The 57,671-nt window shown below is 73.1% G+C and carries 46 protein-coding genes (1 of these 46 cut by a window edge); 18 read left to right on the plus strand and 28 right to left on the minus strand.

Annotated elements, in window-relative coordinates:
- Window positions 1-281: 281 nt before the first annotated feature.
- The gene (locus tag B207_RS0111720; protein WP_154675282.1) at window positions 282-1,094 is read left to right on the plus strand and encodes a hypothetical protein; all 813 of its coding nucleotides are present in this window, start codon (window positions 282-284) and stop codon (window positions 1,092-1,094) included.
- A 33-nt stretch (window positions 1,095-1,127) separates the two neighbouring features.
- On the opposite strand, the gene B207_RS0111725 is transcribed toward B207_RS0111720, so the two are convergent.
- Window positions 1,128-4,457: a patatin-like protein gene (locus B207_RS0111725; RefSeq protein WP_154675283.1), complete on the minus strand. Its 3,330-nt coding sequence runs from the start codon at window positions 4,455-4,457 to the stop codon at window positions 1,128-1,130.
- A gap of 164 nt (window positions 4,458-4,621) precedes the next feature.
- On the opposite strand from B207_RS0111725, the gene B207_RS0111730 reads away from it, so the two are divergent.
- Both B207_RS0111730 and B207_RS0111735 read left to right on the plus strand, forming a co-directional pair.
- Window positions 4,622-6,454 carry an acyl-CoA dehydrogenase gene (locus B207_RS0111730; protein ID WP_018636725.1) on the plus strand — a complete coding sequence of 611 codons (1,833 nt, stop codon included), beginning with the start codon at window positions 4,622-4,624 and terminating at the stop codon, window positions 6,452-6,454.
- Between the two features lie 221 nt (window positions 6,455-6,675).
- A complete protein-coding gene (locus B207_RS0111735; RefSeq protein ID WP_018636726.1) occupies window positions 6,676-7,074 on the plus strand; it encodes a hypothetical protein in 399 nt (132 codons plus the stop codon).
- 116 nt (window positions 7,075-7,190) lie between these two features.
- Here the strand turns inward: B207_RS0111735 and B207_RS0111740 are convergent, their stop codons facing one another.
- The 4 genes from B207_RS0111740 to B207_RS0111755 all read right to left on the minus strand — a co-directional run bounded on the left by B207_RS0111740 (window position 7,191) and on the right by B207_RS0111755 (window position 11,619).
- Window positions 7,191-7,427: a hypothetical protein gene (locus B207_RS0111740; protein WP_018636727.1), complete on the minus strand. Its 237-nt coding sequence runs from the start codon at window positions 7,425-7,427 to the stop codon at window positions 7,191-7,193.
- Window positions 7,428-7,608: 181 nt separating this feature from the next.
- Window positions 7,609-9,219: a dihydrolipoamide acetyltransferase family protein gene (locus tag B207_RS0111745; protein WP_018636728.1), complete on the minus strand. Its 1,611-nt coding sequence runs from the start codon at window positions 9,217-9,219 to the stop codon at window positions 7,609-7,611.
- A 10-nt stretch (window positions 9,220-9,229) separates the two neighbouring features.
- Window positions 9,230-10,177 (minus strand): alpha-ketoacid dehydrogenase subunit beta, encoded by a 948-nt coding sequence (locus B207_RS0111750; RefSeq protein ID WP_051102500.1) that lies wholly within the window; start codon window positions 10,175-10,177, stop codon window positions 9,230-9,232.
- Window positions 10,178-10,521: 344 nt separating this feature from the next.
- Window positions 10,522-11,619, minus strand: a complete 1,098-nt coding sequence (locus B207_RS0111755) for a thiamine pyrophosphate-dependent enzyme (protein WP_018636730.1) — start codon at window positions 11,617-11,619, stop codon at window positions 10,522-10,524.
- Between the two features lie 235 nt (window positions 11,620-11,854).
- On the opposite strand from B207_RS0111755, the gene B207_RS0111760 reads away from it, so the two are divergent.
- The 3 genes from B207_RS0111760 to B207_RS0111770 all read left to right on the plus strand — a co-directional run bounded on the left by B207_RS0111760 (window position 11,855) and on the right by B207_RS0111770 (window position 15,641).
- Window positions 11,855-12,742 (plus strand): LLM class F420-dependent oxidoreductase, encoded by an 888-nt coding sequence (locus B207_RS0111760; protein WP_018636731.1) that lies wholly within the window; start codon window positions 11,855-11,857, stop codon window positions 12,740-12,742.
- Between the two features lie 238 nt (window positions 12,743-12,980).
- Window positions 12,981-14,237: a CapA family protein gene (locus B207_RS0111765; RefSeq protein WP_026310964.1), complete on the plus strand. Its 1,257-nt coding sequence runs from the start codon at window positions 12,981-12,983 to the stop codon at window positions 14,235-14,237.
- A 441-nt stretch (window positions 14,238-14,678) separates the two neighbouring features.
- Complete coding sequence (locus B207_RS0111770; RefSeq protein ID WP_018636733.1) at window positions 14,679-15,641, plus strand: hypothetical protein; 963 nt, start codon at window positions 14,679-14,681, stop codon at window positions 15,639-15,641.
- 149 nt (window positions 15,642-15,790) lie between these two features.
- Here the strand turns inward: B207_RS0111770 and B207_RS0111775 are convergent, their stop codons facing one another.
- A complete protein-coding gene (locus B207_RS0111775) occupies window positions 15,791-16,339 on the minus strand; it encodes a Fur family transcriptional regulator (protein WP_018636734.1) in 549 nt (182 codons plus the stop codon).
- Window positions 16,340-16,492: 153 nt separating this feature from the next.
- Here B207_RS0111775 and B207_RS0111780 point away from each other — a divergent pair, with 153 nt between their 5' ends.
- Together B207_RS0111780 and B207_RS0111785 are read left to right on the plus strand one after the other, a co-directional pair.
- Window positions 16,493-16,939, plus strand: a complete 447-nt coding sequence (locus tag B207_RS0111780) for an SCO5389 family protein (RefSeq protein ID WP_018636735.1) — start codon at window positions 16,493-16,495, stop codon at window positions 16,937-16,939.
- A 258-nt stretch (window positions 16,940-17,197) separates the two neighbouring features.
- On the plus strand, window positions 17,198-17,875 hold the full coding sequence (locus tag B207_RS0111785; protein ID WP_018636736.1) for a hypothetical protein: 678 nt from the start codon (window positions 17,198-17,200) through the stop codon (window positions 17,873-17,875).
- 125 nt (window positions 17,876-18,000) lie between these two features.
- Here the strand turns inward: B207_RS0111785 and B207_RS0111790 are convergent, their stop codons facing one another.
- The 9 genes from B207_RS0111790 to B207_RS0111835 form a co-directional block, all read right to left on the minus strand.
- Window positions 18,001-19,725 (minus strand): glycosyltransferase family 39 protein, encoded by a 1,725-nt coding sequence (locus tag B207_RS0111790; RefSeq protein WP_230204974.1) that lies wholly within the window; start codon window positions 19,723-19,725, stop codon window positions 18,001-18,003.
- Window positions 19,726-19,897: 172 nt separating this feature from the next.
- The gene (locus B207_RS0111795) at window positions 19,898-21,112 is read right to left on the minus strand and encodes a pyridoxal phosphate-dependent aminotransferase (RefSeq protein WP_018636738.1); all 1,215 of its coding nucleotides are present in this window, start codon (window positions 21,110-21,112) and stop codon (window positions 19,898-19,900) included.
- A 61-nt stretch (window positions 21,113-21,173) separates the two neighbouring features.
- On the minus strand, window positions 21,174-22,118 hold the full coding sequence (locus tag B207_RS0111800; protein ID WP_018636739.1) for a metal ABC transporter permease: 945 nt from the start codon (window positions 22,116-22,118) through the stop codon (window positions 21,174-21,176).
- Window positions 22,118-23,074 carry a metal ABC transporter permease gene (locus B207_RS0111805; protein WP_018636740.1) on the minus strand — a complete coding sequence of 319 codons (957 nt, stop codon included), beginning with the start codon at window positions 23,072-23,074 and terminating at the stop codon, window positions 22,118-22,120. Before B207_RS0111805 ends, B207_RS0111800 begins: the two co-directional genes overlap by 1 nt.
- On the minus strand, window positions 23,071-23,988 hold the full coding sequence (locus tag B207_RS0111810; RefSeq protein WP_018636741.1) for a metal ABC transporter ATP-binding protein: 918 nt from the start codon (window positions 23,986-23,988) through the stop codon (window positions 23,071-23,073). The genes B207_RS0111805 and B207_RS0111810 overlap by 4 nt, the downstream gene beginning before the upstream one ends.
- A 19-nt stretch (window positions 23,989-24,007) precedes the next feature.
- Window positions 24,008-24,949, minus strand: a complete 942-nt coding sequence (locus tag B207_RS0111815) for a metal ABC transporter substrate-binding protein (protein ID WP_018636742.1) — start codon at window positions 24,947-24,949, stop codon at window positions 24,008-24,010.
- 187 nt (window positions 24,950-25,136) lie between these two features.
- A complete protein-coding gene (locus B207_RS0111820) occupies window positions 25,137-25,799 on the minus strand; it encodes an OmpA family protein (RefSeq protein WP_018636743.1) in 663 nt (220 codons plus the stop codon).
- A gap of 34 nt (window positions 25,800-25,833) precedes the next feature.
- Entirely contained in the window at window positions 25,834-26,490 is a 657-nt protein-coding gene (locus B207_RS0111825) for a hypothetical protein (protein WP_230204976.1), read from the minus strand.
- A 384-nt stretch (window positions 26,491-26,874) separates the two neighbouring features.
- Window positions 26,875-27,852: a DUF2470 domain-containing protein gene (locus B207_RS0111835; protein WP_018636746.1), complete on the minus strand. Its 978-nt coding sequence runs from the start codon at window positions 27,850-27,852 to the stop codon at window positions 26,875-26,877.
- A 220-nt stretch (window positions 27,853-28,072) separates the two neighbouring features.
- Here B207_RS0111835 and B207_RS0111840 point away from each other — a divergent pair, with 220 nt between their 5' ends.
- Window positions 28,073-28,399, plus strand: coding sequence for a type II toxin-antitoxin system VapB family antitoxin (locus B207_RS0111840; protein ID WP_035740544.1), 327 nt, complete (start codon window positions 28,073-28,075; stop codon window positions 28,397-28,399).
- Between the two features lie 49 nt (window positions 28,400-28,448).
- On the opposite strand, the gene B207_RS0111845 is transcribed toward B207_RS0111840, so the two are convergent.
- The 4 genes from B207_RS0111845 to B207_RS33590 all read right to left on the minus strand — a co-directional run bounded on the left by B207_RS0111845 (window position 28,449) and on the right by B207_RS33590 (window position 32,851).
- Window positions 28,449-28,805: a hypothetical protein gene (locus B207_RS0111845; RefSeq protein WP_018636748.1), complete on the minus strand. Its 357-nt coding sequence runs from the start codon at window positions 28,803-28,805 to the stop codon at window positions 28,449-28,451.
- A gap of 95 nt (window positions 28,806-28,900) precedes the next feature.
- The gene (locus B207_RS0111850) at window positions 28,901-31,138 is read right to left on the minus strand and encodes a primary-amine oxidase (protein WP_018636749.1); all 2,238 of its coding nucleotides are present in this window, start codon (window positions 31,136-31,138) and stop codon (window positions 28,901-28,903) included.
- Window positions 31,139-31,289: 151 nt separating this feature from the next.
- Window positions 31,290-31,937, minus strand: coding sequence for a response regulator (locus tag B207_RS0111855; protein ID WP_018636750.1), 648 nt, complete (start codon window positions 31,935-31,937; stop codon window positions 31,290-31,292).
- The gene (locus B207_RS33590; RefSeq protein WP_456095350.1) at window positions 31,925-32,851 is read right to left on the minus strand and encodes an MOSC domain-containing protein; all 927 of its coding nucleotides are present in this window, start codon (window positions 32,849-32,851) and stop codon (window positions 31,925-31,927) included. The genes B207_RS0111855 and B207_RS33590 overlap by 13 nt, the downstream gene beginning before the upstream one ends.
- Window positions 32,852-32,880: 29 nt before the next feature.
- On the opposite strand from B207_RS33590, the gene B207_RS0111865 reads away from it, so the two are divergent.
- The 4 genes from B207_RS0111865 to B207_RS0111880 all read left to right on the plus strand — a co-directional run bounded on the left by B207_RS0111865 (window position 32,881) and on the right by B207_RS0111880 (window position 37,702).
- Window positions 32,881-33,975: a hypothetical protein gene (locus B207_RS0111865; RefSeq protein WP_018636752.1), complete on the plus strand. Its 1,095-nt coding sequence runs from the start codon at window positions 32,881-32,883 to the stop codon at window positions 33,973-33,975.
- A gap of 55 nt (window positions 33,976-34,030) precedes the next feature.
- Entirely contained in the window at window positions 34,031-34,726 is a 696-nt protein-coding gene (locus tag B207_RS0111870) for a hypothetical protein (protein WP_018636753.1), read from the plus strand.
- Between the two features lie 272 nt (window positions 34,727-34,998).
- Window positions 34,999-35,766 carry a YcnI family copper-binding membrane protein gene (locus B207_RS0111875; RefSeq protein WP_018636754.1) on the plus strand — a complete coding sequence of 256 codons (768 nt, stop codon included), beginning with the start codon at window positions 34,999-35,001 and terminating at the stop codon, window positions 35,764-35,766.
- Between the two features lie 61 nt (window positions 35,767-35,827).
- Window positions 35,828-37,702, plus strand: a complete 1,875-nt coding sequence (locus B207_RS0111880; protein WP_018636755.1) for a copper resistance CopC/CopD family protein — start codon at window positions 35,828-35,830, stop codon at window positions 37,700-37,702.
- A 45-nt stretch (window positions 37,703-37,747) separates the two neighbouring features.
- Here the strand turns inward: B207_RS0111880 and B207_RS0111885 are convergent, their stop codons facing one another.
- Window positions 37,748-39,238 carry an RNA polymerase sigma factor gene (locus B207_RS0111885; RefSeq protein WP_026310965.1) on the minus strand — a complete coding sequence of 497 codons (1,491 nt, stop codon included), beginning with the start codon at window positions 39,236-39,238 and terminating at the stop codon, window positions 37,748-37,750.
- 108 nt (window positions 39,239-39,346) lie between these two features.
- On the opposite strand from B207_RS0111885, the gene B207_RS39690 reads away from it, so the two are divergent.
- Window positions 39,347-39,529 (plus strand): hypothetical protein, encoded by a 183-nt coding sequence (locus B207_RS39690; RefSeq protein ID WP_154675284.1) that lies wholly within the window; start codon window positions 39,347-39,349, stop codon window positions 39,527-39,529.
- Window positions 39,530-39,575: 46 nt separating this feature from the next.
- On the opposite strand, the gene B207_RS39695 is transcribed toward B207_RS39690, so the two are convergent.
- A complete protein-coding gene (locus B207_RS39695; protein ID WP_154675285.1) occupies window positions 39,576-41,366 on the minus strand; it encodes a trypsin-like peptidase domain-containing protein in 1,791 nt (596 codons plus the stop codon).
- Window positions 41,367-43,087: 1,721 nt separating this feature from the next.
- Between B207_RS39695 and B207_RS0111905 the strand changes: the two genes are divergently transcribed.
- The gene (locus tag B207_RS0111905; protein ID WP_154675286.1) at window positions 43,088-44,176 is read left to right on the plus strand and encodes a hypothetical protein; all 1,089 of its coding nucleotides are present in this window, start codon (window positions 43,088-43,090) and stop codon (window positions 44,174-44,176) included.
- Window positions 44,177-44,212: 36 nt separating this feature from the next.
- Here B207_RS0111905 and B207_RS0111910 read toward each other — a convergent pair whose 3' ends face one another.
- Together B207_RS0111910 and B207_RS40620 are read right to left on the minus strand one after the other, a co-directional pair.
- Window positions 44,213-45,376 (minus strand): alpha/beta hydrolase family esterase, encoded by a 1,164-nt coding sequence (locus B207_RS0111910; RefSeq protein ID WP_018636759.1) that lies wholly within the window; start codon window positions 45,374-45,376, stop codon window positions 44,213-44,215.
- An 852-nt stretch (window positions 45,377-46,228) separates the two neighbouring features.
- Window positions 46,229-47,635: a mechanosensitive ion channel family protein gene (locus tag B207_RS40620; protein WP_018636761.1), complete on the minus strand. Its 1,407-nt coding sequence runs from the start codon at window positions 47,633-47,635 to the stop codon at window positions 46,229-46,231.
- Window positions 47,636-47,757: 122 nt separating this feature from the next.
- On the opposite strand from B207_RS40620, the gene B207_RS0111925 reads away from it, so the two are divergent.
- Window positions 47,758-49,257 carry a cryptochrome/photolyase family protein gene (locus B207_RS0111925; RefSeq protein WP_035740500.1) on the plus strand — a complete coding sequence of 500 codons (1,500 nt, stop codon included), beginning with the start codon at window positions 47,758-47,760 and terminating at the stop codon, window positions 49,255-49,257.
- Between the two features lie 411 nt (window positions 49,258-49,668).
- On the opposite strand, the gene B207_RS0111930 is transcribed toward B207_RS0111925, so the two are convergent.
- The 3 genes from B207_RS0111930 to pdxH all read right to left on the minus strand — a co-directional run bounded on the left by B207_RS0111930 (window position 49,669) and on the right by pdxH (window position 52,421).
- A complete protein-coding gene (locus tag B207_RS0111930) occupies window positions 49,669-50,469 on the minus strand; it encodes a L,D-transpeptidase (protein ID WP_018636763.1) in 801 nt (266 codons plus the stop codon).
- Complete coding sequence (locus B207_RS0111935) at window positions 50,466-51,233, minus strand: hypothetical protein (RefSeq protein WP_018636764.1); 768 nt, start codon at window positions 51,231-51,233, stop codon at window positions 50,466-50,468. The genes B207_RS0111930 and B207_RS0111935 overlap by 4 nt, the downstream gene beginning before the upstream one ends.
- A gap of 471 nt (window positions 51,234-51,704) precedes the next feature.
- Window positions 51,705-52,421: a pyridoxamine 5'-phosphate oxidase gene (gene pdxH / locus B207_RS0111940; RefSeq protein WP_230204977.1), complete on the minus strand. Its 717-nt coding sequence runs from the start codon at window positions 52,419-52,421 to the stop codon at window positions 51,705-51,707.
- Window positions 52,422-52,758: 337 nt separating this feature from the next.
- Between pdxH and B207_RS0111950 the strand changes: the two genes are divergently transcribed.
- Entirely contained in the window at window positions 52,759-53,853 is a 1,095-nt protein-coding gene (locus tag B207_RS0111950; protein WP_018636766.1) for a citrate synthase 2, read from the plus strand.
- Window positions 53,846-54,970 (plus strand): phosphoserine transaminase, encoded by a 1,125-nt coding sequence (gene serC / locus B207_RS0111955; protein ID WP_018636767.1) that lies wholly within the window; start codon window positions 53,846-53,848, stop codon window positions 54,968-54,970. The genes B207_RS0111950 and serC overlap by 8 nt, the downstream gene beginning before the upstream one ends.
- 136 nt (window positions 54,971-55,106) lie before the next feature.
- On the opposite strand, the gene B207_RS0111960 is transcribed toward serC, so the two are convergent.
- Both B207_RS0111960 and B207_RS0111965 read right to left on the minus strand, forming a co-directional pair.
- Complete coding sequence (locus B207_RS0111960) at window positions 55,107-56,459, minus strand: AlbA family DNA-binding domain-containing protein (protein ID WP_018636768.1); 1,353 nt, start codon at window positions 56,457-56,459, stop codon at window positions 55,107-55,109.
- Between the two features lie 111 nt (window positions 56,460-56,570).
- Window positions 56,571-57,671, minus strand: the 3' portion of a protein-coding gene (locus tag B207_RS0111965) for a class I adenylate-forming enzyme family protein (protein WP_018636769.1). The gene runs 429 nt beyond the window's last position; the window shows 1,101 of its 1,530 coding nt (coding positions 430-1,530); the start codon falls outside the window, past its right edge — the gene reads right to left on this strand; the stop codon is at window positions 56,571-56,573.

Below are 57,671 nucleotides of genomic sequence, written 5' to 3' on the forward strand. Positions count from 1 at the left end.
GTGTGACGGATGTCCGGTCGCGGCGGGCAGTCCTGTCGCCCCCGGCGGGGGAAGTTGCCCCCGGCAGGGGAAAAGGAGCCCCGCCGGGGTACAGAGACCGCTGCGGGCGGCGTTGCTGCGCCGTCCCGGGGCCGGTCGCCTGCCCGGTCACCGACGTACGCGGCGGACCCGCCGGTTCCGGCACCCCCGAACTCCGCTTCCGGAAAGTAGCGGCGTTTGGCGCCGGAAGCTACCTAAGCTGAACCCGGGCCCAGCAGCCAGGCCTGTGAGGGGGTGGCGCGGTGACCAGGACTCGCTCGTCCGGTACGGCCCCCCGGGGCCCGCTGCGTCGGCCGATGATCGGCCGGCCGGTCGCCGGCCGCCTGATGGTCGCGGGGGCCCTGCTCACCGCGGCGCTGGCCGGGTGCGCCGAGTCCGGAGCGGACACCGCCAGCTCCCGGCCCATGCCGCCCGCAGCGGCCGACCCGCCCCAGCCCTACTCGACGCCGGACCCGGCAGCCACCGGGGCCCGAACCCCGGAGGGCGGCGGCGCCGCGGGTACGGGTACCGCCGGTACCGATCCGGCTGGCTCTCCGGGTGACGGCGCCGGCGGGGCCGAGGGGGCCGACGGGACAGGCATGACTGGCTCCGGCGGAACGGCCGGCTCCGGTGGTGACGGGTCGAATCCCTCGTCCAGCGGCGAGGCCGGGAGGTCCGGCGCTGAGGACGGTGCGAGTGGAGCCGGTGGAGCCGATCGAGATGCCGCGGGCGGCTCGGCGGGGCCGCTGGTGCCGGATCTGCCGTCGGTCGCGCCTTCCCCGGTCTTTCTCGGCGAGGCGTGTGACCCGGACCGCGACTCCGAGCCCGCGATGGCCGTCAACGGCCTGGTTCTCCACTGTGTGCAGGTGCCGGAGCCGGAGATCACCGGGGCCGCCCCGAGCGGGGTCGGGCGCTGGTCGCCCGGGCCGCCGTCCCAGGGCAACCCGACCGGTCCGGAGCCCGGCGGTGAGTGCGACCCGGCCGACGTCGGCAAGGTCGTCCCTGGTGCCGGCGGCCGGCCGCTGTCCTGCCTGCGCGAGCCGGACGGCGCGATGCGCTGGGCCGACGTCTCCTGACACCGACGTTTCCTGACGCCGACGTCTCCTGGCTCAGCGGCGGCGGCGCGGGCGCACCAGGTCGGCGAGCGACCAGAGCGGTGGCAGCACGAGCAGGGTGAACACGGCCGCCCAGGCCCAGGGATGCTCGGCGAGGTAGGGGACGGCGTCGTCACGCAGCCAGGGGAACAGCCGGTCGCCGGCCGCCGGGATCAGCCCGGCGGCGGCCAGCACGGCGAGCCCACCGGCGCCGGCCACCGTGAGCCCGCCGGTGAGCGTCCGCCAGCTGGTCACGCCGATCATGAGTAGGCCGGTGAGGGCGGCCAGCAGCCCCAGCCCGCCGAGCAGCCCGGCCTGGGTGACCGCCCCCGCGAGCCCGGCGAGGAGCAGCACCGCACCGGTGGCGATCGTCACCCGGTACCGGCGGCGGGCGAGGTTGTCCACGGCCGCGTGGGCGAGCCGGGTCACGGCGCGCGCGGCGGCGACGGCGGGGCGCAGCGGGCGGGGGAGCGCGCGCACCGAGGCGAGCCAGGCGGTCAGCACCGCCAGTGTCTGGGTGACGGCGGCGACGAGAATCGCGCTGTTCGCCCGGTCGGTCAGCCGTTCGTCGGCCACCCGGCAGGTTCGCAGCACGGCGTCGGTGGCCGCGGGATCGACCCGGTCGCCGCCGGCTTCGCAATGTTCGGCCACCGCGTCGAGGAAGGCCCGGCTCGGAGCGGGGCTGGCACCGGCGCCGTCGATGTCCGCGCGGGTGGCGGTGGCCACGCTGACCAGCTCGGCCGCGGCGATCTCGCGTTGGATGCCGGCGGCGACCCAGGCCGCGGTCTCCGGCAGGGCGGCCGGGACCGGCGCGTCCGGATCGTCCAGCCAGGCCAGCTCGGCCAGTACCGGCCCGGGCGCCGGGGCCGCGGCGACTGTCGCCAGCTGGTCCACGAAGTCGGTGAGCCACCGTGCCTCGTCGGCCGTGGAGCTGGGCCGGCCGCCCGCGGTGTCGCGTAACCAGGCGAGGCGGCGCGGGTCGAGCAGGATGCGGACCAGCCAGGCGGCGCCGTCGAGGCGCCCCCACATCCAGTCGTTCGCCCGCCAGGACGATTTCGCGAAGGCGCCGAAGTTCCCGAGCTGCAGCCCGGTCAGCTTGCGTGCCGCGGTCGCCCGGCCCGGATCAAGATCGCAGCGGACGTCCGCGCTGACCTGGACCAGCTCCACCGGCTGGTCGACGATCTCAGCCCCGGTCAGGGTGCGGGTGACCAGATGCAGGTCGAGCAGAGCCAGGGCAGCCCCGCCGCGTCGCGGCGGGAGGTAGCGGACGAAGTCGTCCAGGGTGCGGGCGGCCACCCGGCGCCGGGCGGCGAGGCTCAGCCCGTTCGGATGGGTGCGCGGCCGCTGCGTCAGCAGCGCGGCGGACGCAAGCAGTGCGGTCGGTGTGGCCGGTGTGGCCGGTGTCGCGGGTGTCGCCGGCCGGGAGGACGCCGCCGCGGCCGGCGACCGGCCGAGGGCGCTGGCCGGTGAGCGCGCCACGATGCGGCCGAGCAGGTCGCGCAGGTTCTCGGTGAGTGAACCCAGCGTGGTCCAGGCGAGGGTGAGATCGGTCTGGCTGGTCTCGGCGTCGCCCACTCCGCGCAGCCAGCGCCGGGCCGCCTCGGCGACCACCGCGTCGGACGGCGCGCCTGCCAGGTCGCGCAGCGTGTGGCGGACGATCGTGAACGCCCCCCGGTTCGCCGGGGTCGACGGGAGCGGCAGCAGGTGGGCCCCGGCCTGCTCACGGGGCGCGACCACAGCCCCGTGGATCCCCCGGGCCAGGTGCGCCAGTGCCCTGCGGTCGCGCGGGTCCGTCGCCAGCACGTAGCCCTCATTGATCATCGCGATCAGGATGCCCTTGGCCGCGTCGACCGCGGGACGCCCCAGCCGCCACAGCTCGCCGGTGTCCGCCGGGCCGGGCAGCTTGTCGGGAAACTGCGCCAGGGCGGCGCGCACGGCGGCGACGCGCAGCTCCGTGCGGCCGGCGGCCGAGGCCAGCAGCTCCGCGGCGTCGGCGGGAACGGTCTCCAGCGGCACCGGGGCGGCCGCCGCGTCGACGACGATCCGGTCGAAGACCCCCAGCACGGCGTCCGCGGCGCGTTCCGCCTCCCGCCCGCGGTACACCTCGTAGATGTCCTGGTCGGTCAGCCGTGGCCCGCCGGCCGGCGCGAGCCGGAACAGTGCCCGCCGGGTCGCGCGCAGGCCGCGGACGGCCTCGTTGTGCTCCCGGATGCGCCTAAGGTCGACCGAGATCGACTGGTTCAGCGCGGCGTCGAGCGCGCCGAGCAGTGTCTCGGTGGCCGAGGGGAGGCCGGGGCGCTGCCCGGGGCCGTGGTCCGCTGCCGGGCTCCCCGCCGGGTTCTCTGCCGGGCTCCCCGCCGGGTTCTCCGGTGCGTCCTCGGGCGGGTTCGGTGCGGGCACGACGTAGGCGAGGACGCGGCGGACCTGCCGGCCGCGCGCGGGCCGCTCGAACACCTCCTGGATCGCCGGCCCGATCGGGCGGTTCACCAGGATGCCCCCGTCGGAGCCGTAGAAGTCGCCGGCCGCGTTCACATAGTCGGCCATGTCCGGATGGTCGGAGTCCGGAGAGTTGCGCACCGGGACGTACGCCGGCTCGAAGGCGCCGGGGAAGGCCGCGCTGGCCCGGGCCGCCAGCGCCAGGCGGGCGGCCGCCTCGGGGTCGGTCAGGTCGTCCTCGCCGAAGACGAACAGGCCGCGGTGGTCACGGTCGCGGATGATGCCGCCGAGGTCGTCCGACCAGCGGCTGGACTCCCCGCCCAGAATGGTCGTGGTGATGAACACCGAGGTCGGGCGGATCGTGCGCGCGGTACCGGCCCGGGGGGCGATGCTGTGCAGCCCGCGGCGCAGCGCCGGGAGCAGGATCTCGTCCCCGCGTAGCAGCGAGGGGAAGCGCCGCCCGTCCGGCCGCCGCATCAGCTCGCGCAGGGAGCCCAGCGTGATCCACAGGTCGTGCAGGGGTCCGAGGTCGGTGTCGTGGGCGTTCGCGTACCCGAGCAGGGCCACGTTGATGCCGCCGGCGGAGGCCCCGGCGAGGACGTCCACCGAGATCTCGGCGTCCAGCGCCGCCAGCAGCGCGGCCCAGCGCCCGGCGACGGCGGCGTCGGTGGCGGACCAGCCGCGGGCGTGACCTGACCGGGCGGCGGTGGCGAGGTTGATCTCGCGCGCGACGCCGCCCATCCAGACCGCGAGGCTGGCGCCGCCGGTCATCACGATCGCGAGCCGGATGTCCTGCGTGGCACCGTCGCGGGGCCCGTCGGGCCGGTCTGGTCCGCCGGGCTCGCCTGCGCCTGCCGTGGCCCTCGCACCGCCCTCCGTCATGGTCGCAAGACTAGACGTGCCGGACATTGCTGACTCCGTGTGCTTTGCACGCACTCCGAACCGGTGTGGCATTCGTCCGGAGATCTCTCCCCTTCTTGGTTACTCGCGAGTAGCATGGGCATCACCTACCAGCGAGTAACCACGCCCGCGCCACCGAGCACCGCACGGTGGGTCGAGGGGAGGAGCCGTCCATGGGGCACTACCGGAGCAACCTTCGCGACATCGAGTTCAACCTGTTCGAGGTGTTCGGCGTTGACCGGACGCTCGGGACCGGGCCCTTCGCGGAGATGGACCGCGATACCGCCCACGAGGTGCTCGCCGAGCTCGAGCGGGTCGCCACCGGACCGGTCGCCGAGTCCTTCGTCGACGCGGACCGCAACCCGCCGACGCTGGATCCCGACACCGGCACCGTCACGCTGCCCGAGTCCTTCCACCGCTCCTACGCGGCGGCGCAGGAGGGCGAGTGGTGGCGGCTGTACCTCCCGGCGCACCTCGGCGGCATGGGAGCGCCGCCCAGCATCGCCTGGGCGTCGTCCGAGCTGCTCCTCGGCGCGAACCCGGCCGTGTTCATGTACATGGCCGGCCCGACCTTCGCCGCCATCCTGGAGAGCATCGGCACCGAGTGGCAGAAGAAGCTCGCGCGCTGGGCCATCGAGCGCCAGTGGGGCGCGACCATGGTGCTGACCGAGCCGGACGCCGGCTCCGACGTCGGCGCCGGGCGGGCGCGTGCCGTCGCCCAGCCGGACGGGACCTGGCACATCGAGGGTGTCAAGCGCTTCATCACCAGCGGCGACTGGGACGTCCCCGAGAACATCTTCCACCTGGTGCTCGCCCGCCCGGAGGGCCACGGCCCGGGCACCAAGGGCCTGTCGATGTTCGTGCTGCCGAAGTACATGCCCGACCCGGAGACCGGCGCGCCCGGCGCCCGCAACGGCGTCTACGTCACCAACCTCGAGAAGAAGATGGGCCTGAAGGTCTCGACCACCTGCGAGCTGCGGTTCGGCGAGCGAGAGCCGGCCGTCGGCTGGCTGGTCGGGGACGTCCACGACGGCATCGCCCAGATGTTCCGGGTCATCGAGTACGCCCGGATGATGGTCGGGACGAAGGCGATCGCCACCCTGTCCACCGGCTACCTCAACGCGCTGGAGTTCGCCCGCGAGCGGGTGCAGGGCGCCGACCTCACCCGGGCCTCGGACAAGTCCGCCCCCCGCGTCACGATCATCAACCACCCGGACGTCCGCCGGATGCTCATGGCACAGAAGGCGTACGCCGAGGGGATGCGCTCCCTCGTGCTCTACACGGCGACCTTCCAGGACGCCGTCGCGCTCGCCGCGGCCAGCGGCCGGGCGGACGAGGACGCCGAGCGGATGAACGACCTGCTGCTGCCGATCGTCAAGGGCGTCGGCTCCGAGCGCTCCTACGAACTGCTGGCGAGCTCGCTGCAGGTCCTCGGCGGGTCCGGCTACCTGCAGGACTATCCGATCGAGCAGTACATCCGCGATGCCAAGATCGACACCCTGTACGAGGGCACGACGTCCATCCAGGGGCAGGACCTGTTCTTCCGGAAGATCGTCCGGGACAAGGGGCGGGCGCTGACCGCCCTGCTCGGGCAGATCCAGGAGTTCGCCAAGGGCGAGGCGGGCAACGGCGCGCTGCGCGGCGAGCGGGAGGCGCTGGGCAGGGCCCTGGAGGAGTGCCAGGCGATGGTCGGAGCCATGGTCGGCTTCCTCACCGCCGGCGCCGAGAACGGCAGGCAGGTCTACCGGGTCGGGCTGAACACCACTCGCCTGCTGATGAGCCTCGGCGACCTCGTCATCGGGTGGCTGCTGCTGCGCGGCGCGGAGGCGGCGCTGCGGGCCCAGGACGAGAAGCCCGCGGCCGGAAAGGACCAGGCCTTCTACACCGGCAAGATCGCGGCGGCCCGCTGGTTCGCCGCCAACGTCCTGCCGGAGCTGCAGGCCCGCCGCACGGTGCTGGAAGGCACCGGCCTCGGGCTGATGGAGCTGCCCGAAGAGGCGTTCTGACGCAGTTGGGATCCGCGCGGGGTGGTCGGCGAGCCCGTTGCCGACCACCCCGCGCGGATTTCTCGCTGGTGCACCCGGCCCGCTCGGAGCGCGCTGCGGCTCCGCTGACCTCGATGGACGTAGCAGCTGTCGAACGAGGCCGCGGGCGCTGCGGGCATCCGTCGGGTGCTGGATGTGCGCAGCGTGGTTGTATCGTGGGTGATCAGGGGTAGACGGAGCCAATGGGAACTCCGCTGAGCCTTCTGCTTCTCGCTTTCGGCGCCGTGCTCGCCTTCGCCGTCCGCGCCGATCCGTCCGGCCTCGACCTCACCGCTGTCGGGGTCATTCTCATGATCGTCAGTCTGGTGGGGCTGGGCGTCACGCTCTACCGTGACCAGTGGCGCCGCCGGATCGTCGAGGAGTCCATCGACCACGGCACACCACCGCCGGTCAGTGTGGACGACACCGTGCTGGTGGACCCGTCCATGCAGGTCGAGGCCCCGACACACCATGACCCTGTCCGCCCCGAGACCGGGGGCGACGGTTCCGCCCAGTCCGTCCGCGAGACGCGCACCGACGTGCACCTGGACGAGCGGCCCCGGAGCCGGCGCCCGGCCCAGCGCGGGCTGCGCCTGCGCTGAGCGCGTGAACCGTGCCTGCGCCGACCCGGAGCGTGCGCGGGCCGGGGAGCCGTGCGCGGGCCCTGGCAGGGAGCCGTATGGGCGGGTTGTGCCGTGCGGGCGGGCGCCGACCGGGCTCAGGTGGTGCGCAGCGGAGGGAAAGCCTGGTCGAGCTCGTTGCGCATGTCACGCTTGAGGAGGTCGTCGGCCTCGGTGGACGACTGGCCCTCCAGCAGGAACCGGGCGACCCGCAGGGTCAGGTCCACCCGCTCGGCCAGGTTGAGCGCCCCGTTGAACCGGCCGCTGGTGCTGGCGGAGGTCAGTACCTTCGCGACGAACTCGTCGGCGGCCTGCAGAGCCTCCACGCGCGTCATGCGTTCACCTCTTCGTGGCGGAAGTCGAGCCGGGTGCCGGGTGTGAGGCGCAACCGTACCAGGCTGGACACCTCTCTCCGTTGTGCACCCCTATGTGTCCGTTGTTCCCTCAAGGGTGTATGCGGCGAAGTGCTGATATCTGCCGCCTTGCGGCGCACCTGGCCTGACCAGCACGTCGGGCTCAGTTCCAGGCGAGGGCGACCACGGGGTCGGCGAGGACCGCCCCGACGTCGGCGAGGACCGCCGAACCCAGCTCGCCGTCCACCACCCGGTGGTCGAACGAGAGCGCGAGCTGGGCCACCGTGCGCACCGCGAGCTCGCCGTCGTGCACCCAGGGGGCCGGCTTGATCGCGCCGAGCGCCAGGATCGCCGCCTCGCCCGGATTGATCACCGGTGCACCGGTGTCGACGCCGAAGACCCCGACATTGGTGATGGTGATCGTGCCGCCGGAGAGGTCCGCCGGGCGCAGCCGGTCCGCCCGCGCGGCCTCGGTCAGCCCCTGCAGCGCGCGGGCGAGCCCGACCAGGTCGAGCGCCCCCGCCGCGGGGATGTTCGGGACGACGAGGCCCCGCGGCCCCGCCACCGCGATTCCGAGGTTCACCTGCTCCTTCACGCGGATCTCGGCATCGTCACCGGACGTGTCGCCGACCCACGACGCGTTGATCATCGGGTGTCGCCGGACGGCGGTCAGCAGCGCCTTCGCCACCAGCAGCAGTGGCGTCACCCGCACGCCGGCGAAGTCCGGCAGGGCCGCGATCCGCTCCTTCGCCGCCATCGTCTCGGTGACGTCGACGCTGAGGAACTCGGTGGCGTGCGGCGCCGTGAACATGCTCGCGACCATCGCCCGCGCCATCGTGCGCCGAACCCCCGTGACCGGCACCCGCCAGCTCCGGGACGCCTCGTCGAAACGGGCGTCCTCCGGAACGGCGCCCGGCACCTGCCGGGCGGCCACAGGGGGGACCGCGTGCGCAGGGGGGATCGAGCGCGCAGGGGAGACGGCGGGTGCCGCCGGGATGTCCCGGGCTGGCGGGAGCGGGGCGGTGGCCGGGGCAGGGCCTGCGGCGGCCTCGACGTCCGCCCGGCTGATCGTGCCTGCCGGGCCGGTGCCGGCCAGGCTGGACAGATCCACCCCCAGGTCACGTGCGAGCTTGCGCACCGGTGGCTTCGCCGCCACCCGGCCCGGCCGGGAAACCGTGCCGGTGGGCGCGGTCGCGGTCGCGGTGGGCGTGGTGGGCGTGGTGGTGGCGGTCGGCGGGCCGCCCTGGACGCGGCGCCGGCGCCGCTGCCCGGTCTCGCCACTGCGTGGCCCGTACCCGACGAGCATCGGCGTGCGGCCGGCCGCCATCGACGGCCGGCCGGCCAGATCAGCCCGGCTGGCGTCAACTCCCCCGACCGGGCCCCCTGCAGCGCCCGCGGAGGCGCCGTCGGGGACGCCTTCGGTGACTCCGTCCATGGCTTCTCCGGCGCGCGACGCCGGCAGCGAGGCAGCCCCGCTGCGGGGCTCCCCGACCGGCGGGGGCGATGCGGCGGTGCCGCCCGGCGGTTCGTCGCCGACGGCGTCGATGGTGAGCAGCGGGGCGCCGACCGCGAGCTCGGCACCGGGCTCGCCGTGCCGCTCGACGAGCACCCCGGCGAACGGCGACGGGATCTCCACGACTGCCTTCGCCGTCTCGACCTCCACCAGCGGCTGGTTCACGGTCACGGCCTCGCCGACGTCCACCAGCCAGCGGACGATCTCCGCCTCGGTCAGGCCCTCGCCCAGGTCGGGTAGACGGAACTGTCGATGGGACACCGCAGTCTCCTCAGTAGCCGAACGATCGGTCGACGGCATCGAGGATCCGGTCGACGTCGGGGAGGTAGTGGTCCTCCAGCCGTGCGGGAGGGTAGGGCGTGTCGAAGCCGGTCACCCTGAGCACCGGTGCTTCCAGGTGGTAAAAGGCCTGCTCGGTGACGCGGGCGGCGATCTCCGACGACAGCGACACGTTCGACGGCGCCTCGTGGACCGCCACGAGCCGCCCGGTGCGGCGGGTCGACTCGATCACCGGGTCGAGATCGAGCGGCGACAGCGAGCGCAGGTCGATCACCTCCAGCGATCGGCCGTCCTCCGCGGCGGCGACCTCGGCGGCGTCCAGGCAGGTGCGGACCATCGGGCCGTAGGCGACCACGGTGGCGTCCTCACCCGGCCGGACCACCCGCGCGCTGTGCAGGCCGGTGCGCAGGCCGGCGGGGAGGTCGGCAAGCGGGGTCGTGTCGACCTCACCCTTCTCCCAGTAGCGGCGCTTGGGCTCCAGGAAGATCACCGGATCGTCCGAGGCCACCGCCTGCTGGATCATCAGGTGTGCGTCGGCCGGATTGGAGCAGGTGACGACCCGCAGCCCGGCGGTGTGGCAGAAGTAGGCCTCGGGCGACTCGCTGTGGTGCTCGACCGCGCCGATGCCGCCGCCGTACGGGATCCGGATCGTCACCGGCAGCCGGACCCGGCCGGCCGAGCGGTAGTGCATCTTCGCGAGCTGACTGACGATCTGGTCGAACGCCGGGTAGACGAACCCGTCGAACTGGATCTCGCAGACCGGCCGGAAGCCACGCATGGCGAGTCCGATGGCGGTGCCGACGATGGCCGACTCGGCGAGCGGCGTGTCGATCACCCGCTCCTCGCCGAACAGCTCCTGCAGTCCGTCGGTTATGCGGAAGACACCGCCGAGCTTGCCGACGTCCTCACCCATGATCACGGTCTTCGGGTCGGCCTGCATGGCGGCCAGCAGCCCGGTGTTCAGCGCCTTGGCGAGGGTCAGTGTCCGGCGGGCGCTGTCCTCGCCCGCGGTGCCGCTGCCGTCGACCACGGCTGTCACCGCCCGGCGCCCCGGGGCCGTGCCGTTGCCGGCCGCCACGCTGCCGCCGGCCACGCTGCCGCCGGCCACGCTGCCGCCGGCCACGCTGCCGCCGGCCACGCTGCCGCCCGCCGCGCCGCTGCCTGCCGCCTCCCGGCCCAGGGAGGCGGCAGTGCCGGCGGGCCGGGGGTCCGCGTCCACAGCGGCCTGCCTGGCGGTGTTCGCCGGCGCGCCCGCGGCTGGCCCCGTCGCCATCTCACTGGTCGTCACAGCAACGCTCCCCGGAGATCCGTGTACGCGGCGCGCTCGGTGGTGACCAGACTGTTCTCGGTCACCTGAACATGATCGAAGACGGAGTCCTCGGGCGGGTCGGGGAGCGCGAGGCAGCGGGTCCGCAGGTCCGCCGCGACGGCGTCCGCCTCGGCGGCGATGCCCGACTCCCGCTCGTCGGTCAGGACGTCCCGCGCCCGCAGGTATGTCCGCAGCCGGTCGAGCGGATCACGGCGGCGCCAGGTGGAAAGCTCGTCCGCCGGGCGGTACCGGGACGGGTCGTCGGCGGTCGTGTGCGGATTGATCCGGTAGGTCAGCGCCTCCACCAGCACCGGCCCGGCCCCGGTGCGGGCCTGGTGCAGCGCCCACCGGGTCACCGCCAGCGTGGCGAGGACATCGTTGCCGTCGACCCGCACGCTCGGGAAACCGAACCCGCGGGCGCGCTGGTAGACCGGGACCCGGCTCTGCCGCCGGTACGGCTCCGAGATCGCCCACTGGTTGTTCTGGCAGAAGAAGACCAGTGGGGCGGAGAACACACTCGCCCAGCCGAAGGCCTCGTTCACATCCCCCTCGCTGGACGCCCCGTCGCCGAAGTAGGAGATGACCGCGCCCTCGCCGTGGTCGCGGGTGACCCCCATGGCGTAGCCGGTGGCGTGCAGGGTCTGCGAGCCGACGACGATCGCGTAGAGGGCGAAACCGTGCTCCTGGGGATCCCACCCGCCGAGCGAGGACCCCCGGAACAGCCCGAACACATTCAGCGGGTCGACCCCCCGGCACCAGGCGACACCGTGCTCCCGGTACGACGGGAACGCCATGTCGTCGGGGCCGAGGGCCCGGCCCGAACCGATCTGCGCGGCCTCCTGGCCGCGCAGGCTCGCCCACAGAGACAGCTCGCCCTGGCGTTGCAGGGCGGTGCCCTCGTCGTCGAGGCGGCGGACGATCGCCATGTCCCGCAACAGGCCGACGAGGTCGTCGTCGGTCACATCGGCCACGTAGGCCTGGTACTCAGCCTCGGGACCGGATGCGGATGCCGCGGTCGTCCGCCGGCCGTCCGGGGTGAGCAGCTGCACCAGCTCCGTCACACCGGCAAACATAGCCCTCGTTCCCGCGGAGGCAACCCGGCGAGACGATGTCGACGCAGCCGGACGGTCGCAGCGAGTGACCGATGGCCCCCTCGGTACGGTGACCCGCGTGAGTGACCACGCGCGCCACGCCGCCAGCAGCCCCGGCCCCTCCGCCTCTCCCACCCCGCCGGCCTCTCCCACCCCGCCGGCTTCTCCCACCCCGCCGGCGCCGTTCGAGGCACCCGCCCGGCCGCCGGTCGGAGCGGTGCTCGGCAAGGTGGGCATCTGGAGCGGCCAGTTCGACTTCTCGCCGGCCGGGACCGTCCGCGAGGCCGTCGCCGAACTGGACGAGCTCGGCTATTCCACCCTGTGGACCGGTGAGGTCAAGGGCCGCGAGGTCCTGGTGACCGCCGGGCTCATGCTCGGCGTGACGTCACGGATGACCATCGCCACCGGCATCGCGCAGATCCTCGCCCGCAACCCGCTGACGATGGCCGCCGGTCAGCTCGCGCTGGCCGAGGCCAACCCCGGCCGTTTCCTGCTCGGCCTCGGCGTCTCGCACGCGGAGCTGATGCACATCCGCGGCGCCGTCTACTCCCGGCCCCTGGCCCAGATGCGGGCCTACCTCGACGAGATGGACCGGATGGCCGCGGAGCAGTACCGGGCCGTGCCGCCGGCGGGCCCCCAGCCGCGGGTGCTGGCCGCCCTCGGGCCGAAGATGCTCGGCCTCGCCCGGGACCGCGCCGACGGCGCGCACACCTACTTCGTGCCGCCGGAGCACACCGCGCACGCCCGCGAGCTGCTCGGTGCCGGCAAACTGCTGGTGCCGGAGCAGGCGTTCGTCCTGCACACCGACCCGGCCCAGGCCCGCGAGCTGGCCCGCCGGCACACCGGGTCGTACCTGCGCCTGCCGAACTACACGAACAACCTGCGCCGCTACGGCTTCACCGACGACGACCTGGCCGGCGCCGGGTCGGACCGTCTGGTCGACACCATCGTCCCGTGGGGGGACGTCGACGTCCTGCTCGGCCGGATCAAGGAACATCTGGACGCCGGGGCCGACCAGGTCGCCGTACAGGTCCTCGACTTCGACCGCCGCGGGCTGCCGCGCCGCCAGTGGCGTGAGCTGGCCCCGGCGCTGCTGTCGCTGTAGGCCACCGCGGGCCGCTGCGGGCTGCTGCGGGCCGCGGTGGGCTGCTGCAGGCCGCCGCGGGTGGATCCGGCCATTCTTTGCCGCCGTGCCGGGCGCGGGTGATGTTTTACCCGTTCTTCCGGAAGATCGGCATGTGGGGATCGGGAAGATGGGCCGGTATGGAGGAGCAGGCCAGGCGGGCGGCATCGAGGTAGTGTGACTTTCGGTCATCGGAATTTCGTGGGCGGGGGTCGAACAAATGGCCGGTGGGCGCAGAGCGGGCCGGCCCGGGTCGATCTCCGGGAGTGATCCCGCCCGCCGCCCGCGGGCCCGCGGTGGTTTCCGGGAAAGCTGGGGAACTCCGGTGTTGGCCGGTTCACTTCTCGCTGTCGTCAGCTGTGTCGCCTTGGCGACATTGGGCCTGATGGGCGGCAGTGGCGACGACGAAGCGGCTGCTGCGGGCCAGGGGCAGGCCCGTGCCGCCGCCGGCGGGCCGATCGCACGGCCGTCCGCGCCGCAATCACCCGCGCAAAGCGAGCAGACTGTGGCTGGAAACGGCCCGCGTCGACCGACCGGAAATCCAGTGCGTATTGCGTTCGGTGGCGACGTGCATTTCGAGGGTTCGGCGGGCCAGCGGCTGGCGTCCGATCCCGGTACCGCGATCGGGCCGATGGCACAGAACCTCACCGCTGCCGATCTCGCCGTTGTCAATCTGGAGACAGCGGTGACGACCGGTGGCACACCGGCCGCCAAGACCTTTGTCTTCCGGGCGCCCCCCACGGCGTTCAACGCCCTGCGCGCAGCCGGGATCGACGTGGTGAACATGGCCAACAACCACGGCATGGACTACGGCCTCGACGGCCTCACCGACTCACTCGGCAGCGCCGAGGCGGCGACCTTCCCCACCGTCGGCATCGGCGCTGACGACACGGAGGCGTACGCCCCGTACGTGACCAGCGTCAACGGCCAGCGCATCGCGGTCTTCGGCGCGACCCAGGTCCTCGACGACGAACTCGCCGCGGCCTGGACGTCCGGTCCGGGCAAACCAGGCCTGGCCTCGGCGAAGAACGTCGAGCGACTGGCCTCGGCCATCCGTGCGGTCCGGCCGACCGTCGACACGGTGATCGTCTACCTGCACTGGGGCATCGAACGGGAGACCTGCCCGAGCGAGGCGCAGGCCAGCCTGGTGGCACCGCTCGTCGCAGCCGGCGCCGACGCCCTTGTCGGCGGGCACGCCCACGTCCTCCAGGGCGCGGGCTGGAACACCGACGGCGTGTACGTCGCCTACGGGCTGGGGAACTTCGTCTTCTACGCCTCGGGCTCCGGGCCCAACACCGAGACCGGGGTCCTGGAGCTGACGTTCCAGGGCCGGGCCGTGACCGCGGCCAACTGGGTGCCCGGCCGCATCGTCGACGGCGCGCCGCGCCCGCTGACCGGCGCCGCCGCCACCGAGGCGCTGAACCGGTGGAACGGCCTGCGCGGCTGCACCGGTCTCGCCGCCACCGCTCCCCGGTGAGCTCCGCCGCGGTTCACTGGCGCCCGCCTGACGCCCGTCTGGCGCTCGTCTGGCGCCCGTCTGGCGCTCGTCTGGCGCTCGTCTGGCGCCCGCCTGACACCGGCCTGGCGCCCGTCGGTGCCGGGCGAGCACCAGTGCGCGCACGGGTGTGACCCGACGGCCCCACCCATTCAGGTAATTGTTCGGGCGCGGTCGGGCCAGGTGCATCTGTTGTGTTGTACCTTGGCCCGCAGGAAGCCAGAAACATCCGCCGGTATGTGCTGTCCGTAACTTATTTTCGCGGTGCCCCGGCAATCTCTTTCATCCTGCTGCCCGTCCGTTCTGTTTGCTGTGCCCTGCCGAGGTCCGGCGCCGGTCCTAATCGAGAAGAACTTCGCTGAAAGCATCGGACGCCGGCCGCCGGATCCGGGACAAGCATCCCCCTGTCGATCCGGGAGTGTCGTGTCGCGAACCGCGCCGAAAAGGCATCGCCACCGTGGGCCGGCGGCCCGGCCCCGCCGCCGAAGAATTCTTTCCTTCCTCGTACTCGTCGCCGGGAGCGGTTTTCTTGCCCTGAGCGGGTCCAGCCCGGCCTGGGCCGCCGACACCACCCAGTACGCCGCCGACCCGAGCCGAGGCAACGGCGTCGCCGTTCCCTTCGAGGGCCTCGTCGACCGGGACGGCAATCCGGTGTCGATCTCCGGAGCCGTCGGCGTCGACCTGGTCCTCGGCTCGACGCAGGAGCCCTATCTGCCCTGCCAGAACTTCAACCAGGCAACGGGTGCCGGCGACACCTACCTCAACGCCTGCCAGGAGCGCGGTAGCTACGCGACCTACACGCGTTTCGCGGCCGGGCGCAGCCTGCTCTTCCCACACGGCTACTTCATGGGCGACAGCCAGCCCGACCTCGTCCGCGGGGGGACCCTGAACACAGGCTGGGGCAGCCGTACGGCGGGCCTTTCCTTCGAGTTCTACCCGCAGGTCGACCGGGACAAGGAGTTCGTCCACTCCCGTTTCTACATCGATGCCTTCGGTCATCGGGCAAACGGGTGGACGTACTCTGCCTGGGTCGGCCGCATCACCCTCGCCACGCTGAATGATCCGGGTACGGCGCGTATCGGTGGACGCATCACGGACGGTGGCAGCACGCCGGCTCGGGACCGGGTCAAGTTCCTCATCTTCGGCGGTGAAGCGAGATCATCGAGCGACTATCCGATCTCGTCGTTCGCGGTTTTCACCAGCACCGGTGAACCGACCTGGGACAGCGGCGCGATGTACGCGGGTCCGCAACGCATCGCGGTGACCGACACCGCGAACGGCCGGCAGTGCGTCATCGACCTTAAGGGAATCAGCGGACGCGACAACGTTCTGGACCTCGACCTTTCCCGGCCCGATTTCGGGCGGGCCGGCAGCGTCTGCCGCTGAGCCGGGTGAGCTCGCCCGGCACCTGACAACCGTGCCGGGCGAGACCGGCGGGCCTCCGCCGACAACCCACTGCTGCATCGGCCCGGGCGGCCGGAGCCGTCGGACAGCCTCCGGCCGCTCCGGCCGCCCGTTCCCCTCGCCGCCGGCGGCTACGCGCCGCCGGCGGCACACGCCGCGCACGTGCCGTAGATCTCGACCGTGTGGACGACGTCGGTGAAGCCCTCCGCGTTCGCCACAGCCGACGTCCAGGCCTCGATCTCGGGCCCGGCGATCTCCACGGTGTGGCCGCAGCGTCGGCACACCAGGTGGTGATGGTGTGTTCCGGTCGTGCAGCGGCGGTACACCGTCTCCCCGTCGTCACGCCGCAGGACGTCGACCTCGCCGCGGTCGGCAAGCATCTGCAGGTGCCGGTAGACCGTGGTCAGGCCGACTGACTGGCCCTCCTGACGCAGGCGGGCGTGCAGATCCTGGGCGCTGGTGAAGGCATTGGTCGCCGCCAGCGCGGACGACACCGCATCCCCCTGCCGGGTGTTGCGGACAGTGGTGCCGCGGCCGTGCGCCGTGCGCCTGCCTGGCCCGCGCGGGGAGGTGCCCGCATCGTTCAGGACCCGGCCCGGGCCCACCCGCAGACCGTCCGTGTTGTTTGTGTCGTCCGTGGCGCCCGCCTGGTCGCCTTCCACCTTCGCCACGACATCCACTCTCTCATCTCCCTCGCCCGGTTGGAGTGTGCGCGAACTGCTCACTTGGGACCACGCGTGTGGTGTTGACAACGGTTTTCATTTCATGCGACCGTGCGTGACGTAGTCGGTGCCACATGTCGCCGTATCCCTCGCATCAGCAGGAGGATCCTGATGTCCCTGACAGTCACGCCCGAGCTCGTCACGGCCGCGAACGCGGGCCGGATGACGGATGAGGAGTTCGTCGCCTGCATCCGCGCCTCGCTGCCGTACGCCTACCACCTGGTCGAGGGGCTGGTCGCGGAGCTGCCCTCGGGGGGCTCGGGTGACCTGGCGGGCGAGGGTCTCCCGGTGGGCACGCGTCCCGCGCCGGCCGTCGCGTTCGTCGACAACCAGGTTCCCCCGCCGGACGAGGCGGCCCGTGGCCAGCTCCTCCGGGCGATGGCCAGCACCTCCATCCGCACCGCCCTGGAGCGGCACTTCGGGGTGGCACTGGCGTTTCAGAACTGCCACCGGGTTGCCGTCTTCCCACCGGCCGCGGTCGGCAGCGAGCAGTACCGGGCCTTCGTGTCGTCGCGGGCGCAGATTCTCAACCAGCAGCCGGAGTTTCTGGACTGCTAGGAGAAACCGCCGGTGTTCCACCGGTCGGCCCCGTCGGGGGGCGCGTGGCGGCCGTCCCTGGCCCGTGCCCGGGCGGCCTCGGAGCGGGCGGGTCCTGGTCTTCCTCGCCTGCGCCGCCCGCGGCCGTCCGGGTCCGGCCCATCCAGGTGACCTGTCCGCACCCGGGATGCGCCGCGCGCGGGACGCGTGAGGGCCTGCGACATACCCTCCCGTACCCTTTGCGTTCAGCCTTGGTGGCGAGCGGTGCGGAGGTGGCGGGTGGCGGGGCGTCCGGCCTGGTTGCGGGCGGGGTTCTGGCGGGTCGCCGAGCCGCCCCTGTCCCCGGCGGTGACCGGGGTGGCGGCTCTCGGCGCGGTCGTCCTGGTGGTCGGGTGCGTGCTGACCAGCGGATCGGACCCGGACGGGAGTGCGGCCGCGTCAGTCCCGGCAGCCGACGCGGCCACCGTCGAGCTGACCACCTGGTACACCTCCACCCAGGGGGTGCGGTCGAGTATCGCCACGAATATCCAGGCCGTCCGGGCCGCTCTTGATGCCCAGGACGGGGCGTCGCTGCAGCCCCAGTGCGTTCGGCTGGGGGGCGGGACGCAAGGCGCCGCCCGGCTGCAGCCTGGTCCGGATGCGCAGGCCCAGCAGATGCTGGCCGGCGGTGTCGAGCGCTATGCGGCAGCGGCCGCCACCTGCCTGCAGCTTTTCGACGGAACCCAGATCCCGGTATCGGAACTGCAGACACGGGTCCGGACGGCGCTGGCGGACGGCGACAGCCAGTGGCAGGCTCTGGCCACCCGCGTGGGGCTGCCGGTGGCTGTCCCCCTGCGCTCCGGTGAACCCTCCACCACCGACGTCGCTCCCGGCACCGCCCCGGGCGCGGTATCAGACGCGGCCTCGGATCCCGCGCAGGACGACGAGCAGGGACAGGACTCGGGCGGAAGCTCCTGACACCTGCCGGGGTGACAGGTGCCGTGGGGCGGACCACCACACCACGTCGCGCCACCGCCCGGGTCGGTCCGCGTCAGTACGCCAGTACGTCGGTGCGGTCGGTGCGGTCGGTGCGGTCGGTGCGGTCAGCCGGAGCATCGGGTGAGGACGCGCAGCGTTCCGGTGAGCTCGAAGTCGTGCGTCTCGGCGGGGCACCAGCCGGCCGCCCGTGCCTCGTCCAGCGCACGCGCGGTGCCCCGGCGGTCGTACGCGAGGACGAACAGCAGCACCCGGCTGCCCGGCCCCGGCGCCCGCAGGTCGAGGGCCTGTCCGACCCCCCCGTCGCCGATCGCGGTCAGGAAGACCGTGGCGGAGACCGGGATCCGCGGCCTCCTCGCTCCTGCCGCCCCCCGGGCGGAGGCTGACCGGGCGCCGGAGGACACGGCACCGTCCTGGCTGAGTCGCGTCCCGTAGAGCCAGCCCGCGCGGGCCAGGCGACCGCCCACCAGTACGAGGTCACCCGGCCGGTAGAGGTCTCGGGCGGTCGCGGTGGCATCCACCATCAGGTCGATCGGGCGGCGGTCGGTGCGTTCCTCCCACAACGGCCGGAGCCCGGTCGCCGCTGCCACCGGCACGGCGGCCGTGAGCAGGAGAACGGGGACGAGAACGAGGACCACCGGGTCAGCCATGCCCCGCACCCGGGCAGGAACCGAGCAGGCGAGGGTGGAGGCGCCGACCGCTGCCACGACGGTGAGCAACGGAACGAGGAAGGTGTTCGGGCGGACCGCCCCGAACGGCCAGTAACGCCAGGCACTCGCGGCGAGAATCATGAGCTCGGCGCCGGCGGTCGCGACGAGAAGCACCCGACCGTCCCGGCGTCGCCCGAGCGTGACCGCCCCGGCGACGAAGCTGATCGTGACCGCGACGCCGAGGGCGACGACCAGGGCCTCGGACGAGTCGGTCAGCGGGTGGACGAGGTTCGGGTCGTAGCGGTCGATGCCCGGTGGGGCGCCCGCCGCCGTCGCCGCGAGTTGGTCGAGCAGGAACCGCGCGGCATCCAGCGGCCCCCGCCCGGCGAGGAAGTGGTCGTCCCAGAAGGTGCTGGCCCGCTGGCTTGACTGGTGCGTCACGAACAGCAGCGCGTGCAGGCCGGCGACGACGACGGCCGGTGCCGCGCAGGCCGCCGCCCGGCCAGCCGTCCTGAGCGCCCGGCGTCCGGGTTGCCGGCGGTGCGCCCACAGCGGCCGGGCCGCGTCGTGGACGAACAGCGGGACGATCAGGAACAGCACCGGCAGCGAGAGGACCGCGAGGAGTCCGGCGGCGATCCGGCGGGCGAGCAGCCCTCGGGTGGACGGCGGGTCGCTCATCCACACCAGCACCACGGCGACCGCGCAGGCGGCGTCCAGGGTGTAGGGCTTGACCTGGGAGGCCAGGTCGACGACGGTGCCGGCCAGTGTGACGGCGAGGACAGCGCCGGCCGCCGCCCCCCGCCCGGTCAGTCGCCTGGCCAGCAGCCAGGTGGCGGCAGCGAGGGCGAGAAGCGGCACGGCGGACGGTAGCCGCAGCGACCAGGCATGCCACCCGAACACCTCGCCGCACAGCCGGAGCAGCGCGATCGACCCGAGGGCGGACGGCGTGTTGGCGACCGAGAGCTCCGACCAGAAGGTCGCCATCGGCTCCCCGGCGAAGTGCGGCCGCCACAGCTCGTCGTACCAGAGCGGCTGCCGGAAACACTGCCAGAAGACCGCCTGGACCGCGACGGCCAGCGCCGCGGCGCCGAGCGCCGCCGCCACGGTGCCGGAAGGGCGGCGGCCGGGCAGCCGGGGCTGGCCGGGGCGCCCGGTGCCCGTCGTTGTTTCACGTGTGCCCAAACGCCCGGCTGCTGCGTCTACTCCGGCCGCCTCCGTGTCCTCGTCGGCATCTGCCGGCGAGACCAGAGCGCGCGATTCGTCCACCAACTGCCCACAGGTTCTATCCACAGGGCGTGGTCCTGGTGGACACCGCCGCGATCGGCCGCCGCCGGACAACTCCGGCCCAAGGCGCTCAGATGTGAGCGTAGGCGCCGAGGAAACGCCCGATGCGGCCGATGGCGTCGGTCAGGTCGTCGACGCACGGAAGCGTCACGATCCGCACGTGATCCGGGCTCGGCCAGTTGAAGCCGGTGCCCTGGACCAGAAGGATCTTCTCCTTCCGTAGCAGATCGAGAACGAAACGCTCGTCATCGTCGATCGGGTACAGGTCGGGATCGATGCGGGGGAACGCGTACAGGGCCCCGCGCGGAGGTACACAGGAGACCCCGGGGATGTCGTTGAGGAGCTTCACCACCGTGTCGCGCTGCTCGCGCAGCCGCCCGCCAGGCAGCACGAGATCGCCGGCGCCGCCGCCCTCGGCGAGTGCGGCCTGCAGCGCGAACTGGCCGGGCACGTTCGCGCACAGCCGCATATTCGCCAGGATGTTCAGACCCTCGATGTAGCTGGAGGCATGCTGGCGGGGGCCGGACAGCACCATCCACCCGGAGCGGAAGCCGGCCAGCCGGTACGCCTTGGACAGGCCGTTGAAGGTCACGCAGAACAGGTCCGGAGCGAGGGCGGCGGTGGAATGGTGCTCCACGTCGTCATACAGGATCCGGTCGTAGATCTCGTCCGAGAACAACATCAGGTTGTGCCGGCGGGCGATCTCGATCAGATCCTCGAGCACGGGACGGTCGTACACCGCCCCGGTGGGGTTGTTCGGGTTGATGATCACAATGGCGCGGGTGCGGGGCGTGATCTTGCTGGTGAGGTCGTCGAGATCCGGGTTCCACCCGGCGGACTCGTCGCACCGGTAGTGGACGGGGCGCCCGCCGGACAGACAGACCACCGCCGTCCACAGCGGGTAGTCGGGCGCGGGGAGCAGCACCTCGTCGCCGTTGTTCAGCAGCGCCTGCAACGACATGGTGATCAGCTCGGACACGCCGTTGCCGAGGTACACGTCGTCGGGGCCGATGCCGGCCAGGCCCTTGCCGGCCGAGTAGCGCACGACGGCCTCGCGTGCCGGGAGCAGGCCCTTGGAGTCGCTGTAGCCCTGTGCCGACGCAAGGTTGTCGACGACGGACGCGAGGACCGACGGCGGCGCGGAGAAACCGAACGGGGCGGGGTTGCCGATGTTCAGCTTCAGGATGCGCTGGCCTGCGGCCTCCAGCCGGGTCGCTTCGTCGAGGATGGGACCCCGGACGTCGTAGCAGACGTCAGCAAGCTTGTCGGACTGGGCGAACTCCATGCCACCAGGGTAGATGCGCTGTCGAACGTTTTTGGTCCGGCGGTGTGCCACGCGCGTGGGCTCACCCCTGGTGGGTGGCGGCCACCGACGGGACGGGACGGGCCCGCCTCCCGCCGGGCGCGTCGCGCCCGGACCGCCCGACGAGCGGGGCCAGGACGAGGGAGCTGACCAGCGCCGCGGCGACGGTCAGCACGATCGCGCCGCCGGCGGCGACGTCCCACTGCTCGCTGACGGCGAGGCCACCGACGCCACAGATGATCGCCACCGCGACCGAGACCGCCGTCATCGTGGGAATGCGCGAGCACCACACGCGGGCGGTGGCCGCGGGCCCGACGATCAGGGCCACCGCCATGATCGTGCCGACGGCGGGCAGCGAGGTCACCACGGCCGCCTCGACGAGCAGCAGCAGTACGAGGCCGAGCCGCCTGGAGGGGTAGCCGGCGGCGGTCAGCGCGGTCGGGTCGAAGGCAGCGAGCAGGAGCTCCTTGCGCAGCGCGACGAGCACGACGAGCACGACGAGGGCCGTGATGGCGCTGACCACGAGGTCGGCCGGCTGCACGGTCAGGATCGAGCCCACGAGAAAGGCGCTGAGGTCGCGGTTGGACCCGTCCTGAGCCGACATGAGGGCCACGCCCAGGGCGAAGCCGCCGGAGAGCACGACACCGGTGACGGTGCTGACGTCCCGGCCGCCCCCGGAACCTCCGCGCCCGGCTCCGGCACCGCCCACGCCGCCGGAGTTCCCGGCTGCCCCCGACACGCCGCTGATCGTGGTGACGGCGGCGACGGCCAGGACGCCGAACAGCCCGGCGCCCAGCACCAGGTTCATCCCGAGCAGCGAGGCGATCACCACGCCGGGGAAGGTGGCATGGGTCATCGCCATGGTGAGGAAACTGAGCCGGCGCAGCACGACATGCACACCGACGGCGCCGCAGAGCGCTCCGATGATCACGATCTCGGCCAGCGCCCGCCGGGTGTAGCTGTCACCCAGCGAGTCCACCAGCGCCATCAGACGGCCTCTCGCGACAGTTCCCGAGGCCCGTCGAGGGCCTGTGGCGGCCCGGCGCCTCCGGCACCCCCGGAGCCGGCCCGAGCGCGTCCCCGCGCCGCCCAGGACCGCGCCGCCCAGGACCGCAGCGTGCTCCCGGCGAGCGCGAGACCGTAGATCGAGACCAGCACGAGGACGACGGTGGCCCCGGCGGCCAGCCGCACGTCATGGTGCACGGACGCGTCGTAGCTGACGATCAGCCCGACCCAGCCGCTGAGCGGCCCGAGCAGGACCGCGACGGCCAGCACGCCCGCCAGCCGGTCGGTGAGCAGGCGGGCGGCCGCCGCGGGGATCACCACCAGGGCGATGACCAGCACCGTCCCGACCGCACGGACCGCGGCCACGACGACCATCGCGATCACCAGGTTGAGTACCAGATCGAGCAGCCACACCGGGTAGCCGGCCGCATGCGCCCCCTGCGGGTCGAACGCCCGCAGCAGCAGTTCCTTGCGGGCGAGCAGCAGCACCGTGCCGGCGACGGCGGCCGTCACCGCGGTCACGGCGATGTCGGTGGTGTTGACAGTGAGCAGGCGACCGAACAGGAAGCCGGTCAGGTCGGCGGTGTAGGACTCCTGCCGTGACACGAGGACGACGCCGACTGCGAAGCAGCCGGTGAGCAGCATCGCCATGGCCGCGTCCTCGCTGATCCGCCGGGTCGAGGCCAGCGCCGTGAAACCGGCTGCGGCGAGGCCCGCCACCAGCAGCGCTCCGGGGACGATCCCGTCAGCGCCACCGATCAGGAAGCCGGCCACGACTCCCGGGAAGACGGCGTGGGTCAGGGCGTCGGTGAGGAAGGCCAGTCGGCGCAGCATCACCAGGACGCCGACCGCGGCACTGAGCGCACCGAGGATCACGATCTCGATCAGCGCCCGGGTCATGAAGGGTCGCTCGAACGGAGTGATGAGCAGGTCGGTCACGGTCGGGTCAGGATGACGCTCTGCCCGCCGATCTCGACCGCGGCACCCCCGTAGGCGGCTCGCAGCGGCTCGGGCGTGAGGGCGTGGGCGGCCGGGCCGAAGGCGATCTGGCGGCCGTTGAGCACGCACACCTGGTCGCTGATGACCTGGGCCAGTGCCAGGTCGTGGGTGGAGACGACGGTCGCCGTGCCTCTCTCGGCGACGGTCGCGAGTGCGGCGAGCAGCGCGTCCTGGGAGACGACATCCACGCCGTTGAAGGGCTCGTCCAACAGCAGCAGCCGGGGCTCGGCCGCGATCGCGCGGGCGAGCAGGACGCGTTGGCGCTGCCCGCCGGAGAGGGTGCCGAAGCGGTCCCGGGCGCGGTCGGTCAGGCCGACGGCTTCCAGCGCGGCCAGTGCCGCGGCCCGGTCGGCCCGCCCCGGGCGACGGCACCAACCGATGCGGCGGTAGCGGCCCATGAGGACGACCTGGCCGACCGAGATCGGGAAGTCGCGGTCGAGGGTGTCGGCCTGGGGGACGTAGGCGACATCGCGGCGGGCCGCGGCGGGTGCCCGGTCGAGCACTGTGATCGACCCGATCGCCACCGGGACCAGGCCGAGGACAGCCTTGATCAGGGTCGACTTGCCGGCCCCGTTCGGCCCGATGAGGGCCAGGGTGCCACCGGCGGGCAACACGCCGTGTACCCCGCGGAGCACCGTGGCGCGGCCGTAGGCGATGGCTGCGTTGTCGAACGAGACCGCGATGCCGGGCGAGGTCTCCTCACCGGCGGCATACCCGGACGGCGCGGCAGCCACCTCGACCGCCGGTGCCGCGGCGGCCTGGTCAGGGAGCGCGATGGCCGGCGCCGGCGACCCGCCTGTGGCGCCCGGCGCGGTCAGGCAGGAGGCCGGCGTGGGGGCGGTCACGGTCGACACCGGTTCATAGCTCTTCTCCTCACCGGAGGGCGCCGACGATGGTATCCGTGTTGTGGCGCTCCGCCGTGAGGTAGGTGGCGCCGGCCGACCCGGCCGGCCCGAGGGTGTCGGCGTAGAGCGCATCCTCGCCGGCCACCACGCGCACGCCCGCCTCACTGCCGATGGTCTGCGCGGTTCGTGGCGGAAGGGACGACTCGGAGAACACCGCCACCGTGCCGGACGACCGGATCTTCTCGACGATGTCGTCGATGGCGCGCCCCGACAGTTCGGCCGCGGTGTCGAAACTGGGGATGATCGAACCGACGAACTCGAGGCCGTACCGCTCCACGTAGTAGCCGAACGAGTCGTGGTTGGTGACGAGCTTGCGACGGTCGCTCGGAATCGAGTTGATCTGCTGCTCGGTGTAGCGGTCGAGCTCGTCCAGTTCGGCGGAGTAGCTCTCGAGGTTGGCCTGGTACTCGGCCGCGCTCTCCGGGTCGACCGTGGCGAGCCCTGTCTGGATGTTGGTGGCCATGACCTTGGCGTTGCGCGGGTCGTGCCAGATGTGCGGGTCGCCGTCCTCGTCGCCGTGCTCGTCGGACTCGTCGTGCTCCGCGCCGCCGTCCTCACGGTGCCGGATGGTCACCCTGTCGGCCATGACGATCTCGGTGCCGTGGAATCCGCTGGCCGAGATCGCGTCGTCCAGCCAGCTCTCCAGCCCGACGCCGTTCTCGATCAGCAGATCCGCCTCCGCGAGCGCCTCCAGGTCGGCGGGGGAGGGCTCGTAGTCGTGCGGGTCGACCCCCGGCCGGAGGATCTGGGTGACCTGGACACCGTCGCCCCCCACGGCGCGGGCGAAATCCGCCGCGTAGGTCGTCGTCGCGACGACCCGCGGGGCGGCGCCGTCACCCCCGGCCCCCTCGCCCGCATCCGAACCACCGCAGCCGGCCAGGACCGCGGCGAGCGTCGCGACCGTGACCACCAGGACCGGACCTGCCCCGGGGGCGGGCGCACGGTGACGTCGAGGCAGGCCGGGGCGAGGCAGGCCGGGGCGAGGCAGGCCGGGGCGATGCAGGCTGGGGCGATGCAGGCCGGATCGGGACAGGACGGGAAGCATGGGAAAATGAAAACGGTTGTCGATGCGGATGTCAAATGCCCGTGCGCCGCCGTCACCCCGCCGGGAAGCTGACCTCCACCCGGCGGTTCAGCGCGCGCCCGGCCGGGTCGTCCGACCCGTCGGGCCGGGTGTTCGGCGCCACGGGGTCGGCGCCGCCGCGGCCCGTCGCCGAGACCCGCGTCCCGTCCGGGGTGGCGGGGCGGAGCAGGCCCGCCACGGCGTCGGCGCGGCGCTGGGAGAGGATCACGTTGTAGGCCGGGGTGCCGAGGTCGTCCGTATGGCCCAGCACAGTGACCGTCCCGGTCGTGGGCGGCACCTGCCGGGCGAGTCGGGCGATCTCCGCCCGGGCGGCGTCGGTCAGGTCGTCGGAGTCGAAGTCGAACAGGACGTCCGCGCTGATCGTGACGGTCAGCCTGCCCCCGCGGCGTTCCTCCGTGCGCAGCGGCCGCACGGCGTCGTTCAGGTCGATGGGCAGCGTCGATCCGGCGGTGTCCAGCCCGCGCACCGATCCGGCGATCTGCGGGTCGGGAACGGCTCCCGGCGCTCCGGGTGCTCCCGGCACCCCGGCGGGGGCACCGGGCGCGGGTGGGGCCGTCACCGGCAGGGTGGAGCGGGCCGGAACGGGGGCCGCGCCGAGCGCGGGTGGATCCCCGACGCCGAGGATCAGGTACCCGAGGAAGCAGCCGGCGGCGCACACGAGGGCCGGAAGGGCCACGCGGGAAGCACCGGGCCCGGGTGCGCGACCGCCGTCAACGGGTGATCGGCGCATCGTCGACGATCAGCCGGTCGTTGAGGTAGACGTCCACGGAGGTCACGTCCGGGGGCGGTGCGGCGAACATGTAGGAGGCGGACACGGCGACGTTGTTGCGGGTCCGGACGGTTCCGGCGGCGGCACCGAGGGCTGCACCACCGGAATCCTGCACCACGCTGTAGCGGAGCAGGTTCGTGGTGTCGACGAGGGTGACCGCCGCGTCGCGCCGGCCGGCCATCTCGTAGAGCGAGATCTCCGCGCCGGGATCGCGGGCGTAGCGGGGCGTGAACAGCAGATCGAGCTGGACGAGCCGGCCGTCTGCCCGCAGGTCCACGAAACCCACGTCGACATCGCCACCGGCGCCCTGGATCCGCGTGGTGCGGCTGGCGTTCGGCGTGCTCGGGCCCGGGGCGGTGGCGGTGCCGCCGGACGCTGTCGTGGCCGGACTGCCGCCGGCCGCGGTGCCTCCCGAGGAGGAGGGCGCCGGCGGCTCGCCGTCGCCCGAACCGGAGCAGCCGGTCGCGACAAGGCCGGCAGTCAGCAGAGCGCCCAACGCGGTGGAGGCCCTCCGCACCGGAACGGCGCACCAGGACGATCGCCCGGACGACCGCTGGGGCGGCCAGGGCAGGCGGGACGGGCGGGGCAGGCGGGGCATGCGACCTCCGGACGGGAGGGTCAGGGGCGTCCGCTGCCGATTATGTTCCTCATCCTGCCGGTCTGGGGGCCGGTCTGGACACCGCACGCGCCCAGCCCGTCACCCGGGGATCGAACGGCGAGAGCGCCGGCCGGGCCTCACCACACCCGGTACCGGGGCGCGCCGGCCCACGGGTGCTCCCGCCAGCCACGTCGCCGGCCCTGCCGGCCGGAGGATGCGCCGGGCGGCGCCCCGGGTCGGCACTGCTCCAGCCGGTCGTGCCGGTGGAGTGGTCGATGCCGCCGTGGCAGGTGAGGCAGGGGGTGGTGTGGCCTGCGGTGGTGGTCCGGTCGATGTCGAACATGTCCGCTCCCGCGGTCACGCCGCCCGCGCGGTCCGGGCCGGCTAGTCGGTTCGGTGCTCGGCGTCGTCGAGCAGGAGCCGCAGCTCGCGTCCGAGGCAGCGCGGCTCGATGAGCGGGGACCGGAACGCCACCCGTACCTCGCGGGCGCCGTCGATGTCGATCCGCCACATGTCCAGGCCTCGCCGGTCCAGCGATGTCACGGTCGCGCCGATCACCGCGTCCCGGCTGACCTCGGCGGACGCCCCGGTCGCGGTGGCGCCGCCGGCCATCCCGCTGGCGGCGCCGGCGGGTTCGGTCAGGGCGACACCATGCGTGGACAGCAGCCGCATCTGTGCGGCGTGCTCGTCGTTGAGGTGCCTGATCAGATCAGGAGCATAGGCGGCGACCAGGTCGGGCTCGGCGAAGGCGTACGAGTGGAGGTCGACGCGGCGCGCGGGCCCGAGGGCCGACCACCGCCCGTCGAGGCGGTTGTTGTTCGCGCGGCGCAGGCCCCGCGCCGACCGCCCGGCCCGCGTCACCCGGGTCGCGGCGGTCACCGCGCCGCTGCCGCCGGAGCGGGACCGGGCCCCTCGCCCGCCGCCGGCGGACCGCCCGCCGCCCGTGCCGCGGGCGACCCCCTCGGGCAGGCAGATCAGGACGTCGTCCACCGACATGGTCAGGATGCGCAGGTCATCGAGGTCCCCGGCCGTCACCGAGATGCTGCGACCCAGGTCGGCGAGGCGCTCGACGAGGTTCTCGGCGGTGTCGGCGGTCAGCCGCAGCACGCCGGCCAGAACAAGTCGCTCGCCGTTGTGGCCGCAGATGTCGACCCGGGCACGGCGGCCGGAACCGGCGCAGTCCACGGGTGGACTGTCCGCCCCGACGATCAGCAACGGCTCACCGCCGTCGTCGATGAGTCCGGCCCAGCCGCGCACGTTCGCGCAGGGCAGGGTGAGCAGCGCGCGCCGGCCGCCGGCGAGGATCGTCCTCGCCTGTTCGGCCAGCACCGGCATCTCGACGTCCGAGACTGGACTCGTCACCGGGCCTCCTCCATCTTCAGGTAAGGCTTACTTAAGTCCGCGGTTCGGAGAAGGTCAAGTGTTTCGTCCGGTTCTGGTTCTCCGTCTCAGATCAACATCGGGTGTGAATCTCAATGTCCACGCAACGCACGGCTGGAAGGGCACCGCGATCGGGTCCGCGAGCGGAGGATTCTAGGCTGTCGTGGTCGGGCAGTCTCTCGCCCCCGAGAAGGAGGTGCCGGTGATCTTCAAGTTGGTTGGTGACGGTCGCCCGTACCCCGACCATGGCCTGGGCCAGCGCGACTGGGCGGCGATCCCGCCGCGCCAGGTGCGGCTGGACCAGCTCGTCACGACGAAGCGGGTACTCGCCCTGGACGTCCTGCTGGACGAGGACTCGACCTTCTACGGTGACCTGTTCCCCCACGTGGTCGAGTGGGGCGGGACGCTGTACCTGGAGGACGGCCTGCACCGCGCCGTCCGGGCGGCCCTGGCGCAGCGCACGTCCATCCATGCCCGGGTGCACGTGCACGCCGCCGCGAGGCATCCGGACAAGCTCAGCCGCCGCTGATCCGGGCCGGTGACGGCGGACACGCGGCGGGGGTGCCGGCCCGTGGGGGTCAGTCGTCGGTGATCTCGTAGGTCACGTAGGTGTCGGAGCCGACCTTGGCGAAGATGTACCGGGGACAGGACGACCCGGGCCGGTACGCGGCGATCGGCCGGAGCACCGGTGAGCGCATGACCTGATCGAGCCGGCCGCCGGCCAGCTTGCGTGCCTCCCCGCCGGTCAGATCAGGTGTCTCGGTGCGCTCGTACCACCCGCCGCAGTAGTGGATGTCCTGCGGGCGGGACGTCCAGGCCGGGGTGTGGAAGACCCAGAGCAGATAGGCCGTGCGCATGAGCAGGACCAGCAGGCCGATGATGATCAGAGCGCGGACAAGGTTCCCGGCCCGACTCGAGGCGAGAACAGGGCTCACAACTCCGGGAGCCTAGGACAGGCACCCCCGTTCTGGGGCAAGACGTGCCTTGCGCCCGTGCGTGTCGTGTCGGCGCCGCGTGGTCCCCGACGCCGTCAGCAGTCTCTCGACGGCGCTCCGTCACCCCCACCGAGGTGACAGTCCGCGGGCGGGGCGACGACACCGGAACGGCCGTCGACCCCGGACGCCCCGGACGCCCCGGACGCCGCGGACACCGCGGACGCCGCGGACGCCGCGGACGCCGCGGACGCCGCGGACGCCGCGGACGCCGCGGACGCCGCGGACGCCGCGGACACCCCGCACTCCGCATCGGACTCCGGCCCGCACCCCGCTGCGCTCGACGCGTGGGGGGACGGCGGGACGTCCAGCGCGGGGTTGCCGTCGAAGAACCCGTCGGGGCGCAGCTCGAAGCCGATCCGGCTGACGGGCATGACCGGCCAGTCCTCCGGGCGGACCACGTGGTGTGCGCCGAAGCTGTACCAGACCACGATGTCGGTGTCGGCGACCGGCCGGTCCGCGGCGGCGTACTGGGGGAGACCCTCGTTGCCGGCGCTCTGGTTCGGGTAGCGGCCAGCGGCGAAGCGCTCGCGTTCGTCGAACGCCGTCACCCAGAGGTTGCGGGATGCGAAGCGCCCGCGGGCCGCCTGGTGGGACGCCGGATCCGCCAGCGGTGGCGTGGTGTGCCCCGGGACGAGCCGGTAGCTCACCGGCCGGCCGAGGGGGCCCTCGACCCGCGGGTTGATGATTCGCCAGAACCGCGCGACGGACGGGTCGACCCGGCGCTGGGCGTCAGCCTCCGACAGCAGGGGCGTCTCCCTGGTGCGCCAGGCGACGCCGGTCGGGTTGCCCGGGCCGACCTGGTCCGGCACCGAGTCGACCTCGACCACCGAGTTGGGGCCGCCGTCGAGCTCCATGTCCAGGCGGACGTTGAAGAAGTGCTGGTGGTGGGGGCCGTACAGACCGGGCGCGACGAGCACGCCGTGCTCCGGCGAGGTACCCTGCCGGACCGCGCCGCCGGAGATCACACCGGTCAGCTTCACCTCGAACTCCAGCGAGCCGTCCAGGTGGAGATACCAGAAGAAGCCGTACTCGTAGTTGCCGACGGTACTGATCATCGAGATCACGAGCCGGCGCATCCGCCGTACCTCGACGTGGCCCGTCCGGGCATCGGTGTGCTTCCAGGCGATGCCGGTGTCCTCCTCGTGGATGCACACCGCGTTCGGAATCGTCACCGGCTCACCCGCGGAGTCGTTCACGACCGCGTCCAGGTAGGAGATCTCCCCGAGGCAGTCGCAGCCGAGCCGCAGTGAGTTCGCGAGCACGCCGACGCCGTACTCGCCCATGTCGAAGACGTTCTTGAACCGGTGGGTCGGCGCCGGATCCCCGTAGGGGACGAACATCTCCGACACCGAGGCGCGCTGGACGATCAGCCGGCGCCGGCCCCGGTCGGTGTAGGCGATCTGGTGCAGCACCAGGCCCTCGCGGGGGGTGAACCCGACCAGCAGGTCCCACTTCTGCCAGCGCAGGACATGCCCGTCCAGGGTGAAGGACGGCCCCTGCGGCTGGCGGATCTCGATCGGGCGCAGATCCGCCCGCAGCCGGTCGAAGGCGGGCACGTTGTGCGGGTCGGCGGTCATCAGCTGCGGCACGTAGTTGCCGGGACAGGGCGGCAGCGGCACCATCTCGCCAGGCGCCACGCCGTGGTCGACCAACTCCACCACGGCCATCGCGTCCAGGTCGACGACGACCAGCAGCCCCTCCACCGGGCGGGCATAACCGTTCTCCCCGGGTGCCGCGCGCACGAAGGTGAGCGGGCGGGCGATCCGGCGTGCGGTGGGGTCGTCGGCGCTCCCGGTGTAGCCCGCCGACCAGATGTCGATCGTGGCGAGGGAGAGGTCCGTGACGCCGCGGCGCGCCAGTGCGGCCTGCCAGCCGGGGTCGGCCCGGACAGCGTTCTCGCAGGCCAGGTACTCCTCCCAGAGCATCGACGGCTGCACCCCGGGAACGGCGCGCAGCTCCACGAGCGTGCCCGCCGTCAGTGAGACGACGGCCTCGTACGTCCGGCGGGCCCCGCGCTCGTAGAGGACACAGAAGGACTGCCGGTCCGGCGGGGCCAGCGCGTCGGTGCTGTCGCGGGCGGACTCGCGGGCCACCAGCGCGGCTTTTGGTGGCTCGTGCAGCTCAACGGAAACGAAACGAAACCCGGGTGCCAGATCTCCGCCCGCACGCAGGATCGCGGCCGTCCGGCTGATCTCGGCGGCCGAGAGCGGTTCGAGCGGATGCGCCGGCGTCGCCGAGGCGGTCTCCGGGACCGGTGACGTGCTGAGCACCATGGCTATCTCCACCATTCAGGGTCCGGCCCGTACCGCGGGGAACGGGCGCACCCCAAAAGTAGAGGCCGCCGGCGACACAACCGTGCCTGACAACCGTGCCTGTCCGCGCCGTGCGCAGGTCCGGGACAGGTCCAACAGAACCAGGACGGGCCTAGGACTCCCGCAGGTAGGCCAGGACCGCGAGGACCCGCCGGTGGTCGTTGCCGGAGGACTCCAGTCCGAGCTTGGTGAACACGTTCGAGATGTGCTTCTCCACGGCGCCGCCGCTCACCACGAGTGCCCCCGCGATCGCCGCGTTCGACCGGCCCTCGGCCATCAGGCCCAGCACCTCGCGCTCGCGCGGAGTGAGGGCGGTCATCGGATCGTTGCGGCGGCTGCTGACCAGCAGCTGGGCGACCACCTCGGGATCCATCACCGTCCCGCCGGAGGCGACCCGCCGGACCGCCTCGACGAACTCACGAACGTCGGCGACGCGGTCCTTGAGCAGGTAGCCCACCGCCCCGACACCGTCGGCGAGCAGCTCGCTGGCGTACTGCTTCTCCACGTACTGGCTCAGGACGAGGACCGGTGACCCGGGCACCCTGCCCCGCGCGGTGATCGCCGCGCGCAGCCCCTCGTCACGGTGCGACGGCGGCATCCGGACGTCGACCACCGAGACGTCCGGCCGGTGCTCGACGATCGCGTCGACCAGGCCCGGCCCGTCGCCGACGGTGGCCACCACCTCGCAGCCGGACTCGGTCAGCAGCCGGCGCAGGCCCTCACGCAGCAGTACGGAGTCCTCCGCGATCACGACCCGCACAGTAGGTCCTCCTCGTGCCCGACCGGTGGGGTGAGCGGCGCGCCCGGGCGCAGCGTCGCACCGGTGAGCACGGTGACATAGATCCCGCAGTCCGTGTGCCCGTAGTTGCCGGACAGCTCCTTGAGCACGCGGATGTCCCGGACGCCCGTGCCGGGGTTGACCGTGGTCGCCGCGCAGCGCGGGGTGCGTGCCAGCACCCGGACGCGGGCCGCGCCGAGGCCGAGCTCCAGATCGGCCCAGCCGAGCTCCGCCCACGGACGGATCCCGTCCACGTAGACGTTCGCCCGGAACCGCAGCGGGTCGACGGGCTGGCCGATCCGGTCGGCGAGGTCGCGCACGGAGGCCAGGTTGATCACCGAGATGGCGTGCATGAACGCGTCGCCGGCACCGCCCGCGTCGGTGAACCGGTGCGGCGGGCGGGNCGCGACGAGCCGCGGCCGGCCGCCGAGCCCGGGCCCCAACAGCTTCTGGACGAACTCCTCGAACGCCTGGCGCCCCTGGTCGCTGGCCAGGTCGGCCCGTTTCACCGCCACCCCGGTCACCCCGCCGGTCTCCCGGGCCAGGCCGTAGGTGAGCACCCCGGTCGCGGGGTCGTAGGACGTGCGGACCCGCGCGATCGCCTCGTCCTTCTGGAGCATCACGAAGCGGGTCTTGGGAAGGAACTCCGGCGCGTCCTCGGAATAGGCGGTGTCCGGCCGGGCGAGCGCGAACATCCGGTCGCCGGGCACGCCGTCACCCGCGGAGAGCGTCACCTCGCCGGCCCCCTCCGCGCTGAAGCCCTTCAGCGGATACCGGTAGAGCGCGACGACGCGGCCGCCGCGGCCACCGTCGGGACGGACGCCGTGGCTGGTCAAGGGCACCTGCTTTCTCGGAGCCTCCCGGGCCGGCCGGCCCGGCCGAATATGCCCCGCCATGTTCCGTGTGGCCGTACGCTCAGGTCGTCATGGTCAGTGCACGGGTCACCCGCCGTGCCGTGGTGCGGCGGGTCCGCCGAGGAACCGCGGCCACCTTCGCCGTGCTCCTCGGGGGCGTGTGCTGGCTGGTGACGCTGGCCGGCCCGGCCTCGGCGCACACGGTCGGTGGGGTCGGCCCGACCAACTACCGCACCACCGTCACCGTGGACCCGGGCGTGCCGGGCGTGGGACTGAGCGTCGTCGAGAACGGCAGTCGGGTACGTCTGGTCGTCACGGCGGGCGTCCCGGTCGTCGTCGAGGGTTATGAGAACGAACCCTACCTACGTCTCGACGGCCACGGTGTGTGGGAGAACCGGCGCTCGTCCGCGACCTATCTGAACGCGAGCCGGGAGGGCGACGACGCCGGGCCGGCCGGCGTCGTCGACGCGGCCGCCGAGCCGGAGTGGGTGCAGGTCTCGGGCGTGGCGGGCGGCCGGGTGACGGCGTTCTGGCACGACCACCGGGTCCACTGGATGGGCTCCGTCGACCCGCCGGTCGTCCGCGCGGACCGGGGCAGCCGGCACCTGGTGGCGGAGTGGACCCTGCCGCTGACGGTGGACGGCCGGGACGTCCGGTACGGCGGCCGGCTTGAGTGGGTTCCCGGGCCGTCGCCGTGGCCCTGGGTCGGGCTCTCGCTGGCCGTCCTGGTCGGCACGGTCGCACTGGGCTTCGTCCGGCGGGCCGGCTGGCCGCTCGCGTTGGCGCTCGCCGGCCTGGTCGCGGTGGACGTCACGCACTCCGCCCTGATCGCCCTGGCGAACGCCGACGGTCGGCTCGACGCCTTCTTCTGGGGCAACGCCGTCCAGATGGTGGTGTGGCTGTGCGGTCTGGCCGGGGCGGTGCTCCTCGCCCGCCGCTCGGAGATCGGCTGCTATCTGGCGGTGAGCGTGGGGCTGCTGCTCGCGGTGCTCGGCGGTGTCCCGGACCTGGGAGTGTTCGTCCGCTCAGGGGCGCCGATGGTCGGCCCGATCATGCTGGCCCGTGTCCTGACCGCGGTGACGCTGGGGGCCGGCCTGGGGCTCGGCGCCGCCGGGTGGCTGGCGCTGCGCCGGCAGGCACGAGTGCCCGCGGTGTCCGTCCCGTGACAGTCGATGTGGTCGCGGCCTCCCGATCCGTGGGTTCATGGCAGGCTTACCCCTCGTGAGGGGCGTACGTGACACGGGCCGCTTCGCACGGGCGGCCGTGTTCGGCGTGGCCTCGGTGTGCCTCGCGGTCGCGGCGCACGTCGTCGCCAGCGGCATCAGCCCGTCCCTTCCCCTGGTGCTGGTCTCCACCGTGCTGCTCGTCCGGATGGCCTTCGGCGGCCTCTCCGGCCGGGAGCGCCCGCTGGGCGCGGTGGCCGCGGCCGTCGTCGCCGCCCAGGTGCTGTTGCACACGGTGTTCGTTCTGGCGACCCACCACGGGCCGGCCACCGACCCGGGGCACCGGGTGTCACGGGGCGTCCCCGGCGCGGGCGCGCACCTGCTCACCGCGCTCCTCCCCGGCCCCGCGATGGCTGGCGGCCACGCTCTCGCCGCGCTGGGCGTGGCGGTCGCGCTGCACCGCGGCGAGCGGCGACTCTGGGCGACGGCCGCGTTGCGCGAGGCCGTGGATCGCTTCGTCACGGTGGTGGCAGCCCTGCTCGTGGCCATGATCGACCGGCTGCGGGCCGCGCGGCCGGTGGCCTGCGGAGCAGCCCTGGCGGCATCCTCCCTGGGACGGGTCGGCGGGGGCCGCGGCGCCCGTGGCGGTCCTGACGGCCGCTGGATCCCGCATCTCCTGCTGCTGGGAAGTGATGCCGGCTGGCGCGGCCCGCCCGGGCGGCGACCGGGGTCGAGTCCCCAGCCGGTCTGCTGAGACCAGGCCGGCTGGTGGGGATGTCCGCGTGCACACGTGTCATGTGCGGGCGTCGGTGAACAGCGTGGGTCCACCCGTGACCGGAGCCGCTCCGGAACGGACGGGTCACCCTGCCGCGGCGAGCGGCGCCTGATCGCTGCCGCACGTCCGCTCGTTGCGACCTGCGCGGATGACGTCTTGCCCGGCCAGGCCGGGAACGACGACCCCGGTGCTCGGGTCACCAGTCCGATCGCCAGCAAGGAAGGCCTGACGGGCCTTCGAGGAGGTCACCCATGCCCCGCACCATCCGCGCAGCAGCCCGCCTCCGTCGCGGTGCGCTGTGCACGCTCGCCGCCGCGGCGGGCACCGTCGCGCTCGCGCTGCCCGCGTCCGCGCATGTCACCGTGTCACCCCAGGAGGCCACGGCGGGCGGCTACGCCACCCTGATGTTCAAGGTCCCGACCGAGAGCGACTCGGCGTCGACCACCGGCCTGGACGTGCAGTTCCCGGCGGACACCCCGATCGCCTCGGTCACCGTCCAGCCCAAGCCCGGCTGGACGTACCAGGTGACCAGGGGAGCGCCGTCCAGGCCGCTGACCGCCCACGGCACGCAGATCAACGAGGTCGTCACACAGATCACCTGGACCGCGCAGGACGGCGGCGGTATCAGGCCCGGCGAGTTCGACACGTTCGGCATCTCGGCCGGTCCGCTGCCCGAGGATGCCGACCAGGTCGTCTTCAAGGCGCTCCAGACCTACTCCGACGGTGAGATCGTCCGGTGGATCGACGTGGCCGGCCCCGGCGGCGACGAGCCGGAGCACCCCGCCCCGGCGATCACGCTGACCGCGGCGGACGAGGAGGGGGCCGGCGCCGGTGGCGACAACGCCGCTGACGAGGCGTCCACGTCCGCGGGAGCGGGCACCGGCTCGGGTCAGCCTGCCGCTGTCGGGTCCGAGTCGGACGGCACGGCCCGTGCGCTCGGGATCACCGGTCTGGTCCTGGGTCTGCTCGGGCTGGGCGCAGGTGCCTTCGCGCTGATCAGCACCCGCCGCCGCGCCTGACCTTCCCGGGGGTGCCCTCCGCCGCGGCGCAGGGCACCCCATCTCCCTGAACGGACGCATCATGACCGGACCCCGCAGGACCGCCCACGACACCGGGACCATTCGTGACCGTGGTGCCCCGGGGCGCGCCGGTGGTGTCCGGCGGGTGCTGGCGGTGCTCGGCCTGGCCGTCGCGGCGTTGCTGGTGACGGCTCTCCCGGCCTCCGCGCACGCCACGCTGACCAGCAGCAGTCCGGTCGGCGGGGCGGCGCTCGACACCGCGCCGGACCGGGTGACGCTGTCGTTCAGCGAATCCGTCTCGATCAAGTCGGACGCGATCCGCGTCCTGGGCACCGACGGCACCCGGGTCGACGAGGGCGACACCCGGGGTGGCGGATCCGCCTCCGAGGTGACGGTCGCGCTGCGCCGCGGGCTTGGCCCGGGGACGTATGTCGTGAGCTGGCGGGTCGTCTCCGCGGACAGCCATCCGGTCGGCGGCGCGTTCGCGTTCGGGGTCGGTGGCCCGCCGGACGCCGGCGCGGCGGCGGCCGTTCCCTCCGGCGGCGGCGGATCCCGTGCGGTCGGGGTGTCCCTGGGGGTGGCCCGCCTGGTGGCCTTCGCCGGAGCCGCGCTGCTGATCGGTGCGACCTTCTTCGTCGGCGTCCTCTGGCCGGCCGGGGCACGCCGCTCCGGCCCGACCCGGCTGATCGCGGCCGGCTGGCTGCTCAGCCTCGCCGGCGCGCTCGGCATGCTGCTGTTCCAGGGGCCGTACAGCGCCGGATCCGGGATGTCCGACGTCCTGAGCCTGGATCCGCTGGCTGTGACTCTGGACAGCCGGTACGGCCAGCTTCTGGCGATCCGCGTTCTCGCGCTGCTGCTGGCGGTGCCGCTGCTCCGCCGGCTGTCCGCGTCCGGGGCCGCGTCCGGGGCCGCGTCCGGGGCCGGAGCGGGGGCCGGAGCCGTGTCCGGGGAAAGGACTGGCCGCCGCGGCCTGGTGGAGCTTGCCGGGCTCGGCCTCGTCCTCGCGACGACCATGGCGATGATCGGTCACGCCAGCGCGGGTGACCGGGTCTGGCTGGCCACGGCTGTCATGACCGTGCACACCGTGGCCATGGCGATCTGGCTGGGTGGGCTGTGTGTCCTGGGTCTGACCCTGCTTGACGCGTCCGGCCGCGGTGCCCGCCAGCCGGCCGAGGCCAAAGAGGCAACCGTCGTTCCACCTGCCGGTGTCGGGGCGGAGGTCGACCCGCCGGTCGAGGCGAGCTGGGCCGGCGAGCTGGCCCGGGTGCTGCCGCGCTGGTCCAGGACGGCCACGATCGCGATCACCCTGATCGTTCTGACCGGGACCGTCCAGGCGTGGCGGGAGGTCGGTGCCTTCGGGGCGCTGTTCGACACGACCTACGGACGTCTGCTGCTGTACAAGCTCTGGTTCGTCCTCGGCGTGCTGGGCCTGGGCCTGTTGGCGCGGCGGTGGGTCCGCCGGCACTTCCAGTCCGCGTCAGCCGCGCCGGTCACCTCGCTGGCCGTCCTCGGCCTGCGCCGCGGGGTGGTTTTCGAGATCGTGGTCGGTGTCGCCGTGCTGGCAGTCACCTCGGTGCTGGTCAACACCGTCCCCGGTCGGGACTCCTACGCCCCGCCCTTCTCCAGGACGGCGATCGCCGGCCCGTTGACCGTCGACGTGGAGATCGCGCCGACCAGAACCGGGCTGCAGACCATCCACGTCTACACGTACGGCCCGCAGGGGCGACCGCAGCGGCTCGTCGAGGCCAGCGGCGAACTCACCCTTCCCTCGGCCGGGGTCGGGCCGTTGGAGGTCCCGCTGGCGGAGGTCACGGACGGGCACGCTGTCGCCGAGGGGGTCGGCGTGCCGTTGCCCGGCGAGTGGCAGCTGCGGTTCACCCTGCGTGTCAACGACTTTGACCAGTACGTGACGACTGTCTTCTACACGGTGCGCTGATTCGGCTGCGCGGTGCGCCGATCGGGTCAGACCGCGACGGCGGGGTCAGACCGCGACGGGCTGCGCCGTGGACGGCCAGGGGAAGGGAAACCGAGGGAAGTTGGGGAACGGGTTCGGCAGTGTGCTCTCCACGGGCACCGGTGCGGTCGACTCCGGCGGAGCCGAGGTCGGAGGCTCCGGGAGCGGTGCCGTCGTCGGCGGTGAGGTCACCGGGGGAGTGGGAGCCTCGCCATCCGGCGGGGGGCTCACCGGGCCGTCGGTGGGAGTCGGCGCCGGGCCGGTCGACGGCGGCGGGGTGGTCGGCGCGGGGGGCGGGCTGGATGGCGGCACCGGAGCGGTGGTGGGCGCCGGGGCGTCGGCGCTCGTCGGCGGGGCCGCCGGTGCCGGTGCCGGCCTGGTTGGCCGAGGGGTGCGGCGGGTCTCCGAGTCGACCTCGCGGACGACCTGGGTCGTCCGGGGGCCGGCGGGTCGGCTGGTGTAAACGCCCGCGACGGTCGGAGGCGGCGGGACGGGCGCCAGCGGCGGCTGGGTCATCGTCGGCAGCGGGCCGGGTGGCAGCGACGGCGTGATCGCGACGATGCTGGGACCGGTGTCGGCGACCAGCTCGGACTGCCCGGTGGGCCAGGAGATGACCGCGGTGAGCCCGGCCACGGCCACCGCCAGCGCGGCGGCCACCGCGACGGCCGGGCGCGCGCGGAACTCGGCCGCGCCGCCCCCGCGGGGCTCCTGGACCGGGATGGCCCGGTCTACGGCGAGGAGCGGGAGGGCGCCGTGGCTGCCTGCATCGCTGTCACCGGTCGGCGTGGGCTGTTCGTGGCCGTCTCCAGGACCCGCGTGCAGGCCGGTGGACGGGGAGACGATCGTGACCGCGTCGTCGTGCGGGTAGCCGGTCCTCCCGGCTCCGGGGCCACCGGGACCGCGACGTGCGCCGGCTGCCCCGCCGGACGCGGTGAAGGCCGCTCGCGCCGCCGGTGTCGGTATCTGGCCGGCCGAGCCGCCCGGGAAGGCTGGTGCGCCGCCGGTCGCTGTTCCGCGGGGGGGCCGCGCAGCCATGCCCTGAGCCGCCGAGCTGCCGGTCGAGCCCACGGGCTCCGGCCCGGTGCGCTCGGCCGCTCGCTTGCTTGCTGCGGCGGCCGCTGCACCGGCGGCGACCGCCGCGCGGTCGAAGGTGCGCTGCAACCCGGCCCGCAGGCTCGCCGGAGCGGGGACGACCGCGCCGTCCAGCAGCTCCTCCGGCGAGACCCCGTGCGGCACCGGGACACTGCGCGCCTGCGGCGACCCGGACCACGCCAGCGCGCTGCCGCGGGCGAGCTCCAGCAGCCACGGCCGCAGTCTGGTGGGATCGGACAGGGGATTGAGCCTCGTTCGAGCCACCAGGGCGAACGCGGTGCCGGCCGCGGCCCGCGCCACGGTGGGATCGCCGAGGATCAGTAGGCACATCGAGAACACGTCGTCGGCGTAGCGGTTGTAGAGATCGTTGAAAGCCTGACGATCGCCACGCCGAACACGGGCCACGAGGTCCGCGTCGTCGTTCATCAGTCTGCTTCTCCCCGGGACGACGTTCCTGGCCTCGGCGCCGGGACCAGGTTCCCGACCATTGTGGCGCGGTCCTGGTCACCGGTCAGGCAGGCTCAATAGTAGGAGGTGCCTGATCTGGCCGGGGTGAAGGTTGTGAAGATTTTTTGTCGCCACCTCGACACCATGGTCAGCTTGACGCTGAACATGGTGTCGTATCCCTCTTCGTCGGGCGCCGGATCCAGCTTATCCGATGGCATCTTCGCCGTATCCACGCCGGCATCGCCGGCCTGGACCGGTCCTGCCGGCTGATGTCGAATCAGCCTGGTGTTCCCAAAAGCGAACGTCCGTACGATGATCAGGAATTGGGTGGCTGCTCGAGCAGCGTTACGGTCACTGTGGCGGTCTGCCCGTCGCGCTGGTACGTGACCTCCACCTCGTTGCCTATGTCGTGGGACCTGACGGCTGCGATCAGTGAATCTACGTCCGTGACCGCCCGATCCCCCACCTTGGTGATGACGTCGCCCGGCCGGAGGCCGGCCTTCTCCGCCGGGCCTCCGCTGACCAGGGAGCGGATCTGGGCGCCGGTCCCGCTCGCTGCGGTCGACCGGGTGTTCTCGCCCGCGGTCGCGGCGCTCACCCCCAGATAGGGGTGTAGGGCGGTGCCGTTGTTGATGAGCTGGCCGGCGACCTTCTCCGCATAGCTGCCCGGAATCGCGAAACCGACCCCGATGTTGCCGGACTGCTGTGCACCACCAAAGGGTGAGGAACTACCGCCGACCGTCGCGATCGCTGTGTTCACTCCGACGATCTCGCCCCGGCTGTTCACCAGCGGGCCGCCCGAGTTACCCGGATTGATGGGGGCATCCGTCTGGATTGCGTCCAGCACGGTGTTCTGCTGGTCCCGCACGGTCTGGTCACCGGTGCGCACCGGTCGGTGCAGGGCGCTGACGATGCCCGAGGTGACCGTGCCGTTGAGGCCCAGCGGACTGCCCACCGCCACCACGAGCTCGCCCACCTGTAGCGCCGTCGAGTCCCCGAAGGTGGCGGCCGGGAGATCGGTCCCCTCGATCTTGATCACGGCTAGGTCGGCGCTCGGGTCGGTCGCCTTGATCTCCGCGTCGAAGGTCCGGCCGTCCTGCATCGTGACCGTCAGGGTCCCGCCGCTCGCGGCCGCGGACACGACATGGTTGTTCGTGAGGATGTAGCCGTCCGGACGGATGATCGTGCCGGACCCGGTCCCGGCCTCCTGGCCGGACTCCTCGGCGATGGTGACGACGCTCGGAAGGATCGCCTGCGCCGCTGCCGACACGGTGTTGTCGGCGGCCGGCGAGACTCCGCCGCCGACGGTCGACTGACGCAGGCCCGAATCGGTCGACACGACGGACACCGGTGAGTCGTCACCCGCCACCAGGGCACCGACACCGCCGCCGATCCCGGCGGAGACGAGCGCGATCGCCAGGGCACCCGCGACCAGGCGGCGGCGCCGCATCGGGGGCGGTGTGGGCGTGGCGGGCGCGAACCGCCCGAAGGGGTCCTGGCCACCGGGGACCCCGGAGCCGGGCCCTGGGCCGCCGGCCGCCGGCCCAGGAGATCCAGGAGGCACTGGAGCACCCCAGGACGGGCTTCCCCAGAGGCTGCGCTGCTGCGAGTCACGGGTGCCGGGATGCCCACCGCCAGGGCCCTGGTGCGCGGCCGCCTGCGGCGATGCCCAGGGCGCCGGCGGGCCGTAGGGCGTGGTCGGGCGGCCCTGCGGGGGTTGGGCGCCGGCCGGCTGCGAACCGGGCTGGGGCGAACCAGGCGGCTGGGAGCCGGCCTGGAACTGGCCCGGCTGGAACTGGCCCGGCTGGTGCTCGCCCGCCGGGCGGTAGTCCCCGGGCGGACCCGCACCGGGGTAGGGGTTGTTCGGCAGCGGAGCCGGCGCCGGAGTGTCCGGCGAGGCGAACGCGCCGGATGGCGGAGTGGCTCCGGCAGGGCCGGAAATCGGCGCCGGGGCGCCGGGAGGTGGCGCCTCCGGCTGCCGCGGATGCTCGTGCGGCTGCGACCGCGGGTCCACCGGCCCCTCCGAACTGGCCGTCTCGGCCCTGGTCCGCTCCGGCGCATCAGCGGGCGGAGCCCAGGGGGACCGAGCGTCGTGCGTGGCTGTCATGGTAGGCACTTTCCCCCGGCACCCTGAGCGATTCCTGAATTCCGACCAACGTTCCGCTTAGCCGGCACCGCAACGGGTGTCGGATCCAGGACATACTGCCGGATCCGGGGCCCCGGCGGCCTCGCGACAGGCGCCACAGGCCGTGCGGTGGCCGTCTGTTGCCGGGGGCGGGCCCGGCATGTTGACGCATCGTTCGCAGCCACCCGGCCGGCTGCGCCGTCGCGCACACTGTCGGATGCCGCCGCCGGGCCGCCTTCCCGTCCTGAGATCCCGCCCGAGATCCCGCACTGGGATCCCGCACCGGGATCCCGCACCGGGCGGCAGCGGATGTCGTCCGTGAGCTTCTCATCGCCGCCGCGGTGATGTCGCGCTGTGCCCGACCCGGCTATTGCGCCAGCTTCCGGAAGCACGGCCCACAAAGCGGATCACCGCCCGGGCCGGATGAACGCGGCGCGACGCCCGGAATCGCCGAACCGGAACACCCCGAAGGTCCCGCGGCCCCGGTGGCCGGTGGCCGGGCCGAGGATCTCGGTCGGGCGCGGCACGTTTGTGTCAGTCGGCGATGGTTCACGCCGGTCCATGATGGATTCGTCGGACGGGCGGATGTCGCGCCACGGCGGCGTTCGGGCGCCCGTCCGTGACGGTGTGCGCCAGGAGTGATGTCTGCGGTCGGTGATGGCAGGAGCACGGGGGCGGTCCGACCGCCGCGCGCAGTAGGTGATCCTTCGCGCCGTGACGGGGCCGTGTGGTGGGAAGGCCGGCCGAGGTCTCGGGTGGATTTGCGCGACAACCGGCCCGAATGTCAAGGGGGCTCGCGCAACGCTTCCGCAACGGCGTGGTACACCGGTATATCGCGCGGGGTATTTCCTGCATGTCCCGGAATCGGAGGTTGTCTGGTGACGGACGGTGCATGGAGGGGAGGCCCGGGCGATCAGGGTCGGCCGACCCATCGAGAGCACTCGCAGGGCGCCTCGGACCCCGACGGTTACTGGAACGAACCGGGCTCCCGCGACCGGTATCCGGACGATTTCGGACCTGGTGGCCAGCACGGAAGCGCCCCGCCTCATGCCGGCGTTCCGGGCCCCGGGTCTCATCGGGACGGCGCTTACGCGCCACAGCCGGGATACCCCCAGGCCCCGCAGCCCGGCCCCGGCCTGAGCGGGGGGCCGTACCCCCCGGGTGGGCAGTACTCGCCCCCGCAGAACTACCCGCCTGCTCCCGGCTACCCGCCTGGCGGTCCCAGCCGTCCCGGCGGTCCTGGTTACGCGCCCGTTCCGGACTATGGACCCGGTCCCGCCATCGGTGGCTATCCGCCGCCGGGTCCCGCGCCGACAGGGCCCGCCGCGAACCAGCCCCCGTCCGCCGGCCCGCCGCGGGAGGGAGGCTGGGAGGAGCCGACGACCCATCGCTCGGGCGGTACGTCCGTGCGGAGGGCACTGGTACCGCGGGCGGGGGCGGCCCGCACACCCACCCGTCCGCCGGGTGCCACGGGCCTTCGGCCACCAGCCGGTGGTGCCGCGGGCCCAGGCGCGGGCCCAGGCGCGGGCCCGAGTGCAGGCGCGGGGGCCGGCCCGGACGCGGGCACGGGGCCTGGCGTGCCCGCCGGCCAGTGGGCCGCGCCGGAGAACGTGGCCGGTGCCGACCCGCGGTCGCGGGGACCTCGCGGGGACCTGTATCGGCCGGAACCGCCTCGAGCGGGCGTGCCGCCCCGCGGTGAGCCGGTGGACGACCCCGCCCGGGAGTACGGCGCGCCCCCCGGCGGGGCCGCTCGTGGCAGGGCGGCCCGCGAGCCCGCCGGCCGTGACGGTGCCGGCCGTAACCTCCGCGAGGAGGAGCTTCCCGGCCGCGAGGCGACTGACCGTGATGACGCCTACAACGCCTACGACAACGCCTACGACAACGCCTACGACGACGACGGCGACGACTACGACCGCGATGGCCTGGACCGCGATGGCCTGGACGGCCGTGGCAGCGGCAGGGAGCGCGGTGGTCGCGCGCCGCGCCGCGGATCGCCGGCCCGCCGGGAGGGCCTCGGTGCCGCGGAGCGCTTTGACGAGCCGGACTTCCCGGCGGACGTCCACGACCTGGACGACGTGGACGATCTGCCCGGTGGCGAGGACGCCGGGCTCGGGCCCTTCCTGCGCCGTCTGGTGATCGCGCTGGTCGTGCTCGGGGTGGCACTCGGCGTCGGGGTGGGGGCGGGTGTCGTGTGGGAGAAGGTGCGGCCCAGCGGCGACAGCGCGTCCTCGGCACCGGGCTCCGAGCCGTCCGCCACTCCCACCGGGCCCGCCGGTGCGCCGCCGCCCTCCGCGGGTGCCCCGGCGGGGGGCCAGGCCCCGGCGGCGGTTCCCGCCGACTGGGTGGCGCACACGGACCCGGACCAGCGAGCCACGTTCTCCCACCCGCCGACGTGGAAGCAGCGTCGGGACAACACGGGTGTCTTCTTCGGCGAGCCGGGCGCCGGCGCTGTCGGCACCCCCGCGGAGTACGGCCCACAGATGATCGGGGTCGCGCGGGTCGCCGGAGTGGACGCCCCCACGGCGCTGAGCCAGGTACAGACCGGCGAGTTCGGCAGCGTCTCCGGTCTCACCCAGGACCGTTCGGGCGCTGCCACCGACGCGAACGGGGCGCCGACCCAGGAGTTCGCCGGTTCCTACGACCGGGAGGGGCAGCGGGTGTCCTACCTGATGCGCACGGTGGAGGCTCCCGGATCGGTCTACGTGCTCATCGCCCGGGTGCCGGCTGACGCGGCGGGCACCCTCAACACCCTGATGGCCGCACTCCGGACGTCCTTCCAGCCCGCGGGCTGACGACCGGACGTCCACCTGGCCGACCGGCCGGCTCACTCACATCCGGGGGCCGGCGGTGGCTGACCGGGCGTCCCGCAGGAGGCTCCACAGCACGGTGGCGGTGTCGAAGGCGGTGGGCCCGGTCAGGGCCGGCCAGCCGTGACCGAGGCCGGGCAGCAGGTACTGGACGAGCCGGGCGGATGACGCACAGACCGTCTCGTGCCGGATGGCGACCGGCTGCGTCGCCGGCGCGGGTGCCGTGGGTGCCGCGGGCGCCGCCTGAGGTGACGGCGACGCCGGCATCCCGGGGACTGCCTGGCCGTCCGGACCGGCGGCGGCGATGATCGCGGCAGCTCCCCCGTCCGGGCCGGCGGTCGGGGTGGCTCCCGCCGGATCGGGGGTGGTGCCGATCGGCCGGCCGTCCGAGCCGGTGTAGCTGGTGTCACCCGGCTGGGTGGGCGGTGGGCAGCCGTCCACCGACCGGAACGGGCCGAGGCTGACGTCGGTGGGCGTGATCCCCGTCTGGAGCGCCTCGGACCACAGCGCCCCGGCGTAGGGGACGTGCCCGTCCAGGCCGCCGTGGATCGACACGGTGGTCAGTGGGGCCGGCGGGATGCAGTTCAGGGTCTGCAGGCTGGCGGCGACGGCCGCGAAGCCGGCCAGTTCGTCGCCGTGTTCGCACGCGTAGCGGTAGGCGAGCATGCCGCCGTTGGACAGGCCGATGATGCTGACCCGCCGCGGGTCGATGGGATAGCGGCTCTCCAGATGCGCGATGAGCGAGCGCAGCCAGGTGATGTCGTCCACCCCGCCGGCGGAGGCCGGCCCGCAGCAGGTCCCCGCGTTCCACGACAGGTCCAGGCCGTCCGGGTAGACGACGGCGAATCCCGCCGACCGCGCGAGTTCGTCCAGCCCCCAGCCCCGTTGTGGCTCGCTTCCGTCGTGGTACAGGCTGTGCAGCGCCACGACCAGCGGGTACGGCCGGGCCGTCTGATCCGCGGGCAGGGTCAGCCGGATCTGACCACCGCGTCCACTTCGCTCGAAGGCATCGGGACCGGCTGTCGGCGGTGCCTGGGTCAGTGCCCCGCGGCCCGTGGGCGTCCCTGCCTGGCCGCTGCGCCCACTGCCGCCCATGAGGCCACAGCCCGTCGCGAGTATCACGGCGACGAGGAGTGAGGTGAGAAGCCGGACCGCGGCGACGCGGCGGCGGTGGGCGGCCGACACGACGGGTATTCTGACGCGCCGCTGACCTAGCCGTGCATCAACGGTGTCGCTGATTACTTTTCGTATTAGGACTGCTACGGGCAAGGTCGCTTTCCCGGACGACATTCAGCCGGGGTCGTTCGCGCGGCGCCCAGCGATCGCTCGCCCCCGGATCGGGACCGGCCTGCTCCCGGCCGGCCGGAGTCATGCTGCGTGGGTTCACGTGCAGCGGCATGACGTTCCTCCTGTCGGCCTCGAACGGGCGGGGATCTCCGCCCGGGGCCGCGGTGACTCCTCTGTCCGCGGTGGTGCCGCGGTCGTTCCTCGCCGGGTCGCCGGGCGTCCGGCCGCTCTGGCCGTCATCGGGCCCGTCCGGGCCGGGGTTGGACGGGTCTGTGGCCCATCTGTGGGCTCGTCCGGCGCTGGGCCCCGCCGCCCCGGCGGACCCGGCCGCGCTGCGATAGCGGTCGAACGCGACCTGCGCGCGTGTCTCCAGGTCGTCGACCCTCGCGAGCGATTCGCGGACCCTTCGTTCACCGGCGGGGCCGGCGGCCAGCAGGTCGGACAGGCAGTGATCCACCGCCCGACGGGCCGCCAGCCATCCGAGGAGCAGCCGTGAACGTTCCATGTCAGATGGCTCGTTCACCGAGATGTCCCTTCGCTCGCACTCTCGTGACGCCGACGAGGCGTCGCCCTCCGCGAGGTCCTGCTCGTCCGCTTGTCGTCGTGGCGTGGAGGTCTCCCACCGTCGTGCGGTGCGGCGCGGGCGCCGTACCGCGACCCGAAGTGCTTCTCTTCCCAGAGTGCCCCACCCGGCGTCGTGGCGCGTCGTAGTTTGCCGAACGCGCCCCTCCAGGTCGGCCGGGAGCACGGTCAGGGAGCAGGCCGTTCCCCCCGAACAGGGGGGGTGGGCTTTGGGTCGGCTGGCACGGGCCGGGGCACCGTTCCCGGCGCCGGGGGTGGGATGGCCTGATTCGAGGACGCTACCGGCCCCCGCGGACCGGCCGCCGGCGGGGTTGCCGAGGACCGCTGGTCCGGGGCTCCGGGAGCCGTTCGGGGCGCTGCGGGGACACCCGGCCGGGCCGGCCGAGGCCGCTCGCCCGGCGGTGGGAAGGACGGGCGTTGCACGGCCGGCGGGGGAGCCGGCGGGCCGCGGCGTTCGTCGTCCGCCGCCGTTCCGTACGGGTCGTGCGCCGAATCCGGCCGAGGCGCCACCAAGGGGCCTGCGGGGTCCGCCGAGCCGGTACCAGGTGCGGCAGCACCGGGCGCGGGGCCGGTGGGCCCTGGCGGGCCCTCCGGCACGGTCAGGAATCCGCCCGCCTGCGGGCTGCCGCCCCATGGCGGTGCTGTCGGCAGCATCGAGGCGGTGAACGGTGGCGATGCCGACCGCGCAGGTCGCGCCTGTGAAGCCGGTGGTCGCGACGGCAACGGCGACGGCAGCGACGGCGGAGGTACCGATACCGGCGGCAGCGGCGGCTGGGCTGGCGGTGCCGCGTGTGGAGGCGGTGCCGTGGGCGTCAGCGGTGCTGCGTGTGCCGGCCCGGCGGGGGCTGACGTGGCTGACGGGGCCGCGTGGGTCGGCGCGTGGTTGGTGCGCCAGGCGGCGCGAGCCTCCTGCGCGGTGTCCTCGGCGTGGTCGAGAATCTCCTCCCAACGGCTCTGCATCGGCCGGATGAGCCCGCCGCCCACGCCGACCACGACCACGCCGGTGCAGGAGGCGAGCACCGCATAGAGCAGTGGCGTCGTGACCGAGGTGCCGAGGCCGAGTTCGTCCAGGGCCGCCTTGCCGAACGCCAGGACAGCGATCCCGGCGACGACCCTGCCCACCGTGCGCCCGTGCCGGAGCCCGGCGAGCGAGTCGGTGAGGAACTGGCGTGCGGCGGCGGCGAGGGCCAGCCCGACGAGCACGATCGCGAACGCGAGCAGCACCTTCGCCAGCACATCGAGTGCCGTACCGGCCATCCGGTCGGCCGGGCTGGGGCCGAACACCCCGAGCGCGGCCCGCAGGACGGCGAGGAAGCAGGCTGCCGCCGCGAGGCGGAGCAGCCCGGTCTGGAGGGTGGCCTCGTCGCTGTGTAGCAGCCGGGCGGCGCCGGACCGCGCGAGCAGGCGATCGAAACCGGTGTGTTCCAGGGCCCGGTCGGCGGCGCGGAGCAGGGCCCGGACGATCATCGCGCCGGCTGCGAGGACCAGCACGAACACGAGGATCCTGGGGCCCGTCTGCGCGATGCGCGACCAGGCGTCGGAAATGCCCTGATCCCACTGCACGGCCTGTGTCACCCGGACAGCACAACAGCCACGGGGCGTGGTCGGGCGATGCCACGCCGTGGACTCGAGTGGCATGGTGTGGCACCAATGTGACCCTCTCGGGTGACCTTCCGTGTCTGGGTAGTGTCTGTGGGATGAGGTCGTCCACGTCACGTCGGGCGGTGTGGTGGCTGCGCCGCGACCTCCGTCTCGATGACAACCCAGCGCTGCTCGCGGCCGCCGACGAGGGGCCGGTCCTGGCCCTGTTCGTCCTGGACGACGCGTTGCGCGGTCCGTCCGGGCCGGTGCGCCTCGCCTTCCTCTACCGCTGCCTGCGGGACCTCGACGAGCGGCTGTCCGGTCGGCTGTGCGTCCGCGCCGGCCGCCCGGACGAGGTCGTCCCGGCGGTCGCGTGGGAGGTCGGCGCCGCCGTGGTCCACATCGCGGCCGACCACGGCCCCTACGGCCGTGACCGGGACGACAAGGTCGCCCGGGCGTTGGCTGCCGACGGCCGGGAACTGCGGCGCACCGGCTCCGCCTACGCGGTTGCTCCGGGCCGGGTGACCAGCTCGGAGGGCACGTCCTACCGGGTGTTCACGCCGTTCTACCGGGCCTGGAAGGAGCACGGCTGGCGGGCGCCCGCGGCCGGGGCGGCCGATCCGGACTGGCTTGATCCCCGCTCGCTGCCCGGCAGCGCTGCGGCCATCCCGGCCGACCCGGATCTGGACGGCACCCGGCTGCCCGCGGCGGGTGAGGCGGCCGCCCGAGAACGCCTGCGTGCCTTCCTGCGTGACAGCCTCGCCGGATACGCGCGGCATCGCGACGAGCCGGCCGCCGAGGTCACCTCCCGGCTCTCGCCCTACCTGAAGTGGGGCTGCGTGCACCCGAGGACCGTCCTGCACGAGCTGCACCAGGCGGTCACCGCCACGTCGGTCGGCAGCCGCAGCCGCAGCCGCAGCGGCCGGGGCAGTGGCAGCGGGAGCGGGGACGGGGACGCGAGCGGGGACGGGGCCGCGGGTGGCCTGCCCGACGCGGCGGAGAAGTTTCGCTCAGAGCTCGCCTGGCGGGAGTTCTACGCGGACGTTCTCGCAGCCCATCCCTCCTCGGCCCGCAGCGATTTCTCGGACACCCTGGCGACGATGGCGCACGAGCCGCCGGGCGATGCCTTCGAAGCCTGGAAATGGGGCCGCACCGGCTATCCCGTCGTCGACGCCGGCATGCGCCAGCTGCTCGCCGAGGGCTGGGTGCACAACCGGATCCGGATGATCGAGGCGTCGTTCGTCTGCAAGGACCTGCACGTCCACTGGACCCACGGCGCCCGCTGGTACCTGGAGCGCCTGGTCGACGGCGACCTCGCCTCGAACAACCACGGCTGGCAGTGGACGGCCGGCACGGGCACCGACGCGGCACCGTACTTCCGGGTCTTCAATCCCGTCTCGCAGGGACGCCGGTTCGACCCCGACGGGGAGTACATCCGGCGCTGGGTCCCCGAGCTGCGGGGACTTCCTGCCGGCGAGGTGCACGAGCCGTGGAAGCGCCCCGGCGGTCCGCCGGACGGCTATCCGCTCCCGGTCGTGGACCACGCCGCGGAACGCAGGGAGGCCCTCGATCGCTACGAGCAGGCCCGGAAGGGCGGAGGGCGCCGCGGCGACTGACGTCCGGAGCGGGCGGATGCGCCTCCCACCCAGCGGATGGTTCTCCCATCCATCCATCCATCGACCCACCCACCTGCCTGCCTGGTTGGCGCACCCGCAAGCGATGGGCGTGTCAGATACCCGACACGTTCCGATTCTGTCGTCCGCCGGTTCGGCCGGTCGGGATTGGCCACCCTTAAGGCGGGCAGGGAGACGGCGGGCTCGGCTCCTCGCCCCGCCGGTGGGGAAGTGACGGGCTCCACCGGACGTGGTCGCGCCGGCGCGGGATGTGGAGGGCAGCTCGCGCTGGCGCGCCACGGTCCTTCGCTGTGTGCCGCCGGTCCTTCTCTGCGTGCCGCCGCCGCCGCCGCGGCCCGGCCCCGGCGGTACACCGCCTGACCGGGCCGCCCGTGATCAGGCGACGGGCTCGATCTAGGCGACGATCTCGACGGGGGTCCCCAGCGGGACCGTCTGGGCCAGCCGGGTGATCGAGTCGTTACTCAGCCTGATGCAGCCGTGGCTGACATCGCGGCCGATCGAGCCGGGTTCGTTCGTCCCGTGAATGCCGATCACCGGGTCCCGGCCGCCGAAGGATTCCATGCTGGTGGAGAAGCCGCTCAGGCCGAACGCGTACGGGCCGTAGGCGCCGTTCGGGTTGCTCGGCCGCAGCAGCTCCATCAGGAAGAACCGGCCGCCGGGGGTCGGGGTGTCGGTGGTGCCGATCGCGACCGGCTCCTCCGCGATCATCTGGTCGTTGTTGTAGAGGCGCAGCTTGTGCGCGCCGCGCGCGACCACGATCCGGTACGGCGTCTGGCTGGCGGTGACCTGCTCCGCCTTCACCCAGCCGGTACTGCCGTTGGGCTCGACGGGCAGCAGCACCTGCCACCAGCCCGGCATCCTCGCCTGGACGAGGAAGACCCGGGGGGCGCCGTTCTCGTTCGGGTTCGACAGCGTGGACGTCGGCCGCGGCGCGTTCGGTGCCTGGTAGATGTCGACGCCGGCCCCGGTCGCGGTCAGAACGGTGCTCGCTCCCTGCCCGAGACCGGCGACGGCGGCGAGCTGACTGCGGACGGTCTCGGGCACCTGGCCGGCGGCCGAGCCGGAGTCGTCTCCGCCGCCGCAGCCGGTGAGAATCGCACCGCCCAGTACAACGGCCGCAGCCGCCGCTCCTGTCCGGGACAGGGCGCGACGGCCGGGCCAGCGCCGGGCTGGCGCTTCGTGGTTGCTGCTCATCCGGTGTAGTACGGCTCGGCGTGGACGACGCTGCTGCTCGCCGGCACGGCGATGGGCAGCGCGACGGGGGCCGCCGCCGGCGGCGCCGTGTCCTCGCAGTCGGAGACGCCCACGGTGGGCACGGTCACGAGCAGGTAGCCGGACTCCGCGTCCCACGGGGACGCGATCACGGCCATCGCATGGGTGGTGAGGTTGAGGGTGGCGCCCGGGCCGATCTCACTGACGCCGGCGCCGAGGCTGGTGTCGAACCAGCCGAAGCCGAGGGCCTTGTCGCCGCTGTTGCGCAGCACCCAGTCAGGCCCGGAGTCGCCGCAGGTGAAGGTGAGCAGGAGTGGGTTGACGTCGAAGTCCTCGATGCCGTCGATCTCCTTGTCCAGCGGCACCTTGAAGGGCAGCAGGGACAGGAAGCCGTCGAGGACCGGGTCGCCGGTGCCCTCGGTGGGGGTCGGCGAGGCGCTCTCGGGCACGGTGTCGGTCGGCGTCGCCGACGGGTCCGCGCTGGCACTCGGGCTCGCCGACGGGTCGACGCTGGGCGTCGCCGAGGGGTCCGTGCTGGCCGACGGGTCGGCCGTGGGTGTCCCGGAGGGTGTCGTCGAGGTCTCGACGAGGATGCCTTCGCCGGGGGTGGTGGTCGGCGACACCGAGGTGGTCGTCGTCGGCACGTCGGGCGAAGGCGTGGTGGCCGCCGAGGCCGGGGCGGCGACCGCGATCAGGGCCGCGCCGAGAACACCGGCCGTCGCAGCCAGCATTCTGGTGATCCGCATTAATCCGTCTCCCTCGATGTGTGACGGGTCGCCGTTGACCGCTGCCGGCGGCCCGTCAACGTGCCCGACGGGCCGGAGAGCGGCATGTCGGCGCGGGACGCGGATCGGCGTTTGCCGATCAGGTACGGCTGCAGGCAGAAAGGTACCAATGCCCGCATCGTCAGGGAGTGGGCGGGTCTGGTGTAGCGAGAACGTTGGGTGTTCATCTGTGTTAAACGCGTCGCAGCGGCGACGCGGGAGGCCCCCCGCGAAGCTGCGTAGACGCCGGTTGATCGCTTGTCAGGGCTGCGGTTCGGCCACCGTTCGGCTGTGGTTCTGCCGGTGTTCGGTTGCGGTGCGGAATGACCGTCGTGCGGGCGTCGTGGCGGGGTCGTGTGGGCATCAGGCCGAGCATCACCGCGGACTGGAGGGCGGCCCCACGCGGCGGGCCGCCCGGCGGACGCGGATTGCGCCGCCTGGATTCCGGGCCGGTCAGGGCGCGAGCCGTTCGACGACCCAGCAGGTGTCTCCCGCACCCTGCGCGATCAGGCGATAGCGCAGACGGTCGTGGAGGCGGTTCGGGCGGCCCTGCCAGAACTCGACCGACGTCGGCACCAGGCGTAGCCCCCCCCAGAAAGGGGGGACCGGTACCGGCACGCCTGCGGGCCAACGGCGCTCGAGTTCGGTGAGCCGTTCGGTGAGCACCGTTCGGGAGGGGATCACGGCCGACTGGTGGCTCGCCCACGCCCCGAGCTGCGATCCCCGGGGCCGGGAACGGAAATAGGCGTCGCTCTCCGCCTGCGGCACCCGCTCGACCGAACCGGCCACGATCACCTGACGCTCCAGCTGATACCAGGGGAACAGCAGTGACCCGAATGGATTCTCGGCCGCCTGACGGGCCTTGGTCGAACCGTAGTTCGTGAAGAGGGTGAAACCGTACTGATCGAACCCTTTCATCAGCACCGTGCGGGAACTCGGCCGGCCGGCCGAGTCCGCCGTACCAAAGATCATGGCGTTCGGCTCGCTGATTCCCGAATCCGGGCCGGACGCGTCCGCGAACCATTTGCGGAACTGCTCGACCCAGGTCGCGGCGAGCATCGACTCGTCGAACCGGCCGGGGTGGTAGCCGCGGCGCAGCCCGGACGGATCGGGCACCGCCGGGAGATCGGGCACCGCCGGGAGATCGGGCACGGCTGGGGAGGGCGTCACGCCCCGGATCCTGACAGCCCCTCGGTGGTGTGACGGCGCTCACCTGGCCGGGTGTCATTCCGGCCGGCCACCGGACCTGACCGGACCTGACCGGGCACGGTCCGGGGTCGCGTGGGCCGCCCCGTGCGGAACGCGACTCATCACGCCCTGTCCAGTGGCGTAACCGTCCCTCACAGGGCAGGATGCAGACGGACGATTGCGTCGTTAGACAGATCCGATGCGACGACGACGGCCGTGTCGGCGTGCATCCGGCCGGTGACGCGGCACACCGCGGCCGGCCGGTTCCGGCAGGGCCCGTCCCGTGGTCGGCCGAGACAGAAGCGGAGATCCGGACTCGATGGCCGAGAAGACAAGCGATTTCAAGCCGGGCCTGGAAGGCGTCATCGCCTTTGAGACCGAGATCGCCGAGCCGGACAAGGAAGGCAGCGCGCTGCGCTACCGCGGCGTCGACATCGAGGACCTCGTCGGCAAGGTCGACTACGGCCACGTCTGGGGCCTCCTCGTCGACGGGGCGTTCGAGCCGGGCCTGCCGCCCGCCGAACCGTTCCCGGTGCCGGTGCACTCCGGGGACATAAGAGTCGACGTCCAGAGCGCGCTGGCGATGCTCGCGCCGTTCTGGGGCTTCGGCCAGCTGATCGACATCACCGCGCAGCAGGCGCGGGACGACCTGGCCCGGGCGTCCGTCATGGCCCTGTCCTTCGTCGCGCAGTCCGCCCGCGGTCTCGGGCAGCCCGCCGTCCCGCAGAAGGAGGTGGACCGCGCCCGCACCATCACCGAGCGGTTCATGATCCGTTGGCGCGGCGAGCCCGACCCCAAGCACGTGCAGGCCGTCGACGCCTACTGGGTGTCCGCCGCCGAGCACGGCATGAACGCCTCCACCTTCACCTCCCGGGTGGTCGCCTCCACCGGCGCGGACGCCGCCGCGGCGCTTTCGGCCGCCGTGGGCGCCCTGTCCGGCCCGCTGCACGGTGGCGCGCCGTCGCGCGTGCTGGCGATGCTGGACGAGGTGGAGCGCACCGGTGACCCCACCGGGTACGTCCGGGCGGCGCTGGACCGCAAGGAGCGCCTGATGGGCTTCGGGCACCGGGTCTACCGCGCCGAGGACCCGCGCGCCCGCGTGCTCCGCCGCACCGCCCGCGACCTGGGCTCGCATCGCTACGAGGTGGCCGAGGCGCTGGAGGCGGCGGCCATCGAGGAGCTGACGAACCGGTACCCGGACCGCCCGCTGCGGACGAACGTCGAGTTCTGGTCGGCCGTGGTGCTGGACTTCGCCGAGGTGCCGGCCCATATGTTCACGTCCATGTTCACGTGTGCCCGCACCGCGGGCTGGAGCGCTCACGTCCTGGAGCAGAAGCGCACCGGCCGGCTCATCCGTCCGTCCGCCCGCTACATCGGCCCCGCACCGCGGCCGCTGGGGGATGTCAATGCCTGACGCTCCGACGATCGTCCTGCCCGAGTCGCTGCGGCCGGTCGACGGTCGTTTCGGCTGCGGCCCGTCCAAGGTCCGCGTCGAGGCGTTGGAGTCGCTCGCCGCCAGCGGGGCGTCGCTGCTCGGCACGTCACACCGGCAGAAGCCGGTGAAGAACCTCGTCGGACGGGTCCGCTCGGGGCTCGCCGACCTGTTCTCGCTGCCCGAGGGCTACGAGGTGGTCCTCGGCATCGGTGGCGCCACCGCGTTCTGGGACGCCGCCGCCTTCAACCTGGTGCGGGAACGCTCACAGCACCTCGTCTTCGGCGAGTTCGGCGGAAAGTTCGCCGACACGACGAAGGGCGCCCCGTTCCTGGCCGACCCGTCGGTCGTGAAGTCCGAGCCGGGCACCCACCCCGACTGGGCCCCCGAGGCCGGCGTCGACGTCTACGCCACCCCGCACAACGAGACCTCGACCGGTGTCGCCCGCCCGGTGCGCCGTCCCGTGGGTGCCGACGCGGGCGCGCTGCACCTGGTGGACGCCACCTCCGGCGCCGGCGGCCTGCCCGTCGACCTGACCGAGGCGGACGTCTACTACTTCGCGCCGCAGAAGTGCTTCGCCTCCGACGGTGGCCTCTGGGCGGCCCTCATGTCGCCGGCCGCGCTGGCCCGGCTCGGTGAGATCGCGGCCACCGACCGGTGGATCCCGCCGTTCCTGGACCTGACGACGGCGCTGGACAACAGCACCAAGGACCAGACGTACAACACCCCGGCCGTGTCCACCCTGTTCCTCTTCGCCGACCAGCTCGACTGGATGCTCGGCCAGGGCGGCCTGGACTGGGCCGTGCGCCGCACCGCCGAGTCCTCCTCGATCCTCTACAACTGGGCCGAGAAGACCACCTACACGACACCGTTCGTCGCCGACCCGGCGCAGCGCTCGCAGGTCGTCGTCACCATCGACTTCGAGGGTGTGGACGCCGCCGCCGTCGCCAAGGTGCTGCGCGCCAACGGCGTCGTCGACGTCGAGCCCTACCGCAAGCTCGGCCGCAACCAGCTCCGCGTGGCCTGCTTCCCGGCGATCGAGCCCTCCGACGTCGAGACCCTTACCAGCGCCATCGACCACGTCGTCGAGCGCCTCTGACCGGGGCTCTTCCTGACCACCCGATGGCTGTGCCGTGGCCATCGGGGCGTTGCGGCCGGCACGTAGGTGCGTTCGGGTCGGGAGGACACCGCTCTCCCGACCCGAACGCCTGTTCGGTCGAAGGTGGCACCATCTGTCAGGATCGGTAGTAGCGGCGTTTCGGGTCTCGCGGGCCGGCGCCCACCTCGCGGACCAGTCCGCGTTCGACCAACTTGATGAGCCGGGTCCGCGTCGCCCTGGCGGACAGGTCGATGGCCCTGGCGATGGAGCTGGTGAGTGCGCCGTCGGCGGGGATGGCGGCGAGAATCTCCCGGTCCCTGGTGTCAAGGGGTGGCAGCCGGACCCGCTGGGTCCAGAGCGTGACGCGGAAGCGGCCGCCGATCTCCTCGAGATCTGGCGGGGGAAGACCGGCGTCCAGGCAGGCGGTGGTCATGCGCTGGATGCCACTGCCCCACTGCTCGATCAGCCCCAGTGAGTGGAAGACCCGGCCGATGACCCTGTTCCGCAGCTTGGAGACGCCGCGGCGGAGGTCGTCGACCGTCAGGCCGAACTGCAGCAGACCGGGATTCTCCACTTCGAGACGGTCGTCGAAGACCGCGATGCGGATGGGCGCTCCGCGTTGCCGGTAGTCGGCATGAGCCACCGCGTTGACGACTGCCTCCCGTACGGCGACGGGCGGCAGGTTCCACCGATCGGTGCGTCGGACCGGGCCGATGTCGGCGCTGTACAGACTGTGCCTGCGCACGAAATCGAGGGCCTCCTCCACCCCGCGCACCAGGTTGGAACGGATCTCGCGCTGATCGACGATCTCGGCCTTGTCTGCGCCGAGAAACCGTCCGGCCTGTATCCAGGCATCCGGCAGGAGGCGGCTGCGCTCCTGGTCGCGGCCGAACAGCAGAAGGCCTCCGACGGTGGGCACAAGCCGCCCCTGGTGCGGCGTCACCAACCGGAGGGTCTCCAGATCGGTGGGACGGAGCTCCCGGACCTGGCTGAACGCCTCGGTCGCGGCACCCAGATCGATCGCCTCGGCACCGATTTCAGGCATCGCCTGTTCGTCGTACGCTTCACCTCGCGCGTAGCGGCGCAGTTCTTCGACGAGATCGGGGTCGGCCCTCCGGTTGGTCGAGCCGACCCGGACGTAGACCCCGTTCTCCGGACCTTCCTGGCCGAGGTGGTGCGGTCGGGACGGACTCGGATAGATCTGGACCGCGACGACCTGGGTGTTGCGCCATGACACGATCTCGATGTCGGGAACCAGGCGGGGCGCGATCGAGTCACTGATCAGGTTGGCCAGCCGTTCCTCGAGGTCCAGTGGTTCCGTCACCCCGCGGACGTGGCTTGTTCCGTCCTCGACTCCGATCAGCAGTACGCCTCCGGAGGTGTTGGCGAAGGCGACCAGACTCCGCAGCACACCGCGAGGTGACGACACGTCGCGCTTGAACTCGAGTGTCTTGCCCTCGGGCCGGGTCAGGAGATCCGCCAGATCCACAGCTCTGAAGTCTACTCTGAAGTTTGATCTTTCTAGGGCGTCGGCAGGCGTCTGCCGTGCGCCTGTGGACGTCCGAGCTCTGAAGTGCTCTGAAGCCGAGCGCTTCAGAGTTCACTTCAGAGCTTGCGCGGGCTGGAGCCGGCGCTTGTCCGGCTTTCCGCTGGGTGCCAGGGGGACCTCGTCGATCCTGGTGATCGTGGCGGGTGCGCAGTCGGCGCCGAGGTGGGCGGTGACCAGCGCCCGCAGTGCCGCGGGGTCGGGATCGCGGCCGGCCCCCGGCACGACGAAGGCGTGCACCGCCTCGCCGGTGTTCTCGTCGGGGGTGCCGACGACGTAGGCCTCGGCGACGTCGGGGTGGGTGGCGAGGACCCGTTCGATCGGCCCGGCGTAGTGCAGGCCGGCGTTGACGATGATGACGTCCCTCGTCCGCCCGGAGAGGTACAGGCGGCCGTCGGGGTCGAGGTGGCCGAGGTCGCGGGTGCGCACCCAGCCGTCCGTGAAGACCTCCGCGGTCTGCGCGGGGTCCGCCCAGTAGCCCACCGCCTGCGCCGGGGTGCGGACGAACAGCTCACCGGACTCCCCGGCGGGCAGCGGTGTGCCGTCGGAACCCCGCACCTGGACATCCACCGCCGTCGGCGGGAACCCGACCGAGCCGGGGACGTCGAACGGGGTGGCCATCGAGATCGTGCCGGCCTCGGTCTGGCCGTAGCCGTGGAAGACCACCGGGCCGAGCACGTCGAGCGCCTCGCGCAGCCGGGCGGGCTCCAGCGGCGAGCCGGAGACCATCAGGGCACGCAGCGTGCTCAGGTCGGCCGGCGCGCGCCGTTGGTCGGCGACGAGGCGGTACAGGCGGGCCACGGTCATCACGCTCACGGTCGCGCGGTGCCGCACGATCGCCTCGGGCATCGCCGGCTGGTCGGCGACGACCAGCGTGCCGCCCGCGGCGAGGGTCAGCACGCCGTACTCCATCATCACCTGGCTGCCCAGCGACCCGAAGACGAGGAAGCGCTGGAGCCGGGAGGCCAGTTCGCGGATCGCGGGCGGCCACGCCGCCGGCCGCGCCGTCCAGGCGGCACCCAGCGCGGCGTAGGTCTGCGCGCACGCCTTCGGAACGCCGGTACTGCCGCTCGTGTGGATGAGCCTCGCAATGTCGCCGGGCCGCCCGGAGAGCTGTACCGAGGCGGCGTTCTCGCCCCCGTCCGTGCCGGTGGA

The sequence above is a fragment of the Parafrankia elaeagni genome, from assembly GCF_000374165.1.
Lineage (GTDB): Bacteria > Actinomycetota > Actinomycetes > Frankiales > Frankiaceae > Parafrankia > Parafrankia elaeagni.

What these genes read in the sequence shown, in the direction of transcription:
- B207_RS0111725 (WP_154675283.1), bottom strand. Translation starts at nt 4,457, where the DNA reads ATGTCCGGCACGTCTAGTCTTGCGACCATGACGGAGGGCGGTGCGAGG.
- B207_RS0111730 (WP_018636725.1), top strand. Translation starts at nt 4,622, where the DNA reads ATGGGGCACTACCGGAGCAACCTTCGCGACATCGAGTTCAACCTGTTC.
- B207_RS0111735 (WP_018636726.1), top strand. Translation starts at nt 6,676, where the DNA reads ATGGGAACTCCGCTGAGCCTTCTGCTTCTCGCTTTCGGCGCCGTGCTC.
- B207_RS0111740 (WP_018636727.1), bottom strand. Translation starts at nt 7,427, where the DNA reads ATGACGCGCGTGGAGGCTCTGCAGGCCGCCGACGAGTTCGTCGCGAAG.
- B207_RS0111750 (WP_051102500.1), bottom strand. Translation starts at nt 10,177, where the DNA reads ATGCAGGCCGACCCGAAGACCGTGATCATGGGTGAGGACGTCGGCAAG.
- B207_RS0111755 (WP_018636730.1), bottom strand. Translation starts at nt 11,619, where the DNA reads ATGTTTGCCGGTGTGACGGAGCTGGTGCAGCTGCTCACCCCGGACGGC.
- B207_RS0111765 (WP_026310964.1), top strand. Translation starts at nt 12,981, where the DNA reads ATGGCCGGTGGGCGCAGAGCGGGCCGGCCCGGGTCGATCTCCGGGAGT.
- B207_RS0111780 (WP_018636735.1), top strand. Translation starts at nt 16,493, where the DNA reads ATGTCCCTGACAGTCACGCCCGAGCTCGTCACGGCCGCGAACGCGGGC.
- B207_RS0111795 (WP_018636738.1), bottom strand. Translation starts at nt 21,112, where the DNA reads ATGGAGTTCGCCCAGTCCGACAAGCTTGCTGACGTCTGCTACGACGTC.
- B207_RS0111800 (WP_018636739.1), bottom strand. Translation starts at nt 22,118, where the DNA reads ATGGCGCTGGTGGACTCGCTGGGTGACAGCTACACCCGGCGGGCGCTG.
- B207_RS0111825 (WP_230204976.1), bottom strand. Translation starts at nt 26,490, where the DNA reads ATGCCCCGCCTGCCCCGCCCGTCCCGCCTGCCCTGGCCGCCCCAGCGG.
- B207_RS0111850 (WP_018636749.1), bottom strand. Translation starts at nt 31,138, where the DNA reads ATGGTGCTCAGCACGTCACCGGTCCCGGAGACCGCCTCGGCGACGCCG.
- B207_RS0111865 (WP_018636752.1), top strand. Translation starts at nt 32,881, where the DNA reads ATGGTCAGTGCACGGGTCACCCGCCGTGCCGTGGTGCGGCGGGTCCGC.
- B207_RS0111875 (WP_018636754.1), top strand. Translation starts at nt 34,999, where the DNA reads ATGCCCCGCACCATCCGCGCAGCAGCCCGCCTCCGTCGCGGTGCGCTG.
- B207_RS0111880 (WP_018636755.1), top strand. Translation starts at nt 35,828, where the DNA reads ATGACCGGACCCCGCAGGACCGCCCACGACACCGGGACCATTCGTGAC.
- B207_RS0111885 (WP_026310965.1), bottom strand. Translation starts at nt 39,238, where the DNA reads ATGAACGACGACGCGGACCTCGTGGCCCGTGTTCGGCGTGGCGATCGT.
- B207_RS39695 (WP_154675285.1), bottom strand. Translation starts at nt 41,366, where the DNA reads ATGACAGCCACGCACGACGCTCGGTCCCCCTGGGCTCCGCCCGCTGAT.
- B207_RS0111925 (WP_035740500.1), top strand. Translation starts at nt 47,758, where the DNA reads ATGAGGTCGTCCACGTCACGTCGGGCGGTGTGGTGGCTGCGCCGCGAC.
- B207_RS0111930 (WP_018636763.1), bottom strand. Translation starts at nt 50,469, where the DNA reads ATGAGCAGCAACCACGAAGCGCCAGCCCGGCGCTGGCCCGGCCGTCGC.
- B207_RS0111935 (WP_018636764.1), bottom strand. Translation starts at nt 51,233, where the DNA reads ATGCGGATCACCAGAATGCTGGCTGCGACGGCCGGTGTTCTCGGCGCG.
- B207_RS0111950 (WP_018636766.1), top strand. Translation starts at nt 52,759, where the DNA reads ATGGCCGAGAAGACAAGCGATTTCAAGCCGGGCCTGGAAGGCGTCATC.
- serC (WP_018636767.1), top strand. Translation starts at nt 53,846, where the DNA reads ATGCCTGACGCTCCGACGATCGTCCTGCCCGAGTCGCTGCGGCCGGTC.